This is a genomic window from Burkholderia sp. JKS000303, assembly GCF_002563755.1.
Taxonomy (GTDB): Bacteria; Pseudomonadota; Gammaproteobacteria; order Burkholderiales; family Burkholderiaceae; genus Burkholderia; species Burkholderia anthina_B.
The window spans coordinates 3,932,599-3,990,269 of the sequence record NZ_PDBZ01000001.1; the positions used below are offsets into that span (position 1 = coordinate 3,932,599).

At 67.0% G+C, this 57,671-nt stretch carries 43 protein-coding genes (2 of these 43 only partly in view); 16 read left to right on the plus strand and 27 right to left on the minus strand.

Annotated elements, in window-relative coordinates; all coding sequences use genetic code 11:
• The 5 genes from BX604_RS18580 to BX604_RS18600 form a co-directional block, all read left to right on the plus strand.
• Positions 1 to 1,045 carry the 3' portion of an MFS transporter gene (locus BX604_RS18580; protein WP_098552076.1) on the plus strand. It extends 284 nt beyond the left edge of the window, so the window shows 1,045 of its 1,329 coding nt (coding positions 285-1,329); its start codon lies beyond the left edge, outside the window; its stop codon occupies positions 1,043 to 1,045.
• A gap of 51 nt (positions 1,046 to 1,096) precedes the next feature.
• Positions 1,097 to 1,897, plus strand: a complete 801-nt coding sequence (locus BX604_RS18585) for an enoyl-CoA hydratase/isomerase family protein (protein ID WP_098552077.1) — start codon at positions 1,097 to 1,099, stop codon at positions 1,895 to 1,897.
• A 12-nt stretch (positions 1,898 to 1,909) separates the two neighbouring features.
• Entirely contained in the window at positions 1,910 to 3,154 is a 1,245-nt protein-coding gene (locus tag BX604_RS18590) for a CaiB/BaiF CoA transferase family protein (RefSeq protein WP_179894847.1), read from the plus strand.
• 79 nt (positions 3,155 to 3,233) lie between these two features.
• Positions 3,234 to 4,400 carry a porin gene (locus BX604_RS18595; RefSeq protein ID WP_098552079.1) on the plus strand — a complete coding sequence of 389 codons (1,167 nt, stop codon included), beginning with the start codon at positions 3,234 to 3,236 and terminating at the stop codon, positions 4,398 to 4,400.
• Positions 4,401 to 4,741: 341 nt separating this feature from the next.
• The gene (locus BX604_RS18600) at positions 4,742 to 5,611 is read left to right on the plus strand and encodes a S66 peptidase family protein (protein WP_098552080.1); all 870 of its coding nucleotides are present in this window, start codon (positions 4,742 to 4,744) and stop codon (positions 5,609 to 5,611) included.
• Between the two features lie 157 nt (positions 5,612 to 5,768).
• On the opposite strand, the gene BX604_RS18605 is transcribed toward BX604_RS18600, so the two are convergent.
• The 17 genes from BX604_RS18605 to tssJ form a co-directional block, all read right to left on the minus strand.
• The gene (locus BX604_RS18605; protein ID WP_098552081.1) at positions 5,769 to 10,493 is read right to left on the minus strand and encodes an RHS repeat-associated core domain-containing protein; all 4,725 of its coding nucleotides are present in this window, start codon (positions 10,491 to 10,493) and stop codon (positions 5,769 to 5,771) included.
• A 15-nt stretch (positions 10,494 to 10,508) separates the two neighbouring features.
• Positions 10,509 to 11,774 (minus strand): hypothetical protein, encoded by a 1,266-nt coding sequence (locus BX604_RS18610; RefSeq protein WP_098552082.1) that lies wholly within the window; start codon positions 11,772 to 11,774, stop codon positions 10,509 to 10,511.
• A gap of 15 nt (positions 11,775 to 11,789) precedes the next feature.
• Positions 11,790 to 13,994 carry a type VI secretion system Vgr family protein gene (gene tssI, locus BX604_RS18615; RefSeq protein WP_098552083.1) on the minus strand — a complete coding sequence of 735 codons (2,205 nt, stop codon included), beginning with the start codon at positions 13,992 to 13,994 and terminating at the stop codon, positions 11,790 to 11,792.
• A complete protein-coding gene (gene tssH / locus BX604_RS18620) occupies positions 13,991 to 16,657 on the minus strand; it encodes a type VI secretion system ATPase TssH (RefSeq protein ID WP_098552084.1) in 2,667 nt (888 codons plus the stop codon). The genes tssI and tssH overlap by 4 nt, the downstream gene beginning before the upstream one ends.
• Before the next feature lie 12 nt (positions 16,658 to 16,669).
• The gene (tssG, locus tag BX604_RS18625; protein ID WP_143748061.1) at positions 16,670 to 17,779 is read right to left on the minus strand and encodes a type VI secretion system baseplate subunit TssG; all 1,110 of its coding nucleotides are present in this window, start codon (positions 17,777 to 17,779) and stop codon (positions 16,670 to 16,672) included.
• The gene (tssF, locus tag BX604_RS18630; RefSeq protein ID WP_098552086.1) at positions 17,776 to 19,647 is read right to left on the minus strand and encodes a type VI secretion system baseplate subunit TssF; all 1,872 of its coding nucleotides are present in this window, start codon (positions 19,645 to 19,647) and stop codon (positions 17,776 to 17,778) included. Before tssF ends, tssG begins: the two co-directional genes overlap by 4 nt.
• Before the next feature lie 4 nt (positions 19,648 to 19,651).
• Complete coding sequence (gene tssE, locus BX604_RS18635; RefSeq protein ID WP_098552087.1) at positions 19,652 to 20,206, minus strand: type VI secretion system baseplate subunit TssE; 555 nt, start codon at positions 20,204 to 20,206, stop codon at positions 19,652 to 19,654.
• A 10-nt stretch (positions 20,207 to 20,216) separates the two neighbouring features.
• Positions 20,217 to 20,708: an Hcp family type VI secretion system effector gene (locus tag BX604_RS18640; protein WP_059525502.1), complete on the minus strand. Its 492-nt coding sequence runs from the start codon at positions 20,706 to 20,708 to the stop codon at positions 20,217 to 20,219.
• A 70-nt stretch (positions 20,709 to 20,778) separates the two neighbouring features.
• A complete protein-coding gene (gene tssC, locus BX604_RS18645; protein ID WP_098552088.1) occupies positions 20,779 to 22,296 on the minus strand; it encodes a type VI secretion system contractile sheath large subunit in 1,518 nt (505 codons plus the stop codon).
• Positions 22,289 to 22,843 carry a type VI secretion system contractile sheath small subunit gene (gene tssB / locus BX604_RS18650; RefSeq protein ID WP_098552089.1) on the minus strand — a complete coding sequence of 185 codons (555 nt, stop codon included), beginning with the start codon at positions 22,841 to 22,843 and terminating at the stop codon, positions 22,289 to 22,291. The genes tssC and tssB overlap by 8 nt, the downstream gene beginning before the upstream one ends.
• Positions 22,844 to 22,904: 61 nt before the next feature.
• On the minus strand, positions 22,905 to 24,026 hold the full coding sequence (gene tssA / locus BX604_RS18655; RefSeq protein ID WP_098552090.1) for a type VI secretion system protein TssA: 1,122 nt from the start codon (positions 24,024 to 24,026) through the stop codon (positions 22,905 to 22,907).
• Complete coding sequence (locus tag BX604_RS18660) at positions 24,013 to 26,427, minus strand: serine/threonine protein kinase (protein WP_098552091.1); 2,415 nt, start codon at positions 26,425 to 26,427, stop codon at positions 24,013 to 24,015. Before BX604_RS18660 ends, tssA begins: the two co-directional genes overlap by 14 nt.
• 59 nt (positions 26,428 to 26,486) lie before the next feature.
• Positions 26,487 to 27,182 (minus strand): type VI secretion system-associated protein TagF, encoded by a 696-nt coding sequence (tagF, locus tag BX604_RS18665; protein ID WP_179894825.1) that lies wholly within the window; start codon positions 27,180 to 27,182, stop codon positions 26,487 to 26,489.
• Positions 27,164 to 30,793 carry a type VI secretion system membrane subunit TssM gene (gene tssM, locus BX604_RS18670; RefSeq protein ID WP_098552093.1) on the minus strand — a complete coding sequence of 1,210 codons (3,630 nt, stop codon included), beginning with the start codon at positions 30,791 to 30,793 and terminating at the stop codon, positions 27,164 to 27,166. Before tssM ends, tagF begins: the two co-directional genes overlap by 19 nt.
• Before the next feature lies 1 nt (position 30,794).
• The gene (locus tag BX604_RS18675) at positions 30,795 to 32,114 is read right to left on the minus strand and encodes a DotU family type VI secretion system protein (protein WP_098552094.1); all 1,320 of its coding nucleotides are present in this window, start codon (positions 32,112 to 32,114) and stop codon (positions 30,795 to 30,797) included.
• Positions 32,115 to 32,129: 15 nt separating this feature from the next.
• Positions 32,130 to 33,512, minus strand: coding sequence for a type VI secretion system baseplate subunit TssK (gene tssK / locus BX604_RS18680; protein WP_098552095.1), 1,383 nt, complete (start codon positions 33,510 to 33,512; stop codon positions 32,130 to 32,132).
• Positions 33,509 to 34,024 carry a type VI secretion system lipoprotein TssJ gene (tssJ, locus tag BX604_RS18685; RefSeq protein ID WP_098552096.1) on the minus strand — a complete coding sequence of 172 codons (516 nt, stop codon included), beginning with the start codon at positions 34,022 to 34,024 and terminating at the stop codon, positions 33,509 to 33,511. The genes tssK and tssJ overlap by 4 nt, the downstream gene beginning before the upstream one ends.
• Positions 34,025 to 34,654: 630 nt before the next feature.
• Here tssJ and BX604_RS18690 point away from each other — a divergent pair.
• Together BX604_RS18690 and tagH are read left to right on the plus strand one after the other, a co-directional pair.
• Positions 34,655 to 35,041, plus strand: coding sequence for a TssQ family T6SS-associated lipoprotein (locus BX604_RS18690; protein WP_098552097.1), 387 nt, complete (start codon positions 34,655 to 34,657; stop codon positions 35,039 to 35,041).
• A gap of 47 nt (positions 35,042 to 35,088) precedes the next feature.
• Positions 35,089 to 36,504 carry a type VI secretion system-associated FHA domain protein TagH gene (gene tagH / locus BX604_RS18695; RefSeq protein ID WP_098552098.1) on the plus strand — a complete coding sequence of 472 codons (1,416 nt, stop codon included), beginning with the start codon at positions 35,089 to 35,091 and terminating at the stop codon, positions 36,502 to 36,504.
• Between the two features lie 129 nt (positions 36,505 to 36,633).
• Here tagH and BX604_RS18700 read toward each other — a convergent pair whose 3' ends face one another.
• From BX604_RS18700 to BX604_RS18735, 8 genes are all read right to left on the minus strand, one after another.
• A complete protein-coding gene (locus BX604_RS18700; RefSeq protein ID WP_098552099.1) occupies positions 36,634 to 38,079 on the minus strand; it encodes an NAD-dependent succinate-semialdehyde dehydrogenase in 1,446 nt (481 codons plus the stop codon).
• 311 nt (positions 38,080 to 38,390) lie between these two features.
• A complete protein-coding gene (locus tag BX604_RS18705; RefSeq protein ID WP_098552100.1) occupies positions 38,391 to 39,710 on the minus strand; it encodes a c-type cytochrome in 1,320 nt (439 codons plus the stop codon).
• Between the two features lie 17 nt (positions 39,711 to 39,727).
• Complete coding sequence (locus BX604_RS18710) at positions 39,728 to 41,947, minus strand: xanthine dehydrogenase family protein molybdopterin-binding subunit (protein WP_098552101.1); 2,220 nt, start codon at positions 41,945 to 41,947, stop codon at positions 39,728 to 39,730.
• 84 nt (positions 41,948 to 42,031) lie between these two features.
• On the minus strand, positions 42,032 to 42,487 hold the full coding sequence (locus tag BX604_RS18715; RefSeq protein WP_098552102.1) for a (2Fe-2S)-binding protein: 456 nt from the start codon (positions 42,485 to 42,487) through the stop codon (positions 42,032 to 42,034).
• 131 nt (positions 42,488 to 42,618) lie between these two features.
• Entirely contained in the window at positions 42,619 to 42,918 is a 300-nt protein-coding gene (locus BX604_RS18720) for a putative quinol monooxygenase (RefSeq protein ID WP_098552103.1), read from the minus strand.
• A gap of 102 nt (positions 42,919 to 43,020) precedes the next feature.
• Entirely contained in the window at positions 43,021 to 44,064 is a 1,044-nt protein-coding gene (locus BX604_RS18725) for an NADP-dependent oxidoreductase (protein ID WP_098552104.1), read from the minus strand.
• Positions 44,065 to 44,264: 200 nt separating this feature from the next.
• The gene (locus tag BX604_RS18730) at positions 44,265 to 44,885 is read right to left on the minus strand and encodes a TetR/AcrR family transcriptional regulator (RefSeq protein WP_098552105.1); all 621 of its coding nucleotides are present in this window, start codon (positions 44,883 to 44,885) and stop codon (positions 44,265 to 44,267) included.
• A gap of 123 nt (positions 44,886 to 45,008) precedes the next feature.
• Positions 45,009 to 46,019, minus strand: a complete 1,011-nt coding sequence (locus tag BX604_RS18735) for a DNA-binding protein (RefSeq protein ID WP_098552106.1) — start codon at positions 46,017 to 46,019, stop codon at positions 45,009 to 45,011.
• A 408-nt stretch (positions 46,020 to 46,427) separates the two neighbouring features.
• Between BX604_RS18735 and BX604_RS18740 the strand changes: the two genes are divergently transcribed.
• The 3 genes from BX604_RS18740 (at position 46,428) to BX604_RS18750 (ending at position 48,539) form a co-directional block, all read left to right on the plus strand.
• Positions 46,428 to 47,165, plus strand: coding sequence for a COG4705 family protein (locus tag BX604_RS18740; RefSeq protein WP_098552107.1), 738 nt, complete (start codon positions 46,428 to 46,430; stop codon positions 47,163 to 47,165).
• Positions 47,166 to 47,222: 57 nt separating this feature from the next.
• A complete protein-coding gene (locus BX604_RS18745; RefSeq protein ID WP_098552108.1) occupies positions 47,223 to 47,603 on the plus strand; it encodes a histidine kinase in 381 nt (126 codons plus the stop codon).
• 270 nt (positions 47,604 to 47,873) lie between these two features.
• A complete protein-coding gene (locus tag BX604_RS18750) occupies positions 47,874 to 48,539 on the plus strand; it encodes a cation diffusion facilitator family transporter (RefSeq protein ID WP_098552109.1) in 666 nt (221 codons plus the stop codon).
• Positions 48,540 to 48,753: 214 nt separating this feature from the next.
• Here BX604_RS18750 and BX604_RS18755 read toward each other — a convergent pair whose 3' ends face one another.
• Positions 48,754 to 49,944: a helix-turn-helix transcriptional regulator gene (locus tag BX604_RS18755; protein ID WP_098552959.1), complete on the minus strand. Its 1,191-nt coding sequence runs from the start codon at positions 49,942 to 49,944 to the stop codon at positions 48,754 to 48,756.
• A gap of 285 nt (positions 49,945 to 50,229) precedes the next feature.
• Between BX604_RS18755 and BX604_RS18760 the strand changes: the two genes are divergently transcribed.
• The 5 genes from BX604_RS18760 to BX604_RS18780 all read left to right on the plus strand — a co-directional run bounded on the left by BX604_RS18760 (position 50,230) and on the right by BX604_RS18780 (position 55,533).
• Positions 50,230 to 51,168, plus strand: coding sequence for an alpha/beta hydrolase (locus tag BX604_RS18760; RefSeq protein ID WP_098552110.1), 939 nt, complete (start codon positions 50,230 to 50,232; stop codon positions 51,166 to 51,168).
• Positions 51,165 to 52,280, plus strand: a complete 1,116-nt coding sequence (gene ribBA, locus BX604_RS18765) for a bifunctional 3,4-dihydroxy-2-butanone-4-phosphate synthase/GTP cyclohydrolase II (protein WP_098552111.1) — start codon at positions 51,165 to 51,167, stop codon at positions 52,278 to 52,280. Before BX604_RS18760 ends, ribBA begins: the two co-directional genes overlap by 4 nt.
• Positions 52,281 to 52,456: 176 nt before the next feature.
• A complete protein-coding gene (locus BX604_RS18770) occupies positions 52,457 to 52,858 on the plus strand; it encodes a helix-turn-helix domain-containing protein (RefSeq protein ID WP_098552112.1) in 402 nt (133 codons plus the stop codon).
• A gap of 2 nt (positions 52,859 to 52,860) precedes the next feature.
• Positions 52,861 to 54,189 (plus strand): type II toxin-antitoxin system HipA family toxin, encoded by a 1,329-nt coding sequence (locus BX604_RS18775; protein ID WP_098552113.1) that lies wholly within the window; start codon positions 52,861 to 52,863, stop codon positions 54,187 to 54,189.
• Positions 54,190 to 54,297: 108 nt separating this feature from the next.
• Positions 54,298 to 55,533, plus strand: coding sequence for an NADH:flavin oxidoreductase (locus tag BX604_RS18780; RefSeq protein ID WP_098552114.1), 1,236 nt, complete (start codon positions 54,298 to 54,300; stop codon positions 55,531 to 55,533).
• 69 nt (positions 55,534 to 55,602) lie between these two features.
• Here the strand turns inward: BX604_RS18780 and BX604_RS18785 are convergent, their stop codons facing one another.
• The gene (locus BX604_RS18785; protein WP_098552115.1) at positions 55,603 to 56,730 is read right to left on the minus strand and encodes a 4-hydroxyphenylpyruvate dioxygenase family protein; all 1,128 of its coding nucleotides are present in this window, start codon (positions 56,728 to 56,730) and stop codon (positions 55,603 to 55,605) included.
• A 357-nt stretch (positions 56,731 to 57,087) separates the two neighbouring features.
• Here BX604_RS18785 and shiA point away from each other — a divergent pair, with 357 nt between their 5' ends.
• A protein-coding gene (shiA, locus tag BX604_RS18795) for a shikimate transporter (protein WP_098552116.1) crosses the window boundary here: on the plus strand, positions 57,088 to 57,671 show its beginning. Its footprint extends 724 nt past the window's final position; only the first 584 of its 1,308 coding nucleotides appear in the window; it begins with the start codon at positions 57,088 to 57,090; its stop codon lies beyond the right edge, outside the window.

Genomic DNA, 57,671 nt, shown 5'->3' on the forward strand with positions numbered 1-57,671 from the left:
CGGCATACGGAAAACGCTGTGCCGGATCATGGTCGGCTGGGGGCTCGTATCCGCCCTCACGGCGCTGGTCCGTACGCCGGCCCAGTTCTACCTGGCGCGGTTGCTGCTGGGCGCATGCGAGGCCGGTTTCTTCCCCGGCGTCGTGTACTACTTCAGCACGTGGCTGCCGGTCGCATATCGCGGGCGCGTGATCGGCATCTTCATGTCGGCGGCCGTGCTCGCGGGCGTGTTCGGCGGGCCATTGGCGGGTTTCCTGATGGACGGCATGCACGGCGCCCACGGGTTGGCAGGCTGGCAGTGGCTGCTCATCGTCGAGGGGGTGCCGAGCATCGCGCTCGGCATCGTCGTACTCCTGCGCATCGATGACAAGCCGGCTGACGCCGGATGGCTGAGCAGGGCCGAGCTCGCCACACTCGAAGAAGCGATTGCAGCGCATCGCAGCGAAGGTGCACGGCATCACCGGGGCATCGGCGAGATAGTGCGTGATCCTTACGTGTACCGGCTGGCCGGCATCTATTTCCTGACGACGATGCCGGCGTATGGACTGGGCTTCTGGACGCCGCAGATCATTCAGTCCTTCGGCGTGACGAGTGCGCTACACGTTGGACTGTATGCGGCGCTTCCATCTGCGGCGGCGTTCGTGAGCATGATCCTGCTGTCGCGGCATTCCGACCGGAAGCTGGAGCGACGCTGGCACTACGCGCTCCCCGCGTTCGTCGGCGCAGCCGCGCTGGTCGTCGCGGCGTCGCGCGGCCTGCCCATTCCCGTCGCGCTGGGCGCGCTGTCCGTCGCGTATGCCGGCCTGTTGAGCATCGTGCCGGTGTTCTGGCCGGTTCCCACGTCGTATCTGGGAGCGGGTGCTGCCGCCAGCGGCGTCGCGTTCATCAACACGCTCGGCGTGTGCTCCGGATTCGTCGCGCCGGTCATGTTTGGATTCATGCGCGAAGCGACCGGCAGCCTGGCGGGCGGACTGCTGGTGCTGGCCGCATGCGCATGCGCCGCGGGCAGCGCGATGCTCGCCGGCGTGAAGAAGACCTTGGCCTAGCTTGCGTCGTATGACGCCTGCTTCGTTTCATCCATCGACCGGACCTGAATCATGACCGACACACACGACCCGGAACGCATCCATCACGCCGGAACGACGCCGATCCTGAGCTATCACGGCACGGATCGGGCCGAGCTGACGCTCAATCGTCCCGCTTTTCACAACCGCCTGGAGCCCGGCGATCTCGCGATGCTGCGCGAACACATCGCAATGCTGAACGACGATCACGCAGTGCGCGTTGTCATGTTGACCGGCGCCGGAACCCGCACGTTTTCGTCCGGTTACCACCTTGGCGCGTTCGACGCTGCGCGTACAGATGACGACACCGCGTTCGAGCAAGTCGCGAATGCGATCGAAGGCATGCGCGCGGTGACGATCGCGCGCGTGAACGGCGCAGTGTACGGCGGGGCGAGCGATCTCGCGCTGGCATGCGATTTTCGTGTCGGCACACACGACACCAGGATGTCGGTGCCGGCCGCGCGGCTGGGCCTCCATTTCTATGGAAGCGGTATCCGGCGCTGGGTGTCCCGCGTCGGCGTGAACGCAACGAAGCGCGCATTCCTCGCCGCGCAGACGTTTTCGGCGCAAGAACTCGTCGCCTGCGGCTTCCTCACGCAGGCCGTCGAAGCAACGGAACTGGATGCCGAATGCACCGCGCTCATCGACCAGCTGTGCGCGCTTGCACCGCTGGCGGTGCAAGGCATGAAGCGAATCATCAACGAGACGGCAAATGCCGAGTATGACGAGCGAGCCGCACGAGAGCAGTGTCTCGACAGCATGCGGTCGAAGGATTTCGCCGAAGGTCTGGCGGCCCTGGCGGCCGGACGACCGCCGGTTTTCACGGGAGAGTAACGGGTAATCATGATGCGAAACACGGAACCGATCGGACATTTGCCACTTGCTGGCGTGAAGGTCATCGAGCTTGCGCAGATCATGGCCGGGCCCACGTGCGGCGTGATGCTTGCCGACCTGGGTGCCGACGTTTACAAAATCGAGAAATTCCCTGCGGGCGACGATGCGCGCTCATATAGGCGCGGCAACGAAGGGGGGCTACCTCCATCGTTCATGATGCTCAACCGGGGGAAGCATTCGGTCGGACTCGATCTGAAGAGCACCGATGGTCGAGCCGTTCTGTTGCGACTGATCGCGCGCGCCGACGTGGTGACCGAGAACTTCCGGGTCGGCGTCATGGAGCGACTCGATCTCGGTTATGACACGTTGCGCGCGATCAACCCGGCGCTCATCTACTGCGCGATCTCCGGCTACGGCAGGCAAGGTCCGCTTGCTGACAAGGGCGGCTTCGATTTGATCCTGCAGGCGTTCAGCGGGTTGATCAGCGTCACCGGGGAGCCGGGTCGCCCGCCCGTCAAGCCAGGCGTCTCGATCGCGGACGTCAACGCCGGCATTCTCGCCGCCTTCGGCATCCTGGCAGCCTATGTGCACCGGCTGAAGACCGGCATCGGACAGCGCGTCGACACCTCGCTACTGCAGGCGTCGCTGCAGCAGTTGTACTGGTATGCGGCGGCGTACTTCGCGACGGGCGCTGTCGGCAAACCCTCGGGCACGGCCCATCCGCTGATCGCGCCGTACCAGGTATATCGCTGCGCCGACGGCGACATCGCCGTGGGCGGCGCCAACCAGGCGAACTGGGAGCGCATCACGGCACTGCTGGGGCATCCGGAGTGGATGGCCGATTCCCGCTTCGAATCTCCCCAGCAGCGACTCCGGCATCGTGGCGAGCTGGAGGCCCTCATCAACGCCGTACTCGCCGACGCCAGCGTCGATCATTGGATGGCGCGGTTCGATCGAATGGGCATACCGGCCGGCCCGGTTCAGAGCGTCGCCCAGGCGCTGGAGCACGAACAGTCGCGCATGGTCGGCATGGTGCGGGAAGTCGACGCGCCGGGCGGCGGCACGACGCGCACGCTCGGCTTGCCGGTGCTGCTGGGCGGACATTCGCACGTGGCGTCGCGCGCAGCGCCTCGGGTCGGCGCCGATACGGAATCCGTACTGCGCGATTTCGGATTCCACGCTGACGAGATCCAACGCCTCATTGATAAAAAAGTGGTGTTCCAGTGCGAGCCGGAAACGCGCGCGTCAACTGATTAGGTATTCGAATCAAACAGGCATTCGCAGCGGAAATATCCGGCCAACGAACCGGACCGATAACGCAGAACGAGGAGACGGGATGAACAAGTACGCGATGGCGGCACTGCCGCTGGCGCTGCTCGGCGGCATGGCGCATGCGCAATCGTCGGTGACGCTGTATGGCGCCGTTGACAGCGGCATACTCTATCAGAGCACCTCCGCTTCGACGCTCGCGACGAACGCGCGCGGTACCGGGAAGATCTTCCGCTTCCAGGATGCAGGCATCTATTCGAGCGGGTGGGGGATCAAGGGAACGGAGGACCTGGGTGGCGGCTACCGCGCACTGTTCCAGCTACAGGGGTCGTTTAGCAGCGGCACGGGAAAATCCAGCATCAACTCGACTCCGGGGCAGTCGGCGATCTTCAATCAGGTCGCGGCCGTTGGGTTGTCGGGGCCGTTCGGCGCGCTGACGGCCGGCCGCCAGATCGTTCCGCTATTCAGGGCGATGGAAGCCACCGATGTGCGCGGCGCGCAGTACTTCGGCAGTATCTTCACTGCGCTGCTCGGACTGAATCAGGCCGCGGGCTGGCCCGGCACCAATACGAACGCGCAGATCGGGGCGGTCTACGACGACAATGCGCTGGTATATCAGTCGCCAACTTATCGCGGGCTTTCATTCGCGGCGGAGTATGCGCCGGGCGGCGTCGCAGGTCACCTTCAGGGCGGTACGCGCGAATCGGTCGTGATGAAGTACGCAGGCTACGGGCTGGTGTTCGCGGCTGCGTACTACAACGGACACGACACGAATCCGTATCCCGCTGCGTATGGTGTCGTGCCTGGCGTGAATCCCGCCCAGGAGACCGGTGTCGACAACAATCGGTTTGTCTACGTCGGCGCACGCTATACCACGCCGGGTGGTGTATCCGTGTCGGCATCCTATGCGAATGCCAGGAATCCGGCCCATGCGGGGCAAGCAAACTACGATCTCTTTTCCGCGGGGCTAGGCTATAGGGTCTCGGCGGCGTTCACGCTCACGAGCGGCCTCTACTACTTGCGCAGCCGCAACGATGCCGCGCCGTACGCGGGCAGTTCGACCGAAATCGCGGTCGGCGCCGACTATCGTCTGTCTACCCGGACTGAGGTCTATGCGCAGATCGGGCACGTCAACAACAAAGGCGCGATGAACCAGCCGGTCGCGTATGGGCAGCCGGTCGAGTCAGGTGCCCAAACGACCGCGGCGATGATCGGTGTCAGGCATAAATTTTGATCATTTTGACCGTTACGCAGTGTCGTAGGCCGGCGCCTGAACGGGCAGGGCGCTCGCGCTTGTTTCCCCGTCTTTTGCGGACTGACGACCAGGTTTGGTTGGCGGCTTTGCGGTTTGCCGGCGTTGCGCAAGGTCTACGATCACATGCTCGAATGGGATCCGCATCGATCGGTCGGTGATTTGCATCGACCGTGATTCTCAAGCGGCGCTGGAAGCGAATCGGATTCGCGGACGACAGAGAATGGCATCTCCCCGCGTTCAATGTCGCCTCGCAGGTGTGAGCGGCGCGCGAGTGGCATCAGGTATATTCAGCGGGTTCTTATCCTTACGGTATCCGTTCAATGGAATCAAGACGCAAGACAGTGAGCGTCGTCGCGCCCGCAGGTGTGCCCGATCCGCAAGGAATCGAGCGCGGCATCGCGCTCGTCGAAAGCTGGGGCTTCAAGGTCACGACGAGCGCACATCTCGGCAGCCGGTACCGCTATTTCGCCGGTACCGCCGAGGAGCGCGCGGACGATCTGCGGCGCGCCTTGATGGATCCGTCAATCGATATCGTCTGGCTCGCGCGAGGGGGATTCGGTTGCGCGCATCTGCTCGAGCACCTGCCCGACGAGATCGCGACGCCGAAGACGATCGTCGGTTTTTCCGACGCGACGTCGCTATTCTGCGCGCTTGCAGACCGGCCCGGCGTGCGCTTGTTGCATGGTCCGACATTCCACAGCCTGGCGACCAAGGTCGACGACGCGACGCGTGCCGACATGCGCGCCGTGCTGACCGGTGGCAAACGCGCTCCGCTGAGCCTGCGGCATTTGTCCGGCGCCCCTGGAGCGGTGCGGGGACGCCTGTGCGGCGGCAACGTGACGGTGCTCGCGAGCGTCGCGGGTACACGCTGGTCGCTTCGCTCACGCGACGCGATCGTACTGCTGGAGGACGTGACGGAATTCGGCTACCGGCTCGACCGCAGCCTGACGCAACTGCGTCTGAGCGGCGCGTTCGACGGGGCCCGCGCGTTCGTGCTCGGGCAATTCACGCGCTGCCCGATCCCGGACGGCGCGGATTTCACGCTCGAGCAGATGCTGGTCGACGTGCTGGGCGGCTTCGGCCTGCCGATCTACTCGGGTCTGCCGATCGGACATGAACACCGCAACATCACTTGGCAATACGGCAACCAGGCTGCCATCGAGAACAGCGCGATCCGGTTCGTCGCGTAGCGTCTTTAGCGGAAACGCGACATCTGAACTTGGGACCTACACACTAACGTTCGATAATTCACGTTATGTAAAATTAAGAATGATGCTCCTGATCGTTAGAGCTATCGGCACGTGCTACGCAGGCAATTCTCGGGATGGCACCGCGACATGAACGCATTTATGGCCTCGTCCAGCCACGGCTAGGTGCTGCCTTGGCAACCGTTCCCTTGCGGAGAAATCCGAGCTGTTCCCATTCCTGTGCCGTTTCTTTGAAGACCGGTACACCGTCGATGTCAATTGCCGTTCGTTCCATGATCACCCCGGCCGCCTCATCCTTGGAATCTCTCTGATTTTCCCACGCGTCCTGCAATGCCATCCGTTCTTTATCCAGTGAAAATTTGCTCGTTAGGTGGCCCATCTGAACAAGGGGTTGTCCAGTTCTAAAGACTTGTGGGTTTTCCGTTAAATCGGCCCCCCAATCATTGTCTTCGACGTCCCCCCAATTAATGAGTTCGGAATGTGAACATCCTCTGGTTGGGGCGAATTGCTTCGTCACGTTTCCCGCCGAATCCCGAGCGAGAAGAAATTGAAGTGGGTGTGAGGGATTATTCAAGATCGTTTTCAAGGAAAACCGTCTGAATGCAGATTTGGCGTCCAAGCCGAGAGGATCAACCCATGAAAGAGTATTGGCGGCAAACTGGTATACATTCGTGCCGGCAGATAGACCGACCGGATCCTGGCTGATGAACCGCCCTAAATCCGGGTCGTAATAGCGGAACCTGTTGTAATGAAGTGCTGTCTCCCCGTCATAATATTGCCCCTCTAGCCGTAGGGGCTGGTCGTGCTTGGCCTGCGTTCCGACCCGGCTGGCGCTACCCCAAGCCGTATAATGGCACTCCCAAACAACCGAACCTGACGGATCGACAATCCGCTTTTGCGCTCCATTTGGGTCAGCGTCGAAGAAGACGTACTGCGTCTCGGCGACCAGACCTGGGGCAAATGGCATCGCTTCCATATGCTGTTGATCCGTGCTGTCCGGATGTTGAGTCTGGTGCTGATACGCGCGTTGCATTCCGGCGAGCGGCCGAAACGTTCCCGGATAGTAGATCCACTCGCGCGCTTCGCTGTATCCGCTTACTGGATTCCCTGAACGGTCTGAATGCCCGTCGATGCTTGCTTCTACCAACCACCGGCGAACGTTCAGATCACAATGTGCAATTTCACCTACCAGCACATCGCCTTCCCAAAAAAAACAAGAGGTACACAACCGATTGGTTCGGTCCGAGGCAGTGCTGTTCCACGCACCAGACTCATGCTGGATCTGAGTGACTTTCCGGGTGCGCCGATGGAACGCGTCATACTCGTAGCACGTATGGACGCGCAACGTGCCGGTTGCCGCCCCGACCGTGGGGCGTGTCGCTAGCGTTTCGATCAGCAACCCATCACCATCCCAGCGCAACAGTAGATCCTGTTGTGCGCTCTGCTTGCGCAACAGATTGCCAGCACAATCGAATGTGTAGCTACAACCATCGTGTTCGCCGGTGCGTGACCATGAGTCTGATTGTCGTTCCGGATTACCTTGATGAACCCGTGTGGTCAACAGATCGCCCGCCGGGTCGTACAGGAAGCGGTGCAGTTCTCCGGCCGGATCGAGGTGACCAGTCAGCCTCCCCACAGGGTCGTAGTCGAATCGTTCGACGCCAAGTCGAGAGTCGCGCTTCTCGGTCATTTCACCGTTGGCGTCGTAGGTATATTCGGTGGCAAACACCGGACCTGTGTCGATCAGCAGCGTTTGCCGGGCTAACTGCCTATTCGACGTATAAGCTAGCTCGCGTCGCAATGCCTCGCCCAAATGTTCGACGCAGCCCCGTCCGAGCGCGTCACGTTCGAATGTGACCGGTAAGGCGTCGTCGATTTGGATCGAGAAGACTGCGCCGAGCACGTCATAGCCATAGCGCACGGTGTGCGAGATGACTGAATCAGCTGCCGTGAGCGTTGTGCGACGCTCTACTCGCTGGCCAACAGCGTTGTACCGGTAGCTGATCACGAAGGCGTCGCCTTGTCGTTCTTCAACGAGACGACCCGCAGCGTCATAGCTCAGTTCGACGCGGCAGTCCGGATTTTCCGCAACGATCAATTTACCGCTGCGGTCATACTCGAAGGCGTCGATGCGATGCCCATCAGCCTTTCTTCGGTCCGGCACCCGTTTTTGTACGATCCGCCCTAGCTTGTCCGTCTGGTAGACAATCACCTGCCCCAGTGGGTCTATGCTGCACTGTAGTTCACCGAACGAGCCGTATTCATAGCGGCGAAGTTGTCCCCAATAGTCGACTTCTTCGACAATCCGTCCCAGCCCGTCGCGCTTGAGTTCATAGAGTTCGCCGCGCCCATTTACTACACCGACCAATCTGTCCTCGGAGTCGTAGTGGTATTCGACGACGTTTCCATCAGGCGTGTGCTTCTTACTGACCTGCCCCAGCGCCGAATAGGTCAGTTGCGTTACATTGCCCGTCGCATCGCAGTAGCGCAGCATATTGCCATCTGCATCATAGGCGCAGTGGATCTCGCGCACACCCGGTTCGATGACGCGCGTCAGATTGCCGTTGCGGTCGTATTCGAAACGGCTCGCTTGACCGAGAGCGTTGACAACTTGCACCAGATTTCCAAACGTGTCGTGCGTGTACTGCGTGCGATGACCAAGTGCATTCGTCAGCACTGCAAGACGGCCATCCCGGTCGTAATCGAATCGCGTCAATTCGCCTTGCGGCCCGGTATGCGCGACGAGTTGACCGTATTGATCGTACGCGTAACGACTGCAGGCTTGCGATGGCGTAGTCTGCGTCAGCAGATTCCCCCGTTCGTCCCACGCATAACTCCATTGCCCGCCGTCGGGATCCGTCCCGCACACCAGCTTGTGATCGGCGTTGTATTCAGTGCGCAATGCGCTGCCATCCGGCAAGGTCTGCATGAGAAGATTGCCGTAGGAATCGTATTCCCAGTACGTGGTGCGTCCTGCGAGATCGGTTTTTGCGTTGATGCGCTCCTGCCCATCGTATCGATAACTTGTCACACCGCCCAACGGATCTATTTCGGCCACTGGCATGCCACGGTCGTTGGACTGCAGAAACGTCATGTACCCCATGGAATCTGTAACGCTGGTTTCCTGATGCGCCGGATCGTAGGCAAAGCGGTAATCGAATAGATGGTTATCCCCCCACGCATGGTCAACACGCCAGATCCCATCGTCATTCCGTTGGTAGCTGTAGTAAAACGACACTCCACGGGCACTGGTATGACGCACCATTCGATGATGGTCGGCATATTCGAAATGATGAGGTTGCGCCATCGGATCGACCGCAGCGGCCAAGTTCCGCTCGTTGTCGTGCTCATAGCCCACAAGCAAGTGTGCTCGACCGCTTCTATCGATCAGATCCAATGCAGACAGCAGTCCTGAATGCGTATTGTCGCTATAGGAGCATTCGATCACGCGCCCTGCCATAACATCGCCCTGCCATTCGACAAGACGCACCAGGTTTCGATCTGTCTGGCGCTCAAACGACCACGCATTGCCGTTCAGGTCGGCCATACGATCGACAAGCAGCGGCAGCGCGATGGTGTCCAGTCCAGTGTCGACGGCGCGTATCCATAGCGCCGGTAGGGCGAATTCGTATTCGATACCAGCGCGTGTACGCAGCACCAATCGATCGTCACGCAGGTATAGAGCGTGCCCATGCTGCCAGTCATAGACGCGGCTCGACCAGCCGCTGTCAGTCGGTATCGTGTCGAACGCGGTCGCATAATTCAGGAAATATGCGGCAACGCCCACACCATTCTCATGCCGCATCAACGTCAACCGGATATCAGCGGGCGTCTGCCAGCCAACACCAATTGCGCCGGCGTAGCTATTGTGGCTGGCATAGTACCGATCCCACGTGAGCGGCAAGCGGCCGGGTACTGTGAAGTCATGCTGCTGAATCACGACTTCACCCGTGATTGCGTCCACCGGTTCTGCCTTCAGCACATTGCACCTTAAGAACCCCGACTTCAAATTCAGCTTATCCGCCAGCGCCCTCGCCCACTTCGATCCCCGAAACGCCTTGAACAACCCCTTCGCCGCCGCAGCCATATTCATGATCGGCGGCCCGCCCACCAACACCGGCCTTCCTGCCGGAATAGGCAACATCACCGAACTGGGCATCGACGGATAAGTCCGATCCGTATGCGCGCTGTTATGCGGAGGCGGCTCCATCCCGATCGACCAGCAACTCAACGCCTCAAGCGCCATGTACGACATCGGATCGTTGTTGGCGAGCACCGTCTTGCTACCCATGAACGATTCCCCGTCGTTCGACGGTTCAACCTCCTCAGGCGGCGGTGCAAACGATTCACCAAGAGGAAAATGCAACCCGGGAACGTGATACGCATGCGTCCCTGCCGTGGCCCGCATCATCCCGTTCACAAAAATCGGCCTGCCGCTGCTTCCCCCCGATCCGACGTTCGAACCAAGATCATCACTTATGCGGTTCTTGATCTTGTTGGCCTCTTTCGCCAGTCGCATCCCCTCCGCGACGTTGGGATCGTCCTTGAAGTCTGGCAGTTTGCCGCCACCCATCAAGTCATTGAGTTGCTTATTGACCTGCTGGTTCGCTTCATCGGCCAGATGTGCCAGCTTCTCCACATCTTCGGGATGATCTTCGATGTATTCGGTCACCTTCTCCTGCACGATCATCATCGCAATGCAGCCGACCACCGCTTTTGCGGCCTGGATGTACTCGCGCTTATCGAGCATGAACCCGACATGAGGGTGCGGCAGGAACACCGGCGGTGTACCAGGCGTAACCAGCACCGAATGAACGTCCACGCCAACCACGGGATCGAGATGCTTGACGGCAGGAAGTGCCACGGTGTTTGCCCCCGCTCAGCGGCCGCCACGCAACGCCGCGACTTTCTCGCTCAACGCGTTGCGCCGCCGGTCCATTGCACCCAGTTGCGACACCATCCACTCGACAACCATCGGCAGGTTACTGTTCGCCCGCATCGGCTCGTCGATCATCAACCCCGCATCGAGCGCATTGAACCCGGCCTCCAGTGCATGCTCGCGCTCCCCTGCCCGTTCCCAGCACACCGCGCTCATTCGCCAGGCCTCGACCGTCATCAGCCCGTCCTTCGCCGCGGTAGTCGACGCCACCGCGCGCTCGTAGCAATATGCCGAGTGCGCATAATCCTTGTGCGTCAAATGCACGCTCGCCTCGCCGAACAATCCATTCGCCACGAGCTTGTGCCCTGCCGGATGCCCTGCCTCGACCGCACGCATGCCGCTGCTGGCGGCGCTCTGGTAAGCCTCGATCGCCCGCGCCCGATCGCGCCACTTCAGATACGCGGCCCCGGCAATCAGATGCACGACGACGCATTGATCGAACCACTGCTCACGCTCCGCGACCTTCAGCGCCGCCGTGCGCAACTCCTCCAGCCGAGCAGGATTACCGCTCTCGATCATCTCGGTCAGCATCACGAAATGCCGTCGAAACTCGCCACTCGGCCCGCGCTCGCCCGACTCCGCCAGCAATTCGCGCGGCACGCTCGCCATCGAATACTTGCCTTTTACGACGCGTACCGCAGCCCGATGCCTTTGCATCAACGCCGCAAACGGCTCGATCTCGATACGCGGTACGACAAAGCGCACGCGCTCGGCAAGCTGCGGCGCGACCGCAATGATCGACAGCAAATCGTCCATCCAGCGCACCCACGCCGCGTCGTCCCGCACTTTCACCGGTTCCAGCACGAATACCATCGCCGGAAAAATATCAGGGTGGTGCTGCATCAGGCTGTCGGCAACCGCGAAAAGATATAGCAAAGGATTCTTGCCATCGTCATATGGCGGCTGCCAGTCCGCACGTACGCCCTGCGCCGCGGACCCCTCACGCCGGCTGTCGTAGAACGCGATGAATTCATTCGTCAGCGCCGTCGGATAATCCGCTTCATTGACGAACGACGCCCGCATCGTCCTGACCGCACACGACGTCTCGTCCTGAACCTGGAAATACAGCTGCACGAGCTCCGCATCCGTCTCGTCGGTCTGCCAGATCATCAATCGCGCGTCGCGCTCTTTCGCGAAACTCATCCAGTCCGTATGCGCATCCATGAACCTACGTTCTATCGGATTGGTCGGCTGCCAGTTCTGCATTCGCGCGCGCCTCCGTCACGGATTCAGCTTCAGTACGGCACCTTCGACCGTGTGTTCGGCGGTCGCCGACGACGTCACCGTCTTGCCGTTCACGCTGTGGGTGTTCGTGCCGGTCGATGCGACGTTGACGCCCTGGATCGCAATCGTGCCGTCGCTCTTCATCACGATGCTGGACATCCCGCAGACGAGCGAAAGCTGGTCGCCCGCGTTGACGGTCACCTGATGCTGCACGTTCGTCGTATGGTTCGCGCCGACGTTGACGGTGTGTTCGCCGCCGACCGTGTGCGTATGGGCTTTGGCGATCGTCGAGGTCCGCGTGCCGATCTCCTCGGTATGCGCCGACGCAACCAGCGTCTTCATGTCCTTCGACGTCGTCTGATACATCTGTCCGACGCTCAGCGTCTTGCCTTCGCCGATCGTTTCGGTCTTGGCATGCGTGACCGACTCCGTGTGGTTGCCGCCGATCGTCGCCTCGCGATCCGACGCGATCGTCACGGTCTCCTTCTTCCCGACCGTTCGCGTCCGGTTCCCACCCACCCCATGTGTCTCATCCACCCCGATCTGCGCGACCCGGTTCTTGCCGATATTCACCGTCTCGTTCTGCCCGACGCTGCGTTGCCGGTTGTTCTTCACCTGCATCGTCTCGTCGTTCCCGACCGTATGCGTGTGATTGTTCCCGACAGAAAGCGTGTGATCGGCCTCCGTCTCCGCATCGAAATTCCTTTCCGCATGCATCCACAGCTGCTCGGCGCCCTTCTTGTCCTCGAACCGGAAAGCATTCGCATGGTCGGTCGTCCCGCCCGGCGATGATCTCGACAGCAACCCGCTCTGCGTCGCACTCCCCGGCAGCCCCCACGGCGGCACCTTTTCGCCGTTGAATACGCGGCCGGTGATGATCGGCTCGTCCGGATCGCCGTTGAGAAAATCGACGACAACCTCGTCGCCGACGCGCGGAATCTGCACGCCACCGAACCCGCCCCCAGCCCAGGGACTCGACACCCGCACCCAGCACGACGAATCCTGGTTGCTCTGCCCATACCGGTCCCAGCGAAACTGCAGCTTCACGCGCCCGTATTGATCGGTCCAGATCTCCTCGCCGGGCGGCCCGACGACGGTCGCGGTCTGCGGCCCATTGGTCCGCGGCCTCGGCGTCTCTCGCGGCGGCCGGTAAGGCAGGCTCGACGGCTGCACGAGCATCATCGTCCGATGCACGACGGCCTCCGCGCCCGGGTCGCTCGCATACGCGTTTTCCTGAAAGCGGTACTGGCAACGCACGATCAGGTACTCGCGGTTCTGGTCGGCGCGCGGGCAATGCGCGAGCGTGAACAGGTAGCCCGGCGCGACGCCGCGCACATCGGTATCGGCACTCGCCCGCTCGTGCTCGGCCTGCTGTTCCTCGAGCCGCACGCGGCTGTAGTGCGCGCCGGGCGCATCGTCGCGATAGCCGCCGGGCCATTCGAACGACGCGAAGCTGTCGTGATCGTGGCCGCGCGGATCGACCTTCTGCGATGAAAGATCCGCACGCGGCTTCGTATAGTCGTAGTCGGTGGTCTGGTGCTTGCCGACGCTCACCTCCTGCGCAGGCAGCCAAGCATCGATGTGCTCCTCGTCGGCGATTGCCGTGCGATCCTGCGCGATGTACGGGATCGTTTCGTAGCCAGGCAACGCAACGTGCGACGACATCGCATCGCACAGCACGAGCGTGTGACTGTCGGCCGCGTGCCGGAAATGGCAATAGATGCCCTCGAACTCCATCAGCCGCATCACGAACGCGGTGTCGGTCTCGTTGTACTGCACGCAGTATTCGCGCGGCACGTACGCATCGGTCAGCTTGTTCTCGATCGGAAAGCCGTAAGGCGCGAGCACTTCCTGCACGATGTCGGGCACGGTGCGGTTCTGAAAGATCCGGCAGTCGGAACGGCGCGTCGCGAGCCACAGCCACGGCCGCACGACGAGCTCGTAACCGTAGTAGCGCTCGGCGCGCCGGCCGCCGAGCGACGCGCGCGCGACGATCCCGTTCAGGTAGCGCGTCGAATGATCCTGCTGCTCGATCCGCACGGTCACGGGCTTGCCGAGCAGATCCTTCAGCGACAGGCTATGGCTGTCCGCCAGCGCCTCGATCCGGAATTCGAACAGGCGGCCCAGTTCGTCGCTGCCGTCGAGCGTATGGAATTTCAGGTCGTCGCCGTGCGGGCTGTCGAGTGTGAATACGCGATTCACGTTGTTTCCTCCTCGTCGAACCGATACGCGAATTCGCCGCCGGCCGCACCGACCTCGATCGACGCCAGCGCACGGCCTTCGAGCGTGGCCTCGAGAATCGCGCGGCCGATCCGCGGCATCACGGTATGCGTGAGAACCGCGTCGACCATCCGCCCGCCGGATTCGATCGTCCGGCACCGCTCGACGATCAGCGCGGTCGCCGCGTCGGTGCAGCGCAGCGCGATCCCATGATGCAGGTCGATCCGCTTCTCGAAGCGCCGCAACTGTAACTCGACGATGCGCGCGAGCGTCGCGTCGGTCAGCGGGTAGTACGGCACGACGGTGAGCCGGCCGAGGAGCGCGGCCGGGAACACGTCGAGCAGCGGCGCGCGCAGCGCATCGGCAAGTGTCAGCATGTCGGGCAGATGATCGGGATCGCGGCACAGCTGCATCACGCGATCGGCGCCGACGTTCGAGGTCAGCAAAATCACGGTATGCCGGAAATCGATGTCACGCCCCTCGCCATCCTCCATCCAGCCCTTGTCGAACACCTGGAAGAAAATCTCGTGCACGTCGCGATGCGCCTTCTCGATCTCGTCGAGCAGCACGACGCTGTACGGGCGACGGCGCACGGCCTCGGTGAGCACCCCGCCCTGTCCGTAGCCGACATAGCCCGGCGGCGCGCCCTTCAGCGTCGATACGGTGTGCGCCTCCTGGAATTCGCTCATGTTGATCGTGATCGCGTTGCGCTCGCCACCGTACAGCGTGTCGGCCAGCGCGAGCGCGGTCTCGGTCTTGCCGACGCCGGACGGCCCGCACAGCAGGAACACGCCGTGCGGCTTGGTCGGGTCGTCGAGCTTCGCGCGCGCGGTCTGGATCCGTTCCGCGACCAGTTCGACCGCGTGGCGCTGGCCGACGACGCGTTCGCCGAGCGTTTCGGCGAGCTTCAGCACGGCCTGTGTCTCGTCGCGCACCATCCGGCCGAGCGGAATGCCGGTCCAGTCGGCAACGACCGCGGCGACCGCATGCGTGTCGACGGCCGGCAGCACGAGCGGCGCGTCGCCCTGCAGGTCGGTCAGTGTCTGCTGCGCGGCAGCCAGGCGTGCCTGGATGTCGGCGCGCGCGACGGCTGACAGTTCGTGAGACGGATCGTCGTCGAGCAGCGCGACGCGCGATTCGACGATCGTGGTCAGTGCGTCGCGCTCGGCTTGCCAGCGCGTGTCGAGCCGGTCGAGTTCTGCCTGGACGGCGGCGACCTCGGCGTCGATCGTGTCGCGCCGCGCGGTGTCGCCGCTGCCGAGCGCACACTCGCGCCCGATTCGTTCCCGCTCGACTTGCAGGCCGTCGATGCGTCGGCGCGCGTCCTCGATCGGCGCAGGCACCGCGTGCTGGCTGACGGCGACGCGCGCGCAAGCCGTATCGAGCAGGCTGATCGCCTTGTCCGGCAACTGCCGCGCGGGAATATACCGGTGCGACAGCGTCACGGCAGCCTGCAGCGCGTCGTCGAGCACCAGCACACGATGATGGGCTTCGAGCTTCGCGGCGAGTCCGCGCAGCATCGTCACCGCGGCCGCCTCCTCGGGTTCGAGCACGTGCACGAGCTGGAAGCGCCGCGTCAGCGCCGGATCCTTCTCGATGTACTGTTTGTACTCGGACCACGTGGTCGCGCCGATGGTGCGCAGCAGACCACGCGCGAGCGCGGGTTTCAGCAGGTTCGCGGCGTCGCCGGTGCCGGCCGCTCCGCCCGCGCCGACGAGCGTATGCACTTCGTCGATGAACAGGATCACCGGCCGCTCGGACGACATCGCCTCGTCGATCACGCCGCGCAGCCGGCTCTCGAATTCGCCCTTCACGCTTGCGCCGGCCTGCAGCAGCCCGATGTCGAGCAGATAGAGCGCAACGTCGCCCAGCGACGGCGGCACGTCGCCGGCGGCGATCCGCAGCGCGAAGCCTTCCGCGACGGCGGTCTTGCCGACGCCGGCCTCGCCGACCAGCAGCGGGTTGTTCTGCCGGCGCCGCAACAGGATGTCGACGATCTGGCGGATCTCGGCGTCGCGCCCGACGACGGGGTCGATCTCGCCAGCCCGCGCGCGCTCGGTCAGGTCGACGGCGAAGCGCGCGAGCGCCGAACCTTCCGCGGCTGGCGCGCCTCGCGCCGGGGCGACGCCGGAACCGGCGCCCGCTTCGGCGCCGACGGCCGGTTGCGCCTCGGGCGAGCCGTCGACGATCGCTTCGAGTTCGTCGGCGAGCACGTCGGGCACGACACGCTCGAACTCGCGCGCGATCGCGTACAGCACGTTGCGCAACTGTGGCGTCTTCAGGATCGCAAGCAGCAGGACCGCGCCGCGAATCCGCGTCGCGTCGTATTTCAACGTGGCATAGACCCACGCACGCTCGACCGCGTCGTCGATGTGCACGGACAGGTCCGACACCGATCCCGCACCGCGCGGCAGCCGCTCGAGCGCGGCGACCAGCCCGCGTTCGATAGCGGCCTCGTCGATCTCGAACCGGCGCAGCACGCGCTGCAGGTCGCCGTCGGGCCGCTGCAGCAGTTGCTTGAACCAGTGCGCGAGTTCCACGTACGGATTGCCGCGCAGCCTGCAGAATCCGGTGGCCTGCTCGAGCGTCTCGTAGAGGAGCGGATCGAGTTTTCCGAACAGGTTGACGCGGCCGATATCGGACATGACGGTTCCCGTTTAGGCAGTTTCGCGATGAGGGGCGGCGCCGGTGCGCGGCAAGTCGCCACGGCGTGCGTCGTAACGGACGACTAGATCGCGCGCGGGCCCCGCTTCCAGCCGCTGCCCGAGCCACGCGGTACGGCCGAGACCCTGCGCCGCGCCGAGCGCGACCGCCGGCACCGCGTCGGACGCCAGTTCGAGCTGCACGTCCCAGTCGAACTCGATGCCGACGTATTCGCGCACCCAGTGCGCGAGCTGACGCGCGTGCGGACCGCCCGGCAGGAAGCGCCGGTACGCGTCGAGCGACAGCGGCCCGAGCACGATCCGGAAATGCGACTGCGCGTCGCGCACCGCGATGCCGAGCGCGACGCCGCCGACGCGCATGGTCGGTCGCGTCGCACGGATCGTGCAGCGTTGCGACCGTTCGATCGCGACCCAGCGCGGCACGTGCTCGACGATGCGCGCGTCGACCCCGAAATGCTGCCGCAGGATCTGCACGAGTCCTTCGGGGTTGCGCGTGTGCCGCACGAGATGACTCGCATGGAAATACAGCGCGTGCGGCGCAAGCGTGTCGGCGGCCGCATGCGCGGTCGACTCGTCGCCATGCGCCGCGCGCCCGATCAGGCTCGCGACATACGTGTCGAACCGTGCGCGCCCCGGACGATCGAGGCTCACCGTCGGCTGCGCATCGGCCCACGCACGGTAGAACAGCAGGATCAGCCGGTGATGGAACAGGTCCGCGAATGCGGCGAAGGTCGGATCGTCGTGCTGGGCCGCGCGCTCGTACGCATATTCGGTCAGGTGGGTCGGCAGCGGCCCGTTCGGCCCGAACAACCCGAACCCGTGGATCGCGATGCGCGGCCGCGCGACGCCGCCGTCATCGTCGGAGACGCCAGCCAGCATCGACGCCGCGAACGCGAGCGACGGCTGCTGCCCGAGCCGCACCGGCTCGTCGCGCGGCCGTGCGGCATGACCGAGCGGTACGCGGCCAGGCGTCAGCGCATCGAGCCAGCGCAATGCCTCGAACAGATCATGGCCATGCGGGGCGGCACGCAGCCGCGCCCACCACGCATCGCGGCGTGCGGCGTCGGCAGCCGGCTGCGCGCCGGGCGGCGTGCCGTGCTTCATATCGCGGGCCGCCTGCCGATCCGCGCCGGCCAGTGCGCGAGCGTGCCGCGCTGTGCGCTGGTCAGCACGCATTCGGCGAACGCGTTGATCGACACGTGACGCGCGAAGAACTGTTCGAGCACCGCGCCGAGCAGGAACGGGCTGTCGCCGGAGAACGCATGATCGTCGACGGTCACGTCGACCTGCACGCCGCGCCCGAACATCAGCGGCCCGAGCGCCGGCAGCCGCCGGAATACGGGCGAGAACGCGACGCGTCGCACGCCGTCGATCTGCCGGCGCATCGCGGCATCGGCCGGGTCGGCGTGCAGGCCGAGCAGTTCGCGCAGCACATGCGCGCCCTCGTCGTCATCGAGATCGGTCAGCGTCTGCCGGGCGAGCCCGAGATGGCGGATGAGCCGCCAGGCCGTCTGCGCATCGGCGACGGGCGGGCGCGGTCGCGACGGGCCACGAATCGCGACGACACGCTCGACGGGCGCCGAGATGCGCAGCGTGAACGCGTTCGCGTCGCCCGGCGGCATCAGCAGCGCGAGGTCGCGGTTCGTGCACAGCGTGTCGACGGACAGGTAGCGCATCGTTTCGTCGTACGGCGCGCACTGGCTGTCGACGAGCGACACGTAGGTTTCGCTGCCGACGTAACCGGTGCGCGTGCCGTTCGCGCGTGCCTGTACGGACACCAGCCGAGGCTCGCGGCGCATCGTGTAGTACGCGCCGTAGTTGCCGTCGTCGCTCGCGAACGACGCATGAAACGGCCGGAATTCGCGCGACTGGCCGTCGTCGCGCTGTTCGCTCGCGAGCCGCTGCACCGCATAGACCTCGTGATCGAGCGGCCGGCTGCGGTCGACGACGACATGATGCTCGCGCGCGCCCGGCTGCACCCGGATGCGGTCGCCGCGACGCGCGAACAGGTTCACGGCCGGCGTGCAGTTCAGCGCCAGATGCCGAGCATCGACGGCCGCCTCGAGCGCCGCGTCGTGGCGGTCGAACAGCACGGTCAGCTCGCATTCGTCGCCGGTGGCGCGCGCGAGTGCGGCGCGCAGGCCGCCGATGCTGAAGAACAGGAAGCGCGCCGGAAACGCGAAATACTCGCGCAGCAGCCGGTAGCCGTGAAAACTGCGCCCGTCGTCGGGCAGGATGGCCTGCGCCGGATCGAAACCCTCGTGGACGATCGCGTCGGCGTCGAGCGTGTGCAGCCAGCGCGGCGGCTGCCCCGGGTCGTGGCAGACGACGCCGAGCGCATGCGCGGCGATCAGCTCGAGCAGATGCAGCGCATCGCGCTCGGGGCCCGCGAGATGAAAGGTCAGCCGGTCGAGCGGAAGCTGTGAAAGCCTGGCGCCGCCGCGCGCCTTGAGCCGGATGCGCAGCGCGCCGCGCACGTCCTGGCGAGCCGGCACGGCGCCGCGCGGCAGCCACGACGGCGCGCCGGTCACGGTCGCACCGGTCAGTTCGAGCGGCCACAGCGTCAGGTCGTGCGCGGTCCGGAATTCGCAAGCGGTCTGTTCGGACGCGGCGGTGCGGGCGCGCAGCGCGGTGCCGGCCGGCAGCCGCCAGCCCTGCGCGAGGCTGCCTTCGTTCAGCATCGGCGCGAACTGCACGATCGCCATCGACGGCAGCGGTGCGAGATAGCCGGGATACACCGCATCGAGCAGCGCCTGCGTGAAGCGCGGAAACTCGGCGTCCATCTTCAGCTGCACGCGCGCGGTGAGGAAGCTGAAGCCTTCGAGCAAGCGTTCGACGTACGGATCGGGCGGCCCCGATTCGTGCAGCCGCAGCCGCGCGGCGACCTTCGGGAACTGCTGCGCGAATTCGTCGCCGAGTTCGCGCAGGTACGCGAGTTCGCGGTTGTAGTAGTCGAGCAGGCGTGTATCCATCGTGTCAGCTTCCCGTTGCCGACTGCAGCGACATCGCGCCCGTCTCGAGATCGAGGTCGGAGCGCAGCACGAATTCGACCGGATGCGGGATCGACCACAGCGTGCCGCGGATCTCGAACAGCAGCACGTTGTGACGCCGTTCGCCGGCGCGCCCGCCCGATGCATCGGCGATGCCGTGAACCTCGACGCTGTCGGGCGCGATGCGCGGCTCGAAGCGGACGATCGCATCGCGGATCGACGCCTCGACCGCAATACGTTCGACACCCGACATCGGCTTGCCGACGAGCGGCCGCATCCCGTAATTGAGCACCGACGCCTGCGCGTGCGCGAACGCGGCCAAGTCGACGAAGCCGTCCTCGGCGTTGCGGGTATTGAGCAGCCACGCGAGATCGCGCAGCACGGCCGCGCGCAGGCGCTCGGCGCCGATCCACTGCGTGCCGGGCAGATCGGTCGCGCGCTGCGGCGCGTCGTCGGTCAGCCGGTCGAGCAGCGCGGGTTGCAGCCGGTCGCGCATGCCGCCGTGCCGGCCATCGCGGCTGTGCGGGTCGTTCGTCGTCATCGGTGCGCCGTCACATCTCGGTGTTTTCCTTGATGTTCCAGCCGACCGACACCTCGGCGCCCTTGCCGCCGTTGTCGTTCTGCTGCCAGTACTGCTTCTTCACCTTCGCGGCCTGAAAGCCGTAGTGCATCATCAGCCGGTCGGCCGCGTCGCCGGGATCGATGCCCGCGACCTGCGCGGACGTGACGAGCACTTCCTGCAGCGTCACGCGCATGAATTCGACCTGGGTGCCGCCGGTCTTGCACGCGGAGATCTCGACCTTCGGCAAGTGCTTGCCGCTCGCGCAGTTCTTGACGATCGCGGGCGCCCCCTTGTCCATGTACGCGGCCACGACGAGATCGTTGAAGCTCGCCTTGCCCGCGTTGCCGCCGCTGCCGCTCGCCATCGCGCCCGGCTGGCTCGCTCCCCACGTGAACGATTCGATGTCGGTCCAGCCCTTGTGCTGCGCGTCCGCCGATTCGCCGGTCACGCCGTCCACCTTCATAAACATTGCCACGCCCATTGCCGTCTCCGTTTCGGTGCGAAATCAGGTTGAATGCCGGGTTGAATGCGGCCCGCATGCCGATGGCCGCTCACTCGTTCGCCGCCTTCGCGGACGGCAGCCGCGAGATGAGTCGCAGCGACACGGTGAGCCCTTCGAGCTGGTAGTGCGGTCTCAGGAAAAATTTCGACGTGTAGTAGCCGGGGTTGTCCTCGACCTCGTCGACGACCACCTGTGCGGCCGCGAGCGGCTTGCGCGCCTTGGTTTCCTGCGACGAATTCACGGGGTCGCCGTCGACGTAGTTCATGATCCAGTCGTTCAGCCAGCGCTCCATGTCGTCGCGCTCGCGGAACGAGCCGATCTTGTCGCGCACGATGCATTTCAGGTAGTGCGCGAACCGGCAGCACGCGAACAGGTAAGGCAGGCGGCCGGACAGCCGCGCGTTCGCGGTCGCGTCGGGGTCGTGATACTCGGCCGGCTGGTACAGCGACTGCGCGCCGATGAATGCCGCGAAATCCGAGTTCTTCCGGTGCACGAACGGCATGAAGCCGTTCTTCGCGAGCTCGGCCTCGCGGCGGTCGCTGATCGCGATCTCGGTCGGGCATTTCTGGTCGACGCCGCCGTCGTCGGTCGGGAACGTGTGACTCGGCAGCCCTTCGACCGCCCCGCCCGATTCGACGCCACGGATCGACGAACACCAGCCGTACAGCTTGAACGAGCGATTGATGTTGGCGGCCATCGCGTACGCGGAATTCGCCCACGTGTAGCGGTCGTGATTCGCGGCGTCGGTGTCCTCCTCGAAGTCGAATTCGTCGACCGGATTGGTGCGTGCGCCATACGGCAGCCGCGCGAGAAAACGCGGCATCGCGAGGCCGACGTAGCGCGAATCCTCCGACTGCCGCAGGCTGCGCCAGGCCGCGTATTCGGTGTTCTGGAAGATCTTGGTCAGATCGCGCGGATTCGACAGCTCCTGCCACGAATCCATCTGCATCAGCTCCGGCGACGCACCGGCGATGAACGGCGCATGCGCGGCCGCCGCGAGCTTCGACAGCTCGCCGAGCATCTCGACGTCCGGCGGGCTGTGATTGAAGTAGAAGTCGCCGACGAGGCAGCCGAACGGCTCGCCGCCGAACTGCCCGTACTCCTCCTCGTAAATCTTGCGGAACAGCGGGCTCTGGTCCCACGCGACACCCTTGTAGCGCTTGAGCATCCGCGCGACCTCGTTGCGCGACGCCGGCAACGCCTTGATCTTCAGCAGTTCGTCGGTCTCGGTATGCGTGACGAGGTAATGCAGGCCGCGCCACGCGCCTTCGAGCGTCTGGAATTCGTCGTGATGCAGGATCTGGTTGATCTGCTCGGACAGCTTCCGGTCGATCTCCGCGATGATCTGCTTCACGCTGCCGTACGCGTCGGTCGTCATGCCGACCGTATGTTCGAGCGCCTGCTGCGCGAGCGTGCTCACCGCGCGCTCGACCGACTCGCGCGCCTCGGCCGTCTTCGGCTTGAACGCCTTCTGCAGCAGCGCGGCGAATTCGCCGGGCGCGGTGGCCGGCGCCGCAGTGCTGCGGGCGTCGCGTGCATCGGCGCGGGATTGGGCGGGATCATTCATCGCGGGCCTCCGGTTGGGTCGCGTCGCCGCCCTGCGCGTCGGGGCGCGGCTCGCGCACCAGCGTCTTCAGCAGGTCGGGGTCGTTGATCGCGCGTTCGATCAGTTGCTCGGCGCCGTGCTTGCCGTCCATGTACGACAGCAGGTTCGACAGCTCGGTGCGCGCATCCAGCAGCCTGCGCAGCGCATCGACGTTGCGCGCGATCGCCGCCGGCGAGAAATCGTCGATCTGCTCGAACGTCAGGTCGACGCTGAGCATCCCTTCGCCGGTCAGCGTGTTCGGCACCTGGAACGCGACGCGCGGCGCGACCGACTTCATCCGTTCGTCGAAGTTGTCGATGTCGACCTCGAGGAACTTGCGCTCCGGCAGGTCCGGCAGCGGTTCGGCGCGCTTGCCCGCCAGGTCCGCGATGACGCCCATCACGAACGGCAGCTGCACCTTGCGCTCCGCGCCGTAGGTCTCGACGTCGTACTCGATCTGCACGCGCGGCGCCCGATTGCGCGCGATGAACTTCTGTCCGCTGCCTGCCGCCCTGGTTCTGTCCGTCATCGTCCGCTCCTTCACATCGATCAGATTGCGTGTACGTCGCCGCCGCGTGGCGGCTCCTGCCTCATTCGCTCCGTTCGCCGCTCAGCAGGTCCAGCTTCGGCAGGCTCTCCGGAGCGAGATCCCGGATGATTTCGTAGAAGTCGAGCGCGAGCAGCCGCTGCGCGCGCCGCAGCAGCAGCGGCGCCGGGTGGCTCGGCTCGTGCAGTTCGAAATAGCGGCACATCTTGTCGAGGCCGGCGCGTACGTCGTCGCGACTCGTGACCTCGGCATCGCGCCACGCCTGCCCGTTCGGCACGGTTGCCGGGGCCGACACGGCTTGCGCGACGCCGGATGCGGCCGGCGTCGAACCCTCCGGTGCGGCCGGCTGCTGCACCGCCGGCGCGGGTTCCGTTACCGGCACTTCACGGGCGATGCGTTGCAATGCTTTCTCCGTATCGCTCGCATCCGGCGACCATTCGCGGCCGAGCCGGTCCGTCACGCGCGCGCGGATCGCGTCCAGCGCGCGCAGCGCGGCATGCACGGCATCAATCGGCACGCGGCCGTCGTCGCCCGCGCTCGACAGTGCGACGACCAGGCTGCCGACGCCGCCTGCCGCCGGGCCGCCCGCTTCGTCGCGGCCGTCGAGCGCGCGTTCGGCATCGCGCACGCTCGGGCCGCCGTCGAACAGCGGCTGACGCCGTGCCGCCCGCGCACACTCGTGCGCGCCGGCGACATCGGCGAGCGCAGTCATCCGCGGTGTCGGGTCGGGTTCGCCGTCGGCGTCGAGGCGCGGATGAAGCTCGTCCCACCAGCGCTCGAGCAAGCCCGCGACGACCGCGAGCCCGTCCGCGTAGCCGGGAATGCCGTGCTGCTCGGTCCAGCTGCGCGCGAGATACGCGGCAACGCGCAAGTCCTTCGTCCGCTCGCCCAGCGCGAGTGCGAGGCGCTCGACCGCACGCCAGTCGGGCGTCTCGGCCGGAATCAGGGTGTCGCCGTACTGCTGCTCGGCGCGCGGCGTCGCCCGCTGCTGAAGCTGCATGAACTCGGCGTCGTATTCGAGGTTCGCGCCGCACGGCGCATCGGGCGCGACCTCCGCGAGCAGCCGACCGATCAGGTCGGCGCGCGGCGTCGCCGACAGGCCGGGCGATGGCGAGGACGACTCGGCGGCGGCCAGCGCCGCCTGGCTGACGTCATTCGAATGCATAGTCGATGTTGACCGGTTTGCTGCCGAAGTCGATCGCCACGGTGCGGTGCAACGGCGGCAGGGAACCGTTGCGGATCTCGATCTGATAGACGCCCGGCGTCAGCGACACCGAGCGCAGCGGCGGGCTCGCGCCGCGCCGTGCGCCGTTCACGTACACGTCGCCCCACGGACGCACGTTGAAGCGCACCTGGACGGTTTCCTGTTTCGGTGGACGCTGCTCGGTGGCCTGGGCGTTGACCGCGGCGACGGCCGTGTCGGCGTCCGATGGGGATGCCGGGGCGGTCGCCGGCGCCGCAGCCGCTTCCGACGGCGGCACGTTGACGACGCGCTCGGACGCGTCGAGGCTGCCGGCCGGCGCGATCGTCGAGCCGGAGCCGGCTTGCGACGGCATGGCGGACGCGACGTCCGTGGCGGTCGTCGCAACCTGCGGCGCGGAGCCGGCGGCCACGACGGCGGGCGCGCTGGCGGGGGCGGCAGCCAGCGACGGCGGCGGCACATCTGCGGACGATCCTGCCGGCAGGCTCGACGGCGGCACGACGATCGGTGTCGGGCCGTGCTGCGCGAGTGCCGTGTCCGACGCACCGGCCGAAGGCGCGACGCCCGCCTGTGGCTGGCTTGCGCCGGCTTCCGGTTCGCTTGTGACTTTCGCGGGGCGCGACAGATAGGTCGCGGCGATACCAACGACGATCAGCGCTGCCAGCGCGCCCCCCACGTAGGTCGGGATGCGCCGGTTGCCCGTCCGGGTGAACGACGGGCGGCGTGGCGTGCCGGCCGGAGGTGATGCGCCCGCCGAGGACGTCGATGTGGATGCGCCAGCCGTGCCAGCCGTGCCAGCCGTGCCAGCCGTGCCAGCCGTGCCAGCCGTGCCAGCCGTGCCAGCCGTGCCAGCCGTGCCAGCCGTCGACTCCGCCGTTCCGCTCGGGTTCCCGATATCCGTTGCATCGCGCTGCCCGATGCCTGCGCCTGCGCTTGCCGATCGCATGCCGGCGTCGTCGTGCGCCTTCGTCTTCGACGCTGACCGCTCATCCCGCGGCGCGTTCTTTGCGCGTTCCGCCTCGTCTTCACGCCCGTCGGGGTGTCCCGTTTTCGCGGAAGTCGGCGACGTTTGCGATACGGACGAAGAAGCGGATAACGCCCCCACCCCGGCTGCCGCAGCCGCAGTGACCTTCGACGCCGACGACGCGCGGTCTTCAGGCTTGTCTCCAGCGACAGCAGGCGCGGCAGATTCCGTGTCCGGCGTGTTCGACCGACTTTCCGGCTGCTCGGGCTGCGCCCCTCGCACATCCGCTGTTGCATTGCCCGACGCCGTCCCGCCTTCACCGGCCGACGCCGACGCCTTCGTCGCACCAGCAGCCGACGCATTGCCCGCCGCGGCAGCCGCCTTCCCCTCCCCACCTTCCCCCGCATCCCCAACCGGCGGCGCCACGGCCGCACCATACCCGCCACCCGTGCGCTCGAGATCCCGCAACCCGAGTTCCGCAGCGAACGCCGCGACCGACTCGGGCCGGTCCGGGATCCGCAACTGCAGCGCGTGATCGATCGCCGCGAGGAACGCCGGGCTGTACACCTCGCCGGCCGGCAACTCGCGCGACGCGAGCGGCCGGTACGTGTCCTTGATGCTGCGCACGACGGCCGCCGGCGGCAGTTCGCCGGTGATCATCGCGTGCATCACCGCGCCGAGCGCATAGAGATCCGTCCACGGCCCCTGGCTGAAAGCGGGATCGTCGGTGTACTGCTCGATCGGCGCGTAGCCGGGCTTGATCATCATCGCGCCGTCGTCGACGAGATCGCCGATCCGTTTGCGCGCCGCGCCGAAGTCGAGCAGGATCGCGCTGCCGTTCGGGCGGATCAGCACGTTGTCGAGCGCGACGTCGCGATGAAAGCATTGCGCGCGATGCAGCGTATCGAGCGCGCCGAGCAGCGCGCCGACGATGTTGCGCAGTTGCGTCTCGCTCATCCGCATGCCGCTGTCGAGCAGTTGCTTGAGCGTGCGCCCTTCGTAGAACGGCATCACCATGTACGCGGTGCCATGGCTCTCCCAGAAGTGCAGCACCTTGACGAGCCCCGGGTGGTCGAATTGCGCCAGCAGGCGCGCCTCGTTGAGGAACGCGCCGCGTCCGGCGTCGAACGCCTGCGCGAACCGCTCGGAGCGCAGCGACACCGTGTAGTCGCCGCCGCGCGTCGCGAGCATCGACGGCATGTACTCCTTGATCGCGACCGCGCGCCGCAACGTGCGGTCGAATGCGCGATAGACGATGCCGAAACCGCCGATGCCCAGCACCTCGTCGAGCTGCAGCTCGCCCAGCCGATGACCGAGCGGCAGCGGCCGCACCGTGAATTCGGGCGCGTCGCCACGGGTCGCCGTGTCGTGCTCGTTGTCTCTCGATACAGGGTCCTTCATGTCTACCTCGCGATACCGCATCCGTGTTGCCCGCGTTGCCTGCCGTCGATCGCCGGCCATCAGCCGTCGCCGAACAACGTCAGGAACAGCGCGTTGTCGGGCGTGCCCGTATGCGCATGCGTGCGCAACGGCGATCCATCGGCACGATTGGTCCACCAGAAGCTCGTCCCGCCGTGCGGATCGAAATAGCCCGACAGGCCGGGCCATGCGGCGAGCGCCGGCCGCTGCGGCAGCGTCGCCGGCAGCCCGTCGACGCGTTCCGCCAGCGGCGCACTGCCCGCAGTAAGCCGCACACGGTCGAGCGTCTGCTCGAGATCGACCGGCGCGCGCGCATGCCGGATCGCGTCGAGCAGCGCATGGCCGATCTGCCAGTAGAACGCGTCCGCGGCATCCGGCAGCCCGTTCCAGTAGTCGGCCGCCGGCATCGGCAGCGTGACGATCACCGGGTAGTAGCGCCCGACGCGATCGCAGCTCGGGGCGAGACAGCCGGCCTGCACGCACGACGCGCCGGTGCCCGCCGGGATCAGGAAATTCCAGACTGGCGCGACCGTGTAGTGGCGCGCGATCTCGTCCGGGCCGCGCTGGCGCATCGCGGCCATCCCCTGCTGAAGCCAGCGTTCCCACCAGAGCGCGAGCGCATGCGGCAGCCGGCTGTTCACGAAGTCGCCGGCGCCGGGAATCTTTCCGTACCAGGCCGGGGCGTCGCCATCGGCGCGCGTGAGCGGCGGGATGCGGCTCATTGCTTCGGAGGGCATGTAAAGGACTCCATCTGGGGCAGCCTGAACGGATTGCGCACACTGCCGGCACTCACCTGCAGCACGAGCGGTTTGCCGTCGACCGTGAAGCGGGCGATCATCTGGTCCGAGCCGCGCCCGGCCGACACGGCCGCGCGGTCGAACAGCCGGTGCAGCGCCCACGGTCCGTCGGTGGTGAAGCCATCGGTTGCGCCGGCCTGCCCCGACACCTGCAGCCGCACCTGGTTGCTGCCGCGCGGGCCCGGCCAGTCCACCGCGCTCTGCACGAGCGGGCCGTGCGCATAGCGGACGATCTGGCCGTCGACGTCGAGCACCATCTCCGTGATCGACGGGTCCATTTCGAGCGGCTGGATCTGCACCTTCAGTTGCGCCGTACGCGCGCCGCCGCCGAAATAGACATCGCGGATCACAGCGGCCTTCTCGAACGACGACAGCATCGCCGTCGCCGCCGGATCGGCATCCGCATTGCGGTTCGCGAAACGCCACGGGTGCGACGTCGTATCGACGATCGACTGCAGGTTCTTCTGGAAGAAATCGTCCATCAGGCCGCCCGGCGCGAACATCTGCGCGAAATCCGCCGGTGCGACGTCGCGCGACGCGCCGCGCGCGAACGGATAGCGGCCCGCGATCGCCTGCCGGCAGAAATCGCCGACGTTCGCGCCGGCCCGTTGGGCGACGCTGCGCTGCTCGACGGTCGCGACGCTGCCGTTCGCGACGTTCGACAGGTCGTCCAGCACTTCGCGGAACGGCGTGGGCAACCGCCCGGCCTGTGCGCGCAGACGCGCGGGGGCGTCGGACGGCGGCGGCTGTGCGCCGCTGCGCAGCGCGTCGTCGGTGGCCGTCAGGTACGTATAGAGCGCGTCGATCGACTTCAGCACCGCGTCGAACGCCTGCGCCTGGTCGCCGCTGCCCGGCGCGAACGCGCGCAGCCCGGCGAAGTGGCTGTCGACCACCTGCTCGGGGCTGGCGGGCGCCGCCGCGGACGGATTCGCGTCGCTCGCGCCCTGCCCGGCGAAGATCTGCGACAACGAGCTGCGCGCCTCGTCGACCTTGTCCTGTGCGCGCGACGCGAGCGTGGGCGCGCCGCCCGGCGCATCGCCGAGCGCCGTATCGCGCGCGAGCGCGACCATCAGCCGCGTGAGCGGCGAATCCGCCGACGACAGCGCACGCGCGACCTGGATGCTCTGCGCGAGCGTCGCCGTGTGCTGCAGCTTGATGTCGGCGAGATAGTCGTCCCAGATCTTCAGGTAGTCGTTCAGGTACAGCTGACGGATGTCGCGCGTCCATGCGCCGGCGTCGTTCGGCCCGGGAATCTCGGACAGCCCGAGGTTCAGCACCCACACCTCTTCGCGTCCGTACGCGTCGACTTCGCTGGCGAGGCGCGGCGAGAACACGTTGCGATAGCCGTTGCGCGTATACAGGCCCGGCACGCCTTCCGACAACGGCTTGCCGCTCTGCCGGCGGAACACCAGCGACGCATCCGGCCCGACCGCGCGCGCGACGCTGAAGTCGAACGCGGACGTTGCCGGCCGCAGCGTGCGCGTGAGCTGGCGGTACAGCCGCTGCGAAAACGGCACCTGCCGCAGCCGGTCGCGCACGTCGGCCACGAGCCGCTCGTTCATCGGATACGGCGACACCGCCACCCGGTTGCCGAACAGCGCGGCGAGATGCGCGCGCAGCGCCGCGCGTTCGGCCGGCGAGAAATCGGGCGGCAGCGCGCGTTCCATCTCCAGGTCGACGACGGCCTGCACGAACGCCGGATCGTAGTGCGCGCTGTCGTACAGCATCAGGTACGCCTTCAACGCCGCATACGCGTAGTCGGTTTCGTCCGGCCGCGCGTCGCGCAGCGCGGCCTCCATCCGGCTCGCGGCGATCGGCAGCAGCACGTCCTCGAGCGCGCGCCGGTACACGGCGTCGACGGCCTCGTCGATCTTCTCGCCCTGAAAGAGCCCCCAGCGATACGCGAGCGGCGGATGCGCGCGGTCGACGCCACCGGCATTCGCGAGCCCGCCGAGCGCGTCGAGCACGGGCAGCAGCCGCGCGATATCGGACGCATCGGAGAATTTCGCGCCGGCGATCTGCGAGTCGACCGCGGGCACGCGCTGTGCGATCCGGTCGAGATACGCGCGATTGTTCGCGTAGCTGCGCAGCCAGGCGGCCAGCACGGCCACGCATACGATCGCGAGCAGCACGTAACCGGCGATCTGCAGCACGCGCCGTTTCTGATGCCAGCGCAGGTCGCTGCCGGCGAGCGCGGCTTCGCGGAAGATGTGTTCCTGCAGCAGCGACTTCAGGAAGAAGCTGCGCCCGGTCGAGCCGACCTGCGCGACCGGCGGCACGCCTTCGATCTTCAGGAAACGCTTGATGCCGCTCATCACGCGGTCGAACGCGGTGCCTTCCTGCGTGCCGCTCGTCAGGTAGACGCCGCGCAGCATCGGCATCGGCTCGAAGCTCGACACGGAAAACACTTCGGCGACGAACTGGCCCAGCATGTCCTGCAGATCGGCGACCTGCTGCGGCAGCAGATACGCCATCTCGCGCTGGCGTGCATCGGTCTGCGTCGCGAGCAGCTCGGGCAGACCGTCGTTCAGCCGCTGGTGCAGCAGCCGGTATTCGCGGTCGAACGCGGCGCGCAGGTCGAAGCCCGGCGCCTCGCTCTGCGCGAGCGGGAACGTGAAGCCCCACACCTGTGCGCATTCCGCGCGGCCGAAGCCGCCGAAATACTCGGCGAAGCCGGCCAGCAGGTCGGCCTTCGTCACGAGCAGGTAGACGGGGAACCGGATGCCGAGCTGCGCGCGCAGCTCGAGCAGCCGCTTGCGCAACACCATCGCGTGCTGCGTGCGCTCGGCCTCCGACGCACCGACCAGGTCGGCGACGCTGATCGTCAGCATCGCGCCGTTCAGCGGCTGGCGCGTGCGGTACTTCTTCAGCAGCTCGACGAAACCCTTCCACTCGGCTTCGTCCAGCGCGCGATTGCCCTCGTGCGTCGTATAGCGGCCGGCCGTGTCGATCAGCACCGCGTCGTTCGTGAACCACCAGTCGCAGTGCCGGGTGCCGCCCACGCCGCGAATCGCCGCACGGCCGAACTGCTCGGCCAGCGGAAAACTGAGCCCCGAATTGACCAGCGCGGTCGTCTTGCCCGAGCCCGGCGCGCCGATGAACACGTACCACGGGAGTTGATACAGATACTGGCGCGACATCCGGTCGAACCAGTGTGCCACCCCCTTGCGCGCGGTATCGGCCTGCCCGAAGCGGACTTTCTTCAGCAGCGTCGCGGCCTCGTCGAAGCGGCTGCGCAACTCGTCGAGCTGGGCCTTCGCCGGATCGTCGGCGGTGGCCGGCCCGGGCGTGGCTTCGCGCAACTGGTTCAGCAACTGCGCGTTCAGGCGGCTCGCGTGCCAGCTTCGCCACGCCACGCGTGCGCCCCACGCGACGAACAGCACCGCGATCGTCACGCCGCGCGCCCAGCCGCTCTCGAGCGGCCGGACGTCGGCGAACGCGAACAGCGGCCCGGCGAGCCACACGAAGCAGGCGAGCACGACGAGACCGGCGAAGGTCCAGATCTCCCGCGACGGCAACGGCCGGACGAAACGCGCGACAGCCTGGTTCATGTCAATGCGCTCCCGGCGTTGCGCCGACGGCTGCGCTGCCGGGCGCCGGCAGCAGCGTGATCTCGACGCGCCGGTTCAGCGCACGGTTCGCAGGCGTATCGTTCGGCGCGACCGGGTCGAGCGTGCCGCGCCCCTCGGCCGCGAGCCGCTCCGGATGGTCGAGGCGCGCGGCGAGCATGCTGCGCACGGCTTCCGCGCGTTCGCGCGACAGGTCCCAGTTCGACGCGAAACGTGCCGTGTGCACCGGCGTGTCGTCGGTATAGCCGGTCACGCGCACGTTGCCGGGCACCTGGTTCAGTGCATCCGCGATCCGCGCGAGCACCGGCGCGTAACGATCGATCACCGACGTCGAGCCGGACTTGAACAGCCCGTCGCCGCGCAACACGATCACGCTGCGATCGGCGTCGTCGCGCACCGACACGAGGCCGGCCGCGATCTCGGGCGCGAGGAACTTCGCGATACGCGGCGCCGGTGCCGGGCGCGGCGGCGCCTGCGCGGGCTGCAGCTTCGGCACGTGCAGCGCGTCGATCGACGCGAACAGTTGGTCCGAATGTCCGGCAAGCGCGATGCGCAACCCGACGAACCCGCCGAACCCGATCAGCAGCGCGAGCGCCACGCACACCCACAGCGGCACGACGAAGCGGCGCGCCACGTCGCGCGTGACGACATCGCGCCAGTGCGGCGACAGCGCGGGATCGAATTCGCCGCGTACCGACCGGATCGTGTGGGCCAGCTTGCGGCGCAGCGCATCGAGCTCCGCGTGGCCGTTGTCGAGCACCCGATAGCGGCCCTCGAAGCCGAGCGCGAGACAGAAATACAGCAGCTCCAGCAGGTCGAGGTGCTGGCGCGGCTGCTGGGACAGGCGTTCGAGCAGGTGGAAGAACTTCTCGCCGCCCCAGGTTTCGTTGTGGAACGACACGAGCAGGCTGTGGGACGACCACACGCTGCCGCCCCACGGCGTCAGCGCGGCCGCTTCGTCGAGCGCCGTGCACAGGCAGTAGCGCGCGCCGATGATCGCCTCCGACGGCACGCCGGCTTCCTGCGCGCGCGCCTCGAACTGGCGGATCTCGACGACGAGATGCTCGCGCAGCCATGCCGGGTTCGGATGATGGACGGTGGAACGGATCTGCGGCACGAGATTGAGCAACGGGTTCGCGGCCGCGACGAGCGGGTTCGTGCCGCTCGCGGCCCAGCGGCCCGGCCGCGGCTGCTGGGCCGTCGGCCCGGCCGCGCCGGATGCGGCGGCCGGATGCGTGCCGCCCGGATTCGGCGGCACGAATCCGCCGGCGCCGGCGGAGATCGAATCGGAGGAAGAATTCATCGCGCTGCCCCGCCCTCACCCGCGGATCGCCCAGAACTCCATCGAGAGCCCCGGGAATTCGCCGGCGAAATGAAATGCGAGACCGCCGGAGCGCGCCAGCTGCTTCCACAGGTCGCTGCCCTTGTCGATCTCGAAATAGGTGTGCCCCGCGTGGTACGGGATCTGCCGCGGCGCGACCGGCAACTGGCGCATCGTGATGCCCGGCAGCTGCAACTGCACCAGGTCGCGGATCCGCTCGACCGGGCCGAGCTTCGCCTGCGCGGGAAACCGCGCGCGCAGGCTGTCGGCCGGCACGTCCGCGCGCACCGCGAGCACGAAGCCGGCCGTATCGCGCAGCGCGGGATCGGCGAGCGTCGCGACCCGGATGCCGTTGCCCGCGTCGCGCAGCTCGATCTGGATCGCGTTTTGCTCCAGCACCGTCGACAACGACCGGCGCAACTCCGTCATCAATTCGGCGAAGCTCGTGCGCAGGTCGTCGTGCACGTAGACCGCGAGCGATTGCGGACGCCGGCCGGCCGCCGTGAACGTGCTGAGGTCGCAGGCGAGCTTCAGCCAGTCGCAGAACAACACCTCCGGATGCGTCGCGACGTCCTGCTGCACATGCCAGGTCAGCGCCAGATAGCGGTTCACGAGCTGCAGCAGCAGGAAATCCGCGACTTCCGACACGCCGCCGCGCCCCGGCTCCGACAGGCGCTCGGCCAGCGCGTCGCTGCGCTGCGTGAGCAGTCCGTGCAGTTCGCGCGTGTACGCCAGCAATGCGGCGTCGCGCTGCGCGACGAGGCGCGGCGGAATATAGCCGTCGTCGACGAGCAGCCGCGCATCGGTGCGCCGCTCGACGATCCGCACGACGCCGAGCGCATGCCAGTCGCCGGTCAGCTCGGTGTCGAGCATCAGCCGGACGTTCAGGCGCCCCGTCTGCAGCAACGCGGGGCCCAGCGCGACCGCGTTCGCATCGGCCACTTCGTATTCGCGCACGACGTAGCGCGCAGCGTCCGGATTGCCGCTGCCGCCCGTCTCGGCGCCGAACGACACCTCCTCGCCGCCGCCGCGCCACAGCGGCAGCGCCAGCACGACCAGCTGGTCCTTCACATCGGCCCGCACGTCGAGCGGTTCGGGGAGATCGTCGGGATGCGACAGATCGAACGGCGTCCCGTCGCGCATCACGCCGGCCGCCGCGCGCAGCGCGACCTTGCCGAGCGCGAGCTGCTCACGGTCGATCTCGAGCGAGTCGAAGCCCCAGTAGAACCCCTGCAGCGGCAGGCAGCGCAGCGCGACGTAGCGTTCCCAGTGCCGCTCCAGCTGCTGGAAATGCTGCGGCCGCAGGAACATCCCTTCGGTCCAGACCACGCGCTGACGCAGTGCGGCGACCGGCGTCGCGGACATCGTCGGCTCCGTCATGGGCGCCCTCCCGCGTCGTTCAACGCGAGACCGCCGTTCCTGACCGCGATCGACAGCTTCAACTCGCCGGGCGAGGTCTGCCAGAACTTGTAGACGTTGAGCTGCTTCGCGCGCGGCAGCGGCACCGTCAGGCGCCAGCGGTTCTTGTCGAGCATGCGGTACTCGGCGACCACGCCGATCGCGCCGGCCTCGACATTGCCGCGGTAGTGCAGCGTGCGCGACTCGCCCGGCCGCAGGATCACGCGGTCGGTGCCGAGCAGGTCCGCACCGAGAATGTTCTCGGGCTTGTCCTGGAGCGAGAAGAAGTCCGCACCGTTGAACGCCGACGCCGCACGCAGCTGGAACACCTTCAGCACGATCGGCGACGGCTTGCGGTTGAGGTCAGGATTGACGTCCGGCGCCACGTCGACCGTGATCGCATACGGCACCGCGGCGGCACGCTCGGTGGCGCCGCATCCGGGCAACAGCAATGCACATCCCAATACGATGAACCCGCTCGACCGCCATCGCATATTTCACCCTCGCAGCCCAATAATCCCCCGCCGATTTTCGCGCTCGAAATCGGAGATCCGGATTAAAAAGGGACAATTAATTGACCGGTAATTATGCAACTCTCGCACCCTTCCATTCGAATTTAAATCGGCAATTTGTTCTTGAGAAAAGCCGGGTCAAATCTCCAATCATGGACCGGGATCGAACCTGTGGAGATGTCGATGGATTGAATTGATTTCGGTCATTTTTAGAAGACGTGTTGATTCGACCGGCGCGCCGCGGCGGCCCGGTTCGGTGGCACGGATACTTGCTGCATGGGCGCGCAACCCAGGCCCGCTGCCCCTGAGCGACGGCTGGTTCGCGCCTCGCGGGTCGTGCCAGGCTGTTTGCGTTGGGCGAATGGATGGCCCGTTTTTCCGGCCATTGACGGGCGCCGAGCAAACAACTGACGAATCCCAAAATCACAGCGAACTATAGAAGCCAATTTATGGATTAACAAGTCTAAAACTTGCAATTGATTTGAGTGCTAACTCCAACACAATTTCCCAAATGAAACAAAAAGTAACGGAGAAGATCGGCGGCATGATTGGCACTAGAATCCAACAGCGTTTGTATGTCACCTTCCAATTACGCAAATATTTCATTTCAAAATGAAAGGCCGTTCATCGCTTGTGATTATTCTCGGGGCCTTGCTGCTGGGAATCGGCGGGTGCAGCACGTCCCCCACGCAGTCGGCGGCGCGCGGCGCGCTCGACAGCGCGCGCGCCGCGTATGGCGCCGGCGACTACGGACGCACGATCGCGATCCTGAGCCGCACGAAGGAGATCGACGGGGCCGACACCGACACGCAGGTCGCCGCGCACAAGCTGCTCGCGTTCAGTTACTGCGTGACGAACCGCATCACGCAGTGCCGCGCCGAGTTCTCGAAGATTCTCGACCTCAACCCGCGCTTCGACTTGTCCCCCGCCGAGAAGGGACATCCGATCTGGGGGCCCGCGTTCGAATTCGCGCGCCGCAGACATGCGTCGTCATCCTGACCGAACCGGTGTCCCCGCGAGCGCTTCCTCATCGAGCGACGCATGACATGCAACTGATCGTGATCGAACATGCCGGCGAGCCGGTCGAAAGCGACTCCTACGACGCCGTCGTGTTCCACCCGCCCGGCGGCACCATCGGCCGGGCGACCGACAATCATCTCGTGTTGCGCGACGACACCCGGCAGATTTCCCGGCTGCAGGCGTTGCTGCAGGTCGGCGACGATGCGTGCCTGCTGAAGAACCTGAGCAGCGTGTCGACGATCGAGGTGAACCGCGAGCCGGTCGGCTATGCGCAGGAGCGCGCGCTCAATACCGGCGACATCATCCGGATCGGGCCGTACGTGTTGAGAGCCGAGCGCGACGACGGTCACATGGCGCCGGTCGTCGACATGCCCGCCGCGTCCGGTGCGAACGGCGACCCGCGGAGCGCGGCACCGGAGACGGCCGCGCGCGTGCCTGGCGAGAAAGGCGCCGGCAACCGGCTGTGGGGCCTGCTGCAGGAACGCCTCGTCCCGCGCGGCAAGGCGATTGACGCCGACACCCGGGCCGGCACCGCCCCCCGCGATGCGGCGCAGCCGGCAAACCGCGCCGCGCAAGCCGCGGCGGCGGCGCCATCGCAGCGCGACCTGAATCAGTTGTCGATCGACCCGCTCGACCTGTTCACGCAGTCGTCGTCCGATATCGGCGCATCGGATTCGGCGTCATCGGCCAAACGCGACCATGCAGGGCGCGACGCATCGTCCGCGACGCAGGCCGACCACGCGCCCGAGTGGACGCAGCACGTGCGCGTGCAACCGGCCGCAGCTCACGCCGAGCCGCGGCCGGTCGACGAGCCGCCGCCGCAGGCAACCCGCGTGCCGACGCCCGATGAATTGCTGAACGCATTCTTCGAAGGCGCCGGACTCGATACGGCCGCCGAATCGCATCAATGGTCGGCCGAGCAGCTGTACATCGCGGGGCAGTTGCTCGCGCTGTTCGCCAACGGCACGGTCGAGCTGCTGTCGTCGCGCAGCATCCTGAAGCGGGAGGTGAAGGCGCACATGACGATGCTGCTCGACCGCGAGAACAATCCGCTGAAGCTGCTGCCGGACGGCGGCGCCGTGCTGCGTCAGATGTTCGGCCTGCCGCTGCCTGGCTTCATGTCGCCGCAGAGCGCCGTCAGCGATGCGTTCCAGGATCTGCATGCGCACCAGATCGGCATGGTCGCGGGCATGCGCGCCGCGCTGATGGACTTGCTGACGCGCTTTTCGCCGCAACGGCTGCGCGAGCGCGACGATGCGATGCGCTGGTACGAGAAGCGCGTGCCCGCGCTGTACAAGGCGAGGATGTGGGATCGCTACGCGGCGACCCATCGCGACACGGTGTTCGCGATCGAAGACGATTTCGCGTCGGTGTTCGGCAAGGCGTTTCTGGCGGCCTACGACGCGGAAGTGGAGAGCTATCGCGGCAGCAGCCGGCATTGAGCGGCGGGGGCTGGCCGTGCCGATCCGGAACACGGCAGAAAAAACAAGGCCGGGCAGAACGCCCGGCCTCCAGCAACGCTACGTACGCGCCGCGCGCATTGCGCGGTGCGCACATGGGTCGAACGATCGTCAGACCGCCATCACCGTCACCGACTTCGTCACGAGGTACGGCTCCAGCGCTTCCGGCCCGCCTTCCGACCCGTAGCCCGAATCCTTCACGCCGCCGAACGGCATTTCCGGCCACGGCGTCGCGGGCTGGTTGATCCACAGCATCCCGACTTCGAGGCGCTGCGTGAGCAGGTGCACGTTCGCGAACGAACGCGTGAACGCATAGCCGGCCAGCCCGAACGGCAGACGATTCGCTTCGGCGATCGCATCCTCGAGCTTGTCGAAGCCGCGGATCGCCGCGACCGGGCCGAACGGCTCGTTGTTGAACACATCCGCTTCGAGCGGCACGTTCGCGATCACGGTCGGTGCGAAGAAGTTGCCTTCCGAGCCGACTCGCTCGCCGCCGGTCTCGATGCTCGCGCCAACCTTGCGCGCGTTCTCCACGACCGACGCCATCGCGGTCAGGCGGCGCGGGTTCGCCAGTGCGCCGAGCGTCGTGCCTTCCTCGAGACCGTTACCGACCTTCAGCCCCTGTGCGTGCTGGACCAGCGCGCGCGTGAATTCGTCGCGGATGCTGTTGTGCACGAGGAAACGCGTCGGCGAAATGCAGACCTGGCCCGCGTTGCGGAACTTCGCGCCACCGGCGGCCTTCACCGCCAGCGCGACGTCCGCATCCTCGGCGACGATCACCGGGGCGTGGCCGCCCAGCTCCATCGTCGCGCGCTTCATGTGCTGACCGGCGAGCGCGGCGAGCTGCTTGCCAACCGGCGTCGAGCCCGTGAACGTCACCTTGCGGATCACCGGATGCGGAATCAGGTACGACGAAATTTCAGCCGGGTCGCCGTACACGAGACCGATCACGCCAGCCGGCACGCCCGCGTCGACGAACGCGCGCAGCAGCGCGGCCGGCGACGCCGGGGTTTCTTCCGGCGCCTTCACGAGGAACGAACAGCCCGTCGCCAGCGCGGCGCTCAGCTTGCGCACCACCTGGTTGACCGGGAAATTCCACGGCGTGAACGCCGCGACCGGGCCGACCGGCTCCTTCACGACGGTCTGCTGCGCGCCGAGATTGCGCGGCGGCACGATCCGGCCGTACACGCGGCGGCCTTCGTCCGCGAACCACTCGATGATGTCGGCGGCCGACAGCACTTCGACACGGGCTTCCGTCAGCGGCTTGCCCTGTTCCTGCGTCATCAGTTGGGCGATCACGTCGGCGCGCTCGCGCACCAGGGCGGCCGCCTTGCGCATCGTCGCCGCGCGCTCGTGCGCCGGCACCTTGCGCCATGCTTCGAAACCGCGCTGTGCAGCAGCCAGCGCGCGATCGAGATCGGCGATGCCCGCGTGGGCCACCTTGCCGATCGCCTTGCCCGTCGCCGGATTCACGACGTCGATCGTCTTGCCGCTCGCGGCGTCGACCCACTCGCCGTCGATCAACAGTTGCGTATCGGTATAAGTCACGTTAGCCATCCAGACACCTTTGCTTTGCGTAGTTGAAAAAGCGTGCCGCCGCAAACAAACGCCGGCATGCCGGTTATCGGGACCGTCGCCAGGCATGACACAACCGGCGACAGTCGGTGCGGGCGCGACCGCCCGCCCTTTGGTTTCCTACTCGCGCATGGCCTTGCCGCAGGCAATGCGCCGCGCCATGCGAAGCCGGCGCCGGGCAACTGCGGGCCCGACATCGTCGCTGAACCCGCCGCGGCCGTCCAGGTTGCGACAGGCCCGCGACTTTAAAATTCAGGCCAACGCTTATCGGGCCATCCCGCGCAGGGCCGCACTTAACGCGCGGTCGCCGTCGCCTTGCGGAGCTTCGCGACGTCCGCCGCCTGCACGGCCGGCGCGCCGTTGTTCCAGCCGGCGCGCATGAACGTCAGCACGTCGGCGATCTGCCGGTCGTTCAATTCGTTCGCGAACGCCGGCATCGGGTACGCGGACGGCACGCCACCTATCACGAGCGACTCGCTGCCGTTCAGCGTCACGTTGATCAGTGACGCCGCGTCGGCCTCGAGCACGTTCGGATTGCCGGCAATCGGCGCGAGCAGCGGCGCGTAGCCGCGACCGTCCGCGCCATGACAATGCAGGCAGTAAGCGTTATACACCTTTGCGCCGGAATCGTTCGCCGGCCGGAGCAGCGCGGCCTGCGTCGCCTTCGGATCATAACGGTAAGGCGGCGCGCCCGTGCCGCCCGCCGCCGGCAACGATTTCAGATACCGGGAAATCGCCGCCAGGTCGTCGTCGGTCAACGCCTGCGTGCTGTGATTGATCACGCTGACCATCGAGCCGAACGCCGTTGCATGCTGGTTCGCGCCGGTCTTCAGGAACTGCGCGACCTCCGCGTCGCTCCAGCGGCCGAGCCCCGTATTGTGCTCGCCGGTCAGGTTCGACGCGAACCAGTTGTCGATCGGCGCGCCCGACAGGAACGCCGCGCCGCCTTCGTCGAGCGCCTTCTCCTGGAAGCCGACGCCGCGCGGCGTGTGGCACGACCCGCAATGGCCGAGCCCCTGCACCAGATAGGCGCCGCGGTTCCACATCGCGTCCCTGGCCGGCTTGTCGGCGTACGGCGTCGTGTCGAGGAACACCACGTTCCACAGCGCGAGCGGCCAGCGCATGTTCAGCGGCCACGGGATGTCGGACGGCCGGTTCGCCTGCTTCACCGGTTCGACGCCGTGCATGAAGTACGCATACAGCGCCTTCACGTCGTCGTCGCGCAGCTTCGCGTACGACGGATAAGGCATCGCCGGATACAGATGATGGCCGTCCTTCGCGACGCCCGCGCGCAGCGCGCCCGCGAACTCGGCTTCCGTATAGCCGCCGATGCCCGTGTCCGGGTCGGGCGTGATGTTGGTCGTGTAGATCGCGCCCATCGGCGTGACCATCTTCAGGCCGCCGGCGAACGGCACGCCGCGCGGCGCGGTGTGGCACGCGACGCAATCGCCCGCTTTCGCGAGATACGCGCCGCGCGCGACGAGCGCGCTGTCGGCCGGCACCGTTTGCGCGGCGTGCGCCACCGTGCCGGCCGTCAACGCGGACAGCGCCAGCAGCGATGCGCCGAGCGCATGCACGACGCCATTCAGGCGGTTCAGGGTGAGGTTTCGCATGGTTCGTGCCCCTCCCCTCAAGCCGTCTTCAACTGGCTGCCGACCGGCAGCTTGCGCAGCCGCTTGCCGGTTGCCGCGAAGATCGCGTTCGACAATGCCGCCGCCGTCGCGGCCGTGCCCGGTTCGCCGATCCCGCCCGGCGCCTCGCCGCTCTTCACGAGATGGACCTCGATCGGCGGCGTCTCGTTGATGCGCATCATCCGGTAGTCGGTGAAGTTGCTCTGCACGACGCGGCCGTCCTCGATCGTGATCTCGCCATACAGCGCGCCCGTGATCCCGAAGATGATGCCGCCCTGCACCTGCGCCTCGATCGTGCTCGGATTCACGAACATCCCGCAGTCGACCGCACACACGGCACGCTTGACCTGCACTTCGCCGTCTTCCACCGCGACGTCGATGACGATCGAGAAGAAGCTGCCGAACGCATGCATCACCGAAACACCGCGTCCTTGGCCCTTCGGCAGCGGCGTGCCCCAGCCGGCCGCCTTCGTCGCGACGTCGAGCACGTTGCGCGCACGCGGCGTCTTGTCGAGCAGCGCCCGGCGATACTGGACGGGGTCGGTCTTGGCCTGCGCAGCCAGCTCGTCGATGAAGCTCTCGACGACGAACGTGCCGCGCGTCGGCCCGACGCCGCGCCAGAACGCGGTCGGCACGTGGCGCGGCTCCTGGCGCACGTAGTCGACGAGCTGGTTCGGCAGGTCGTACGGCAGCTCGGCCGCCACCTCGACCGCATCGGGGTCGACGCCGTTCTGGAATGCCGGCGGCGCAAAACGCGCCATGATCGACGAACCGACGATCCGGTGCTGCCACGCGATCGGCTTGCCGTTCGCGTCGAGGCCCGCCGAGATCCTGTCGTAGTAGCACGGCCGGTACATGTCGTGCTGGACGTCTTCCTCGCGCGTCCACACGACCTTCACGGGCGCGTCGACCTGCTTGCCGATCTTCACCGCCTGCGCAACCATGTCCGTCTCGAGACGACGGCCGAAACCGCCGCCGAGCAAGTGGTTGTGCACGACGATCCGCTCCGGCGACAGGCCCGTGAGCCGCTGCACGGTATCGCGCACACGGGTCGGCACCTGCGTGCCGAGCCAGACCTCGCAGCCGTCGCCGCGCACGTGCACCGTGCAGTTCACCGGTTCCATCGTCGCGTGCGCGAGCAACGGCTGTTCGTAGACGGCATCGACACGCGTCTTCGCGTTCGCGAAGGCCTTGCCGACGTCGCCGTCCTTGCGAGCGACTGCGCCCTTGCCGTTCGCCGCCGCCTGCGCGAGATCCGCGAACAGATCCTTCGTCGACACCTTCGCGTCCGCGCCCTCGTTCCACTTCACGACGAGCGCGGATGCGCCGCGCTTCGCGGCCCACGTGTGATCGCCGACCACCGCGACCGCGTTGTCGACGCGCACGACCTGACGCACGCCGGGAATCTTCCTCGCGGCCGTGTCGTCGACGCTCGCGACCGTGCCGCCGAACACCGGGCTGTTCACGATCACCGCGTACAGCATGCCGGGCAGGCGCACGTCGAGCCCGAACTGCGCGGTGCCGTCGACCTTCTCCGGCGAATCGAGCCGCTTCACGGGCTGGCCGATCAGCTTGAAATCCTCGGGCTTCTTCAGCGCGACGTCCTTCGGCACCGGCAGCTTCGCGGCGGTGTCCGCGAGCTGGCCGTACGATGCGCGCCGGCCGCTCGGCGGGTGCTGCACTTCGCCGTTTTCCGCCCGACAGGTGGCCGGATCGACATGCCATTGCTTCGCCGCCGCCGCAACCAGCAGCGTGCGCGCGGTCGCGCCCGCGCGGCGCAGCGGTTCCCACGCGTAACGCACCGACGTCGAGCCGCCCGTCAACTGGCCGCCGAGCAGCGGATCGAGGAACAGCTTCTCGTTGGGCGGCGCATGGTCGAGCGTCACGCTCGACAACGGCACTTCGAGTTCCTCGGCGATCAGCATCGGCAGCGCGGTGTAGACGCCCTGGCCCATTTCCACCTTCGGCATCACCAGCGTGACCTTGCCGCTGCGGTCGATCTGCACGAACGCGTTCGGCGCGAATACGCCGGCGCGCGCGCTTTCGTCGGCATCGCCGCCGATCACCGAGCGCCGCGCGTCGTCGCCGGCTGCCGGCATGCTGAAGCCGAGCAGCAACCCGCCGCCCGCGGCCGTGCCGAGCGATACGCCGAACCTGAGGAACGCACGGCGCGACACGCCCGCGCCGGCCCGACCGGCTTCGATCAGTCCTTGTGACATGTCAGCCTCCGCAGTGCAGCCTCAACGACGCTGACCGCCCCCTCGGGGCGGAGCGAACAAAGCGAGCGTGGGGATCGTTTCATCTCACGCTCCCTTCGCGGCATGCTTGACCGCCGCGCGAATCCGGTTGTACGTGCCGCAGCGGCAGATGTTGCCGGCCATCGCCGCGTCGATGTCGGCGTCGCTCGGGCTCGGGTTCGATGCAATCAGCGCGGTGGCCGCCATCACCTGCCCCGACTGGCAGTAGCCGCACTGGACGACGTCGAGTTCGCGCCAGGCCTCCTGCACTTTCTGGCCGGCCGGCGTCGCGCCGACGGCCTCGATCGTCGTGATCTTGCGGCCCGCGACGGCCGCGACCGGCAGCACGCACGCGCGCGCGGCGACGCCGTCGAGATGCACGGTGCACGCGCCGCATTGCGCGATCCCGCAGCCGAATTTCGTGCCGGTCAGGCCGACGACGTCGCGCAGGACCCACAGCAGGGGCATGTCGTCGGGGGCGTCGACCGTGCGGTTTTCGCCGTTGATGTTGAGGGTGACCATTCAGCCTCCGGGGCCGGTGTATTGGGGAAGCGGCGCGGCCGGCGCGCCGTGGGTTCATCGCCGCCGCGCATGGCGCGGCGGCTGTCGCGCGGCCCGGGTGGGGGCGAGCCGCGTCGATGGTTCAGCGTCGGTTATTCGGCCGCGTCGATGCCCGACAGCACCTTGATGACCGGCGGCGCCGCGAACCAGTCGGCCGACTTGATGCGGAACGCGGTGAAGTACGGGCTGGCGAGGTGGGTGTCGAAGGCAGCCTGGTCGTCGTAGATCTCGAACAGGTGCAGCGCCGGCGAGCCATCCTGTTCGCGGAACAGGTCGTAGCGGCGGTTGCCGGGTTCGGCGCGGGACGCCGCGACCATGCTGCGCAATTCAGCCTCGACGGCCTGTGCATGTTCGGGTTTCGGGAACACCGAGGCCATCACGTAAAGCGCCATGTTTACACTCCTTTTCGAAACGGAAATGCTGCGGAAATGCAGAAATGCCGCCGCCGGCTCGCGCCCTGTGACGCGGGCAGGCGGCCGGTCGGATGATGTGCGTCAGGCGAGCTCGTCCGGGCCCACACGCACGACGACCTTGCCGAAATTCTTGCTGGCGAGCAAGCCGATCAGCGCATTCGGCGCATCGGCCAGATCGGGGATCACGTCCTCGAGCGCCTTCACCTTGCCCTGCGCGACCCACTCGCTCATCTCTTTCAGGAACGGCGCATAACCGGTCGCATAGTGATCGAGAATGATGAAACCCTGCATCCGGATGCGCTTGCGCAGGATCGTCGCCATCAGCAGCGGCAGGCGATCGGGGCCGGCCGGCGGCGCGGTGTCGTTGTAATGCGCGATCAGCCCGCACACCGGCACGCGCGCATGATCGTTGAGCAGCGGCCACACCGCGTCGAACACGGCGCCGCCGACGTTCTCGAAATAGACGTCGATGCCGTTCGGGCACGCTTCCTTCAGCTTCGCCGCGAATGCCGGATCGCGGTGATCGATGCACGCGTCGAAGCCGAGCGAGTCCTTCACGTACGCGACCTTGTCGGCGCCGCCCGCGACGCCGATCACGCGGCAGCCCTTCAGTTTCGCGATCTGGCCGACCACCGCGCCCACCGCGCCGCTCGCAGCGGCGACGACCACGGTTTCGCCGGCCTTCGGCTCGCCGATCTTCAACAGCCCGGTGTACGCGGTGAACCCCGGCATGCCGAGCACGCCGAGCGCATGAGACGGATGCGCGAAATCGCGGCCGAGCGGAATGAGGTCGCGGCCGTCGGACAGCGAATAGTCCTGCCAGCCGCCGCCCGCCACGACCAGATCGCCTTCGCGATACGCAGGCAGGTTCGACGACACCACGCGGCTGACCGTGCCGCCGACCATCACGTCGCCGAGCTCGACCGGCGGCGCATACGACGGCGCATCGCTCATCCGGCCGCGCATGTACGGATCGAGCGACAGCCAGACCGTGCGCAACAGCACCTGGCCTGCGCCGGGCGCCGGCACGTCACCGGTTTCGGTGCGGAAATCGTTCGTGGTGGGTGCGCCGACCGGGCGCGCGTTCAGGATGATGCTGCGGTTTGCTGCCTTGCTTTGCGGCATGGGAACCTCCGTCAACAGGAATGGACGTGCAATGGGCACGATCGGATCAACGTTGGACAACCGTGATGCAAATGCCTGCGGCGGTGCCGGCGAATCGCCCGGCGCAGCCGCAGGCATGCGGGTCAAGCAGTCAGACCTGATCTGAGTAGACCAGTCGTCTAGTGTTGCGGGCAAAAAAGGCGCGCCAACGCGCGCCCGGGTTACGACTGTGCTTCGTCATCCGCGACGGGCGGCAGATTCAGCATCCGTCGCGTTTCGCGCATCGCGCGTTCGAGCGGTTTGCGGTTGCGGTGAATCTTCTCCAGCAGCGTGGCGCCGAGCCACAGCTCGTAAAGGATCGCGGCCGTATGCGCCGGATCGTCGACGCCGCCCAGCGAGCCGTCGGCCAGCCCGGCCTCGATCCCGCCCGCGAGCCGCTCGATGATCTGGCCGGTGCCGCGCCGCAGGACCGCACGCATCGCTTCCGACAGATCCGACACTTCCGCGCCGAGCTTCACCGCGAGGCACTTGCCTTCAGGGTCGTCCGCGCACTGCGTGTGCAGCCAGTTGCCCCAGTACGTCATCAGGCGCTGCGCGCCCGTGCCGGCCTGATGCTTGAGCAGGTTGTCGAGATGCTCGAGATAGCCTTCGAAATACGATTCGAGCAGCGCTTCGCCGAACGCCTCTTTCGAGCCGAAGTAATGATAGAACGAGCCCTTCGGGATGCCCGCCGCAGCGAGAATCTCGTTCAGACCGACCGCCGAAAACCCCTTGTGGAGCATGATCGGCTTCGCGATATTCAGGATGTGCTGGCGGACTTCCGCGCCTGAAGATGCATTCATGATGGCGTATCTTAGCAACGATTAGACCGGTCGTCTAGTAACGTCGAGCCGGCAGATTGAGCGGCACTTTACCCGAATCGCGCAGCAGCGCGGACGCGTTGTCGCCGCACCGTGGCGCGCGCGTCACGCGGGTTTGGGCAGACGCTTCCTGGCGACCGGCTTCGCGGCGCGCAGGCCGCCGCCGGCCGGTCGGCCCGGCGCCCTGCGCGCGAGCCCGCGCGACGCGCGTTCGGCGCGCAGCGTGTCGAGCTCGCCGACATAGGCGGCATTGGCTGCGCGTGCGCCGTCGAGCTGACCTTCGAGCACGCCGCAGCGATGCTGCGCGTCGGCCAGTTGCGCCTGCAGTACCGCGAGATCCTTGCTGTGCTGCGTATCGCGCTGCTCCGCACGCGCGGCGGTGGCGTCGAGCGCCTTTTGCAACCGCGAGGCCGCAAGCCGCTCGCGGTCGATCTCCTGAAGCGCCCGCTTTTCCGATGCGCGCAAGCGCTCTTCCGCCCGGCCCGCATCGTCGCGCAGCCGGTCGAGTTGCGCCGTGAAATCGGCGCGCGCTTGCGCCAGCGCGTGATCGGCGTCCGCGTTGTCGGCCGTCAGCCGCTCGACGTCCGCTTGCAGCGCGCGGCGCGATGCTTCGTCGGCCGCCCTCGCCTGCTCGAGCACCTGAATCCGCACCTGCGCCGCCAGCAACGCGGCCGTGCGCTGTTCCAGCGCGGTTTCGGTGCGGGACAGTTCGACCTGCAAACCGGCGACTTCCGCCTTCGCGGCGATGCGCTCGGCCTCGACTTCCGCACGCAGTGCGTCGAGCGCCGCAGCCGCATCGGCGCTGGAACGACTCCACAGCGCGGCGATCAGCTCGCCGGCGACGGCCTGCAGGTCGGCCGGCAAATCCGGATGCTCGATGCGAACGCGGCTCTTTTCCCGCAGCTCGGCCCAAAACTCGCCGAGAACAGCGGTCGGCGTACTCATGCTGCCTTTGCGCACGAGCTGATACAGGCGGTTCGCGGTGGGCGTGATCCCGAAGCGGAAGAACATCAATGCGCAGACCTCGCGGTACAACTCGCGGGTTTTCGGGAAATCGGCCTTGAGGCGGTCGATTTCGGCGATCAGGCGGGATTCGTCGGCGGCGAGGTCGGACATGGTCGAGCTACGTTGGGGATTTCGTAAATAATATAACGTAAACCGTTAAATATCCAATTATTCGATCTCTGAGTTTTGACATTATTTCTATAATGTTGAGATTCTTAAGACGAGTGTCGTTATTTCCGAATGTCGCTCGCCGCCTCGCTGTTCCCGTCGGCATCCTGCGTCTCCTCGCCCCGGCTGCCCTCAGGCATTCCCGAAGCGCCCCTCCCGGTCATCCCCCGCCATCCGCCGCGTCCGGATCACCCCAGAATCGCGCGTCCCCCGATAAGCATCCGTTAAGAATCCAGCCCGCATAGTGGCGCCCAGTCCTCGACCGAGGCCTTCGACCCGCGCCGCCCCGGATGACGGCGCCTCTTCAAGGAGCGATCCGTGAATCCGCGCCCGCCCGCCGTATCGACATCCATGCTGAACAAGGTGCCCGCCGTCACCGCCATCTTCTGGATCATCAAGATCCTGTCGACGACCGTCGGCGAAACCGGCGCCGACTATCTCGCCGTGCGCGCCGGCCTCGGCGTGCCGGTCACCGACGCGTTGATGGCATCGCTGCTCGTCATCGCGCTCGTACTGCAGTTCCGCGCGAAAGCCTGCGTGCCGTGGCTGTACTGGCTCAACGTGGTGCTGGTCAGCATCGTCGGCACGCAGATCACCGACGCGCTGACCGACGGGCTCGGCGTCAGCCTGTACGCAAGCACCGCGTGCTTCGCCGTCGCGCTCGCGGCGCTGTTCGCGCTCTGGTATCGCAGCGAGCACACGTTGTCGATCGAGACCATCGTCACGACGCGCCGCGAAGGGTTCTACTGGGCCGCGATCCTGTTGACGTTCGCGCTCGGTACGGCCGCCGGCGATCTCGCCACCGAAGCGCTCGGCCTCGGATTCCGGCTCGGCATCGTGTCGTTCGGCGCGGCGATCGCGCTGGTGGCCGTCGCGATGCGCATGGGCGCGAATCGCGTGCTCGCATTCTGGCTCGCCTACATCCTCACGCGCCCGCTCGGCGCGTCGCTCGGCGATTTCCTGTCCCAGGCGCGCGAATACGGCGGCCTCGGGCTCGGCACCGCGACGACGAGCGCGGCGTTCCTGACGTCGATCGTGCTGCTGGTCGCGTGCACGATGCTCGCCAACCGGCAAGCAAGCGTTCGATGACCGACGTATTGCGTTACCCCGTTGTCCACCTCCGTCCGACTACTCAAAGGAAATGACATGCGCACCCGAAAGCTGCTGCTCGTCGCCGTCGTCACCGCACTCGCCGCAGGCCCCGCTGCGACGATCTTCATCCCGTCCGTCTATGCGGCAACCGCCGCAACCGCCGCGAAGCTCGGCGACCTGTCCGCGTTCCGCAGCATCGTGACGGACACCCGGAAGCTCGTCGACGCAGGCAACCTGGCCGGCGCGAAAACGCGCATCAAGGATCTCGAAACGAAATGGGATGACGCGGAGCCGTCGCTGAAGCCGCGTTCGGCCGCCGACTGGCACGTGATCGACAAGGCGATCGACCGCGCACTCGCCGCGCTGCGCGCCGACAAGCCCGACGCCGCGACATGCCGTCAATCGCTGGACGATCTGCTCGCGCTGTTGAAATGAACGACGCGACAACGGGTGCCCGGTCGAGCCGGGCGTCCGTTGTCGGTGCATGCGCGCACGGGGAATGCCGCGCTCGGTGCGTTCCGGCGCGCTGCGACCGGGATGCCACGTGACGGCACTGTCACGTTCGCGCAATCAGCGGTATCGAGGCGCGATCTCGATCGATCGCAGCGTCGCCGCCGATCCGGCGATCCCGCCGCTGTCACGTACCTGCAATCGTCGGCCGGTAGCGTTCGAGGCTGCCCCACGATTTCGACAGACGAACCCGCCATGCAGCGCACGTCGCGCGCCACGTCCCACGTTTATGCGGCCACGTCCCGCGCCCTCGCCGTCAGTCTCGCGATCAACCTGTTGTTGCTCGCTGCCGAGGCGGTGGCGGCGTGGTCCGCGCATTCGTCCGGCCTGCTCGCGGACGTCGCGCACGCAGCGATCGATCTCGCGGCCGACGCGCTGATCCTCGTCGCCTGCCGGCTCGACGCGCGGCTGCCGCCCGAGCGGCGCCCGACCTACGAGCCGCTCGCGCTGGCAGGACTCGGCGCATTGCTCGTCGCGACGGGCGTACAGATGATCTGGCATGCGTCGAACCGCCTCGACGCGCCGCCGGTCGTGCAACCCGGCGCGATGACGCTCGCGCTGATCGTGTTCACGCTGACCGGCAAGGCCGCGCTGTCGCGCTGGATGCTGCGCAAGGCGCGCGAAACCGGCTCCGCGCTGCTCGAAGCGAGCGGCTGGCATGTGCGCACCGATGCCCTGTCGGCATTGCTCGCGGCGCTCGCGATGAGCGCGGCATGGGTCGGCCTCGGCCGTCTCGACGATTTCGCGGCGCTTGCGATCGGGGCGATCGTGATCCGCACCGGTGCGGGATTCATCCGGCGCGGTTGCGCGCAATGGCCGGCATGGTCGGCGTGGGCGAATCGCTCGACGCGCGGGTCGTGACGATACGAGCGACATCGCTGCACGCGATGCCTTGAAACACCCGATACCCGCCATCGGCCGCATCGGAAACGAAAAAGGCTCGCACCGCGCGAGCCTCCTTTACGACAAGCTGCCGCGATCGTCTGGCAGCCACGCACACATCAACCGCCGTCGATGTATCAGCAGACGAATCCGCTCGATACCGATGGGGTGAAGCAACACGCACCACCCGCGATCAATCGAGCGGCACCACGCTCCCGAGCAGGATCCGCACGAGCGTCGCCTGGCGCGTCACGCCCGTCTTCGAGAAGATGGCACGCAGGTGCGTGCGCGCGGTGTTCTTGCTGATCCCCGACTCCTCGGCCGCCTCCTCGAGCGTGAGCCCGTTGGTCAGCAGCAGCGCGAGCGACGTCTCGGCGGGCGTCAGGTCGAACAGCTTGCGGATGATTTCCTGCGCGCCTTGCGGCTTGCGATCGGGGTCGCGCAGGAACAGCGTGACGGCCGGCCGCCGCTTGTTGTCCTCGGACCAGTCGGACAGCAGCACCGTGCGCACCAGCAACCCGAGGCGCGGCTTGTCGAAGCCGCGCGTGATCGGCATCGCTTCGACGATCGCCGCGGCCGTTCCGTGGTGTCCCATCACCGCGTGGCGGATCAGCCGCTTGAGCGTGCGGTTCTCCTGCGCGTCGGTCGCCTCGATCGTGCCGCGCGCAATCGTCAGACCGTTGTTCTGCTTCAGGATCTCGTCGGCGACGCTGTTCATGTCGATGATCGCGCCGTTCTCGTCGAGCGTGATCGTGCCGATCTGCATCCGGTTGATCGCGTTCGCGTAGATCGAGCGCTCGACCTCGGCCGTGTCGAGCCGCGAATGCAGTTCGACCGCGCGCTTCAGGTGCGGCAGCAGCAACGCGCAGATCGCCTTGTCGCGCGCGGAGAACTGCTTCGACGCATGGTTGCGGCACACGCGGAACCGGCATTCGACGCCCGACGACGTGCGCAGGTCCGCGCCGAGGATGTAGCGCACGTCCTGCGGCTTCAGGAACTGCTTGTACAGTTCGCTCGACAGCCAGCCCGTATCGCCGAACACGTCGTCGACCGTGACCACGCGATCGGCCGGCAAGCCGACGAACGGGTCGAGCGAATAGTAGTAGTTGTTGTACGACGCCTCGCCGTCACCCGGCACGACCGGGCCGAACTCCGATGCATGCACGGACAGCGGCGCACGACGATCGCTCGCGGCCGCGCGCAGGATCAGCGTCACGTAGTTGGCCTGCAGCAGCCGGCGCACCATCTCGAGCGCGCCCGCCCACGGCGGCGTTTCCATCGGACCCTGGTAGATGCGCGCCATCAGCTCGCTGAAATCCGCGACGCCGATGTCGGCTTCCTCGCTTGTTGACTGGCTCTCTTGCGGAGCCCATCTCGTCTCCATCAGCACGCTCCATCCTCCATGCGACTTGTTGTCGGTGAGACTCATCCGTCCGCGCCGCCATGATTAAGACGCGTCTTAATTCCGGCGTCATCGGGACATTCACTGAATGGGGAGCTTTGGCTATCCGGGCGGGCGAACCATCGTCCAATCGGATGATGTGGCGCCCTGCGTGCTGCGCTGGAATGCCCGTCAGGCCGTGCCGGCAAGCTTCCGGCGCGGGCTCAGGGAAAACCGCGACGCGGGTTTACCTGATTCCGACCGCATCCGATTCAGACAGGAGTTTCCATGCCGCTCGACCCTCAGGCGCAAGCGCTGCTCGCCGCGCTCGCCCAAGCGCCCGCGATCGATTTCGATCAACTGACCATTCCCGCCTACCGCGCGAGCCTCGCCGGAGGCGGCGCGTTCGCGCCCGGCGACGCGATTGCCGCCGAAGAGGACTGGCAGATTCCCGCGCCCGGTCGCGAGTTGTCCGCACGGCTGTATCGGCCCGAGGCCGACGGGCCGTTGCCGCTGACCGTGTTCTTCCACGGCGGCGGCTTCGTCGCGTGCGGGATCGATTCTCACGCGAACCTGTGCCGCAGTCTGGCGCGACGGGCACGCACGCTCGTGCTGTCGGTCGACTACCGGCTCGCGCCCGAAGCGCGGTTCCCGGCAGCCGCGCACGATGCATGCGATGCCGTGCGCTGGGCCGCCGCCAGCGCGCGCGATCTCGGCGCGCGCACCGGCGCTGTCGCCGTCGCCGGCGACAGCGCGGGCGGCAACCTGGCCGCCGTCGCCGCGCTGCAGTTGCGCGGCTCGGGCATCGCGATCGCACATCAGTTGCTGCTGTATCCGGTCGTCGATTGCGCGACCGAGCATCCGTCGTACGAATCGCTCGGCGAAGGCTATTTCCTGACGGCGGACGCGATGCGCTGGTTCAAGCGGCACTACTTCGATGACGGCGCCGATCGCACGTCGCCGCTCGCCAGCCCGCTCGCCGCACCGGACCTGTCGGGCGCGGCGCCGGCCACCATCGTCAGCGCCGAATTCGACCCGCTGCGCGACGAAGCCGAGGCATACGCGCTGCGTCTCGCGCAGGCCGGCACGCCGGTGTCGCTCGTGCGCTGGCCGGGCCAGTTGCACGGCTTCGCGAGCATGCTCGGCGCGGTCGATGCAGCCGATCGCGTGCTGACGTTCGGCGCCGCTGCGCTGCGCCGCGCGTTCGACGCAACGGAGGCGCAATGACGCTCGCCAGCACGCTGGAAATCGTCGACGAATTGCGTGCGGGGCGGATGGTCCTGCTCGTCGACGAAGAGGATCGCGAGAACGAAGGCGACCTCGTGATCGCCGCCGATCACGTGACGCCCGAAGCGATCAATTTCATGGCGCGCTTCGGCCGCGGGCTGATCTGCCTGACGCTGACGGCCGAGCGCTGCGAGCAACTGCGCCTGCCGCCGATGGCCGATCACAACGGCACGCCGTTCGGGACCGCGTTCACCGTCAGCATCGAAGCGGCCGAAGGCGTGACGACCGGCATCTCGGCCGCCGATCGCGCGCAGACGATCCGCGCGGCGGTCCGCTCGGGCGCGCGCCCCGACGATCTCGTGCAGCCCGGCCACGTGTTCCCGATCGCCGCGCGCCCGGGCGGCGTGCTGGTGCGCGCCGGACACACGGAAGCCGGCTGCGATCTCGCGGCGCTGGCCGGGCTCACGCCTGCGGCGGTGATCTGCGAGGTGATGAACGACGACGGCACGATGGCGCGGCTGCCCGAACTGAAGACGTTCGCCGCGCATCACGGGCTGAAGATCGGCACCATCGCGGACCTGATCCATTACCGTCGCGAGCACGAATCGCTCGTCGAACGCGTCGGCGAACGTCCGTTGCACACGCCGTGGGGGCGCTTCCGCGCGATCGAATATCGCGACACCGTGCACGGCGCGCCGCATCTCGCGCTGGTGCGCGGCGAGCCCGACCCGGCGACGCCCGTGCTGACGCGCGTGCACGAATGCCATTCGCTGCTCGACCTGCTCGATGCGGAACCGTCCGCGCATTCGTGGCCGCTGCACGCCGCGCTGCAACGGATCGATGCGGCCGGCTGCGGCGTCGCGGTGCTGCTCGACTGCGACCTGCGCGGCGACGCAACGCGCACGCCTGCCGCCCATGCTCGCCGCGACGGACGCGTGACGGGGATCGGCTCGCAGATCCTGCGCGAGCTCGGCGTGCGGCGCCTGAATGTGCTGTCGAGCCCGTTCCGGCTGCCGGCGCTGTCGGGGCACGACCTCGAGATCATGGCGTTCATCCCGCTCGGCGACGACGATCCGGAAAGCGCGCGGGCCGCGCCGCTGCGGGCGGCATGACACACGGCTGACGGCCACGCGGCGCGCACGGCTGCCCTGGCTTGCCTGCGGGTTTCCGCACGACAGGTTATCGTTTGTTTTTATTAAATACAGCCTTGGGTTTGTATTTTGACGATACATACCATAGACTGTATTTTCCGATTACAAGCGATCGACTGTCATTTCGCGGAGAGCCCATGGCATTCCCTGTCCAGACCTTGAGCCAGTTGCGCCCGATCCTCGTCGGCTTCCGGAAGTCGGCGGGATTCACGCAGGCGCAGCTCGCCGCCCGCCTCGGCGTCACGCAGCAGTCGTATGCGCAGCTCGAAGCCAATCCGTCCGCGGTCAGCATCGAACGGCTGTTCAAGGTGCTGAACGTGCTCGGCGTTCGCCTGATGCTCGAACCGGGCACGCCCGACGATGCGCCGGCCCCCGATGTCGCCGATCCCGCTCCCGCGCGCACGCCGGCCACGCGCCGGCGTTCGTCCCGGCCTGCGTCCGATACCACCGAGGCCCGCTCGCCGGTCGCCGCGTCGCGAAAACGGCCTGCCGCGGCGACGCCTGGCAAGCCCCGCGGCCCGAAACGGGAGGACTGGTGACGATGGCCCGCCGCCCCCGCCACGACCGTCTTGACCTGTGGATGAACGGCATCCCGGTCGGTTACTGGGAAGTCCGACGCGGCATCGAGCGCCTCGTCTACCTGGCGTCGTGGATCGACGATCCGCAGGGCCGTCCGCTGTCGCTTTCGCTGCCGTTCACGCCAGGCAATCAGCCGCACCAGGGCGCGATCGTCGCCGATTACTTCGACAACCTGCTGCCCGACAGCCAGCCGATCCGCCGCCGCATCGCGCAGCGCTACCGGCTCGGGTCAACGGCACCGTTCGAACTGCTCGCGTCGATCGGCCGCGATTGCGTCGGCGCGCTGCAGTTGCTGCCGCCCGACGAAATGCCGCTCGACCTGGAAACCATCGACGGCACCGCGCTCGACGACGCAGCCGTGGCCGACGTGCTGCGCCATGCGACTGCCGCACCGCTGCCCGGCCACCCGGAGCCGGACGGCGAACTGCGCCTGTCGATCGCCGGCGCGCAGGAAAAGACCGCGCTGCTGCGCCACGGCGCGCACTGGCTGCTGCCGTCGGGCAGCACGCCGACCACGCATATCTTCAAGCTGCCGCTCGGACGCGTCGGGAACATGCAGGCCGACATGCGGACGTCGGTCGAGAACGAATGGCTGTGTTCGAAAATCGTCGCCGCGTACGGCCTGCCTGTCGCGTCGTGCGACATCGGCCGGTTCGACGACCAGAAGGCGCTGGTCGTCGAGCGCTTCGACCGCCGGCCTTCGCGCGACGGCACGTGGATCCTGCGGCTGCCGCAGGAAGACATGTGCCAGGCGACCGGCACGCCGTCGGGCGCGAAATACGAGTCCGACGGCGGCCCGGGCATCGCGGCGATCATGGGCATCCTCGCGAATTCCGCCGACGCCACGCAGGACCGCCGGCATTTCTTCATCGCGCAGCTCGTGTTCTGGGTGCTCGCCGCAATCGACGGCCATGCGAAGAACTTCAGCATCGCGCACCTGCCGGGCAACACGTATCGCAGCACGCCGCTGTACGACGTGTTGTCCGCGCATCCGATCATCGGCACGCGGCGCAACCAGTTGTCGCCGCATCGCGCACGGCTCGCCATGGCCGTATGCGGGAAGAATCGCCACTACGTGATCGGCGACATCCAGCCGCGCCACTGGATCGCACAAGGCGCGCGCGTCGGCCTGACCGAGGGCGACGTCCGGGCGGCCATGGCCGACGTGGCCGCGCGCACGGAACCGGCGATCGCCGAAGTCGCATTGCAGATTCCGGCGGATTTCCCGGCGGACGTCGCCGAGGCGATCTTCGACGGCATGCGCCGTCAGGCGTGCAAGCTGGGCGGCTGACCGGGCGGCACGCCCGCGGCCATCGCCGCGGGTCATCCACGCGGACGATGCGGGCGGCTACCGACTGCGCACAATGGTCGCCGTGCCCATTCCCGATGCCCGCCCGACATGGAACCCGCTGCCCTCGATACCGCGTTCACCCCGCTGCAGATCGGCCCGCTGACGCTGCGCAACCGGCTGATCAAGTCGGCGACCAACGAAGGCATGACGCCGAACGGCGTGCCGTCGCGCGCGCTGGTGCGGTTTCACGAGCGCATCGCCGAGGGCGGCGCTGCGCTGACAACCGTCGCGTACTGCGCGATCAGCGACGACGGCCGTACGTTCGTCGACCAGGCGCAGCTCGACGCGCCGACGGTCCGGCAATTCCGCGTGCTCACCGATGCCGTCCATCGGCACGGCGCGGCGGCGTCCGCGCAGATCACGCACGGCGGCTGCTTCACGTTCCTGCCGTCGCTGTCGACGAAGCGGCCGTTGAGCGCGTCGGGCGGTTTCAACAAGGTCGGCGTGATGAGCGGCCGCTTTCTGAAGCAGGCGATGACGCGCGACCAGATGACCGCCATCGCCGACGAATTCGCGCGCGCGGCGCGACATGCACGCGACGCCGGGTTCGATGCGGTCGAAATCCATATGGGGCATGGCTATCTGCTGAGCCAGTTCCTGTCGCCGCTGTACAACCGCCGCCGCGATGCGTACGGCGGCGATGCGGCGCGGCGCGCGACGTTCCCCGTCGAAGTGCTGCGCCGCGTGCTCGACGCGGTCGGCCGCGATCTCGCCGTGGTGTGCAAGATCGGCGTGACCGAAGGCGTGCGCGGCGGCGGGACGGCCGACGACGCCAGCGAGATCGCGCGGTTGCTCGAAGCCGAAGGCGCGCACCTGCTCGTGCTGAGCGGCGGGATGAACGTCGAATCGGTGTGGCAGTTGTTCGGCAGCCCGCTGCCCGGCGATGCGCGCGCGAACGCCGACAATGCGATCGTGCGTGCCGCGATGGCGCTGCAGAAGCTCACCGAGCCGAAGATGGGCGCGTTTCGCGACATGTACTTCCTCGAGCATTCGAAGAAGGTGCGCGCCGCCGTCCGGATGCCGCTCGCCTATCTCGGCGGCGTGCGCTCGCGCGAGAACGTCGCGCTGGCGATGCACGAAGGGTTCGACGCGGTCGCGCTGGCCCGCGCGCTCGTGTTCGAGCCGGATTTCGTGAACGGGCTGCGCGACGGCCGGCTTGCGCGGTCGGGCTGCACGTCGTGCAACCGCTGCGTCGTGTCGATGTACACGCCGGGCGGCACCGCGTGCGTGCTCCGCGAGCCGAACGACCCGGCGCCGAACCGCGTGCCGGCCGCCGGCGCGTGACGTTCAGCGGCGGGTGACGCTGCCTGCTGCCTGTCGCGTACCGCTGACCGAGACAGCGGCAGCCGTCGATCAGCCGGCGTCGCGGGCGCGAGCCAGCGCCGCGAGGTTGCCCTCCCCGAACCCGTGGTGCCCTTTGCGCTGCACGATCTCGAAGAAGATCTCGCCGGGCCGACGCTTAACAAAGGTCTGGAAGAACAGACGCGGCACGCCGTCGCTGCCGATTTCGCCGTCGACCAGCACCGCACGCCGGCGCAGCGCGTCGAGATCGACACCGTGCCCCGGCAGTCGCGCGTCGACCTCGTCGTAATAACGTGCGGGCGGCTCGATGAACTCGACGCCGTTCGCGCGCAGCGCATCGACGCTCGCCAGGATGTCGTCGGTCGAGAGCGCGACGTGCTGGACGCCTTCACCCGGATGGTCCGGCAGATACGCGTGCATCAGCTCGGTGCGCCGCGTGCCTTCTTCATAGACCGGGATGCGCACCGCGCCGCATGGCGACACCATCACGCGCGATTCTTCAGACACGTGCCAGTGCGCGTCGATTTCGTGGATTTCGCGGAAATGCAGCAGGTCATGGTAGAAGTCGAGCCACTCGCGCATGCGCCCCGCGCCGACCGTCTGCGTGAAGTGGTCGACCTGCTGCAGGCCCGTGCCCACGCAGTCGAGATCGGTGTGTGCCGTCGCGATGTCGATCGGCCGGAAGTCGATGTCGAAGATCGAGATGTCGCCGACGCCGCCGCGCTGGCCGTCGCGCCCGCGCCAGCGGTCGACGAAATAGAGGTGCGAGTCGCCGATGCCCTGGATCGCGGGAATCTTCAGTTCGCCGACGCCGATCCGCTCGCCCTCGAACGCCCACGCGCCCAGCTCGATCGCACGCTCGAACGAGCGCCGTGCGCTGGCCACGCGGATGCCGATCGCGCAGACGCCCGTCCCGTATTCCTCCGCATAGCGCGCCGCGAACGAATCGGGTTCGGCGTTGATCAGGAACTGCATCTGCCCTTGCCGATACAGCGTGACGTTCTTGCTGACATGACGCGCGATCGCCTTGAACCCGAGCTGCTCGAAGCGTTGTGCGAGCGCTTCCGGAACCGGCGCCGCGAACTCGACGAATTCCAGGCCGGCCATTCCGAGCGGATTGGCAGCCGAATCGGCAACGGGCGGCGTATCGCTGGACGGGGGGTGGGAATTACCGGGCATTCCATTCTCCGGAGGCAGGCGGTCGATGGGGATCGCGCCCGGTGCGGGCGGCACACCCGGCCGATGAAACGGCCGGACATTCGCGCGGATCGGGCGAGCTTTTAATGGTGCAGATTTTAACCAGATCGTTCACGGCGGCACACCCTGGCCGAACGGGATATTGGCACGCCGACTAGTGCAAACCCGGAAATCGTTCGATAATCGCACGCCATTGAACGATAATCGCGCACTTTGACCGATCGGCCAATTGCCGGGATGCGGCGCGCGCCCTATTCTCCGTTCACCCTTCGACTTCAATACAGCATCGGACGCGGCGCCGCCACGATTCCACGATGCGCCGTGCCAGGAGACTTCGTCATGACCCCCACCTTCGACACCCTCGACACCGCCGCCAGTGCCCGAGCGCGCAGTCAGGCCCGCAAGGCCGCGATCGGCAGCTTCGTCGGCGCCGTCGTCGACTGGTACGACTTCCTGTTGTACGGGATCGTCGCGGCACTCGTATTCAACTCCGAATTCTTCCCGAAAATCAGCCCGACGATGGGCACGCTCGCCGCGTTCGCGACGTTTGGCGTCGGCTTCCTGTTCCGGCCGCTCGGCGGCGTCGTGTTCGGCCACTACGGCGACCGTCTCGGCCGCAAGCGGATGCTGGTGCTGACCGTGATGCTGATGGGGCTGTCGACCGTCGCGATCGGCCTGTTGCCCGGCTTCGCGACGATCGGCTGGTGGGCGCCCGTGCTGCTGGTGCTGATGCGTGCGATCCAGGGCTTCGCGGTCGGCGGCGAATGGGGCGGCGCGGCACTGATGGCCGTCGAGAGCGCACCGAAGCAGAAAAAGGCGTTCTACAGCAGCGGCGTGCAGGTCGGCTACGGCGTCGGCCTCGTGCTGGCCACGGGGATCGTGTCGATCCTGAGCCACACGCTCGGCGAAGCCGCATTCAAGTC

Coding starts and splice junctions, on each gene's coding strand:
- BX604_RS18585 (WP_098552077.1), top strand. CDS start 1,097: ATGACCGACACACACGACCCGGAACGCATCCATCACGCCGGAACGACG.
- BX604_RS18590 (WP_179894847.1), top strand. CDS start 1,910: ATGCGAAACACGGAACCGATCGGACATTTGCCACTTGCTGGCGTGAAG.
- BX604_RS18595 (WP_098552079.1), top strand. CDS start 3,234: ATGAACAAGTACGCGATGGCGGCACTGCCGCTGGCGCTGCTCGGCGGC.
- BX604_RS18600 (WP_098552080.1), top strand. CDS start 4,742: ATGGAATCAAGACGCAAGACAGTGAGCGTCGTCGCGCCCGCAGGTGTG.
- BX604_RS18610 (WP_098552082.1), bottom strand. CDS start 11,774: ATGCAGAACTGGCAGCCGACCAATCCGATAGAACGTAGGTTCATGGAT.
- tssH (WP_098552084.1), bottom strand. CDS start 16,657: ATGTCCGATATCGGCCGCGTCAACCTGTTCGGAAAACTCGATCCGCTC.
- tssG (WP_143748061.1), bottom strand. CDS start 17,779: ATGAAGCACGGCACGCCGCCCGGCGCGCAGCCGGCTGCCGACGCCGCA.
- tssF (WP_098552086.1), bottom strand. CDS start 19,647: ATGGATACACGCCTGCTCGACTACTACAACCGCGAACTCGCGTACCTG.
- tssE (WP_098552087.1), bottom strand. CDS start 20,206: ATGACGACGAACGACCCGCACAGCCGCGATGGCCGGCACGGCGGCATG.
- BX604_RS18640 (WP_059525502.1), bottom strand. CDS start 20,708: ATGGGCGTGGCAATGTTTATGAAGGTGGACGGCGTGACCGGCGAATCG.
- tssC (WP_098552088.1), bottom strand. CDS start 22,296: ATGAATGATCCCGCCCAATCCCGCGCCGATGCACGCGACGCCCGCAGC.
- tssB (WP_098552089.1), bottom strand. CDS start 22,843: ATGACGGACAGAACCAGGGCGGCAGGCAGCGGACAGAAGTTCATCGCG.
- tssA (WP_098552090.1), bottom strand. CDS start 24,026: ATGCATTCGAATGACGTCAGCCAGGCGGCGCTGGCCGCCGCCGAGTCG.
- BX604_RS18660 (WP_098552091.1), bottom strand. CDS start 26,427: ATGAAGGACCCTGTATCGAGAGACAACGAGCACGACACGGCGACCCGT.
- tagF (WP_179894825.1), bottom strand. CDS start 27,182: ATGCCCTCCGAAGCAATGAGCCGCATCCCGCCGCTCACGCGCGCCGAT.
- tssM (WP_098552093.1), bottom strand. CDS start 30,793: ATGAACCAGGCTGTCGCGCGTTTCGTCCGGCCGTTGCCGTCGCGGGAG.
- BX604_RS18675 (WP_098552094.1), bottom strand. CDS start 32,114: ATGAATTCTTCCTCCGATTCGATCTCCGCCGGCGCCGGCGGATTCGTG.
- tssK (WP_098552095.1), bottom strand. CDS start 33,512: ATGACGGAGCCGACGATGTCCGCGACGCCGGTCGCCGCACTGCGTCAG.
- tssJ (WP_098552096.1), bottom strand. CDS start 34,024: ATGCGATGGCGGTCGAGCGGGTTCATCGTATTGGGATGTGCATTGCTG.
- BX604_RS18690 (WP_098552097.1), top strand. CDS start 34,655: ATGAAAGGCCGTTCATCGCTTGTGATTATTCTCGGGGCCTTGCTGCTG.
- tagH (WP_098552098.1), top strand. CDS start 35,089: ATGCAACTGATCGTGATCGAACATGCCGGCGAGCCGGTCGAAAGCGAC.
- BX604_RS18700 (WP_098552099.1), bottom strand. CDS start 38,079: ATGGCTAACGTGACTTATACCGATACGCAACTGTTGATCGACGGCGAG.
- BX604_RS18705 (WP_098552100.1), bottom strand. CDS start 39,710: ATGCGAAACCTCACCCTGAACCGCCTGAATGGCGTCGTGCATGCGCTC.
- BX604_RS18710 (WP_098552101.1), bottom strand. CDS start 41,947: ATGTCACAAGGACTGATCGAAGCCGGTCGGGCCGGCGCGGGCGTGTCG.
- BX604_RS18715 (WP_098552102.1), bottom strand. CDS start 42,487: ATGGTCACCCTCAACATCAACGGCGAAAACCGCACGGTCGACGCCCCC.
- BX604_RS18720 (WP_098552103.1), bottom strand. CDS start 42,918: ATGGCGCTTTACGTGATGGCCTCGGTGTTCCCGAAACCCGAACATGCA.
- BX604_RS18725 (WP_098552104.1), bottom strand. CDS start 44,064: ATGCCGCAAAGCAAGGCAGCAAACCGCAGCATCATCCTGAACGCGCGC.
- BX604_RS18730 (WP_098552105.1), bottom strand. CDS start 44,885: ATGAATGCATCTTCAGGCGCGGAAGTCCGCCAGCACATCCTGAATATC.
- BX604_RS18735 (WP_098552106.1), bottom strand. CDS start 46,019: ATGTCCGACCTCGCCGCCGACGAATCCCGCCTGATCGCCGAAATCGAC.
- BX604_RS18740 (WP_098552107.1), top strand. CDS start 46,428: ATGCTGAACAAGGTGCCCGCCGTCACCGCCATCTTCTGGATCATCAAG.
- BX604_RS18745 (WP_098552108.1), top strand. CDS start 47,223: ATGCGCACCCGAAAGCTGCTGCTCGTCGCCGTCGTCACCGCACTCGCC.
- BX604_RS18750 (WP_098552109.1), top strand. CDS start 47,874: ATGCAGCGCACGTCGCGCGCCACGTCCCACGTTTATGCGGCCACGTCC.
- BX604_RS18755 (WP_098552959.1), bottom strand. CDS start 49,944: ATGGAGACGAGATGGGCTCCGCAAGAGAGCCAGTCAACAAGCGAGGAA.
- BX604_RS18760 (WP_098552110.1), top strand. CDS start 50,230: ATGCCGCTCGACCCTCAGGCGCAAGCGCTGCTCGCCGCGCTCGCCCAA.
- ribBA (WP_098552111.1), top strand. CDS start 51,165: ATGACGCTCGCCAGCACGCTGGAAATCGTCGACGAATTGCGTGCGGGG.
- BX604_RS18770 (WP_098552112.1), top strand. CDS start 52,457: ATGGCATTCCCTGTCCAGACCTTGAGCCAGTTGCGCCCGATCCTCGTC.
- BX604_RS18775 (WP_098552113.1), top strand. CDS start 52,861: ATGGCCCGCCGCCCCCGCCACGACCGTCTTGACCTGTGGATGAACGGC.
- BX604_RS18780 (WP_098552114.1), top strand. CDS start 54,298: ATGGAACCCGCTGCCCTCGATACCGCGTTCACCCCGCTGCAGATCGGC.
- BX604_RS18785 (WP_098552115.1), bottom strand. CDS start 56,730: ATGCCCGGTAATTCCCACCCCCCGTCCAGCGATACGCCGCCCGTTGCC.